The organism is Achromobacter sp. UMC46 (genome assembly GCF_014170335.1).
In the GTDB taxonomy this organism is placed as follows: Bacteria; Pseudomonadota; Gammaproteobacteria; order Burkholderiales; family Burkholderiaceae_B; genus Achromobacter.
This window is the reverse complement of record NZ_LZZS01000034.1, coordinates 114,874-159,122: the sequence shown is the minus strand read 5'-3', so window position 1 is coordinate 159,122 and position 44,249 is coordinate 114,874. Positions and strand designations below refer to the sequence as shown.

41 protein-coding genes and 1 pseudogene (1 of these 42 running past the window's edge) are annotated in these 44,249 nt (G+C 65.0%); 25 read left to right on the top strand and 17 right to left on the bottom strand.

The window, feature by feature from the left end; genetic code table 11:
- Nucleotides 1-153: 153 nt before the first annotated feature.
- The 3 genes and pseudogenes from A9973_RS23875 to A9973_RS23865 form a co-directional block, all read right to left on the bottom strand.
- Nucleotides 154-360, bottom strand: a pseudogene (locus A9973_RS23875) (PhoH family protein); the annotation flags it as partial.
- Between the two features lie 56 nt (nucleotides 361-416).
- On the bottom strand, nucleotides 417-881 hold the full coding sequence (locus A9973_RS23870; protein WP_105558433.1) for a peroxiredoxin: 465 nt from the start codon (nucleotides 879-881) through the stop codon (nucleotides 417-419).
- Nucleotides 878-1,339, bottom strand: a complete 462-nt coding sequence (locus A9973_RS23865; RefSeq protein ID WP_183016144.1) for an Mth938-like domain-containing protein — start codon at nucleotides 1,337-1,339, stop codon at nucleotides 878-880. Before A9973_RS23865 ends, A9973_RS23870 begins: the two co-directional genes overlap by 4 nt.
- Nucleotides 1,340-1,574: 235 nt before the next feature.
- Here A9973_RS23865 and alaC point away from each other — a divergent pair, with 235 nt between their 5' ends.
- The 4 genes from alaC to A9973_RS23845 all read left to right on the top strand — a co-directional run bounded on the left by alaC (nucleotide 1,575) and on the right by A9973_RS23845 (nucleotide 6,054).
- A complete protein-coding gene (gene alaC / locus A9973_RS23860) occupies nucleotides 1,575-2,762 on the top strand; it encodes an alanine transaminase (protein ID WP_183016135.1) in 1,188 nt (395 codons plus the stop codon).
- Between the two features lie 47 nt (nucleotides 2,763-2,809).
- The gene (locus A9973_RS23855; RefSeq protein ID WP_183016143.1) at nucleotides 2,810-4,114 is read left to right on the top strand and encodes a homoserine dehydrogenase; all 1,305 of its coding nucleotides are present in this window, start codon (nucleotides 2,810-2,812) and stop codon (nucleotides 4,112-4,114) included.
- A gap of 124 nt (nucleotides 4,115-4,238) precedes the next feature.
- Entirely contained in the window at nucleotides 4,239-5,648 is a 1,410-nt protein-coding gene (gene thrC, locus A9973_RS23850) for a threonine synthase (protein WP_183016134.1), read from the top strand.
- Between the two features lie 184 nt (nucleotides 5,649-5,832).
- The gene (locus A9973_RS23845) at nucleotides 5,833-6,054 is read left to right on the top strand and encodes a YgdI/YgdR family lipoprotein (RefSeq protein WP_068980158.1); all 222 of its coding nucleotides are present in this window, start codon (nucleotides 5,833-5,835) and stop codon (nucleotides 6,052-6,054) included.
- Between the two features lie 77 nt (nucleotides 6,055-6,131).
- On the opposite strand, the gene A9973_RS23840 is transcribed toward A9973_RS23845, so the two are convergent.
- Nucleotides 6,132-7,151: a class 1 fructose-bisphosphatase gene (locus A9973_RS23840; protein ID WP_183016133.1), complete on the bottom strand. Its 1,020-nt coding sequence runs from the start codon at nucleotides 7,149-7,151 to the stop codon at nucleotides 6,132-6,134.
- 10 nt (nucleotides 7,152-7,161) lie between these two features.
- Nucleotides 7,162-9,867 carry an aminopeptidase N gene (gene pepN / locus A9973_RS23835; protein WP_183016132.1) on the bottom strand — a complete coding sequence of 902 codons (2,706 nt, stop codon included), beginning with the start codon at nucleotides 9,865-9,867 and terminating at the stop codon, nucleotides 7,162-7,164.
- A gap of 164 nt (nucleotides 9,868-10,031) precedes the next feature.
- On the opposite strand from pepN, the gene A9973_RS23830 reads away from it, so the two are divergent.
- Nucleotides 10,032-10,655 (top strand): DUF4136 domain-containing protein, encoded by a 624-nt coding sequence (locus A9973_RS23830; RefSeq protein WP_370539528.1) that lies wholly within the window; start codon nucleotides 10,032-10,034, stop codon nucleotides 10,653-10,655.
- An 85-nt stretch (nucleotides 10,656-10,740) separates the two neighbouring features.
- Here A9973_RS23830 and A9973_RS23825 read toward each other — a convergent pair whose 3' ends face one another.
- Nucleotides 10,741-11,124 (bottom strand): H-NS family nucleoid-associated regulatory protein, encoded by a 384-nt coding sequence (locus tag A9973_RS23825; RefSeq protein WP_183016130.1) that lies wholly within the window; start codon nucleotides 11,122-11,124, stop codon nucleotides 10,741-10,743.
- An 837-nt stretch (nucleotides 11,125-11,961) separates the two neighbouring features.
- On the opposite strand from A9973_RS23825, the gene tldD reads away from it, so the two are divergent.
- The 10 genes from tldD to glcF all read left to right on the top strand — a co-directional run bounded on the left by tldD (nucleotide 11,962) and on the right by glcF (nucleotide 23,668).
- On the top strand, nucleotides 11,962-13,422 hold the full coding sequence (tldD, locus tag A9973_RS23820) for a metalloprotease TldD (RefSeq protein WP_183016129.1): 1,461 nt from the start codon (nucleotides 11,962-11,964) through the stop codon (nucleotides 13,420-13,422).
- Nucleotides 13,423-13,699: 277 nt separating this feature from the next.
- Nucleotides 13,700-14,773 (top strand): 3-deoxy-7-phosphoheptulonate synthase AroG, encoded by a 1,074-nt coding sequence (aroG, locus tag A9973_RS23815; protein ID WP_183016128.1) that lies wholly within the window; start codon nucleotides 13,700-13,702, stop codon nucleotides 14,771-14,773.
- Between the two features lie 103 nt (nucleotides 14,774-14,876).
- Nucleotides 14,877-16,286 (top strand): FAD-binding oxidoreductase, encoded by a 1,410-nt coding sequence (locus tag A9973_RS23810; protein ID WP_183016127.1) that lies wholly within the window; start codon nucleotides 14,877-14,879, stop codon nucleotides 16,284-16,286.
- Nucleotides 16,287-16,533: 247 nt separating this feature from the next.
- Nucleotides 16,534-17,499: a tripartite tricarboxylate transporter substrate binding protein gene (locus tag A9973_RS23805; protein ID WP_183016126.1), complete on the top strand. Its 966-nt coding sequence runs from the start codon at nucleotides 16,534-16,536 to the stop codon at nucleotides 17,497-17,499.
- 3 nt (nucleotides 17,500-17,502) lie between these two features.
- Nucleotides 17,503-18,021, top strand: a complete 519-nt coding sequence (locus A9973_RS23800) for a 2,4'-dihydroxyacetophenone dioxygenase family protein (RefSeq protein ID WP_183016125.1) — start codon at nucleotides 17,503-17,505, stop codon at nucleotides 18,019-18,021.
- 10 nt (nucleotides 18,022-18,031) lie between these two features.
- A complete protein-coding gene (locus A9973_RS23795; RefSeq protein ID WP_183016124.1) occupies nucleotides 18,032-18,748 on the top strand; it encodes an SDR family NAD(P)-dependent oxidoreductase in 717 nt (238 codons plus the stop codon).
- A 44-nt stretch (nucleotides 18,749-18,792) separates the two neighbouring features.
- Nucleotides 18,793-19,668: an IclR family transcriptional regulator gene (locus A9973_RS23790; RefSeq protein WP_183016123.1), complete on the top strand. Its 876-nt coding sequence runs from the start codon at nucleotides 18,793-18,795 to the stop codon at nucleotides 19,666-19,668.
- A gap of 139 nt (nucleotides 19,669-19,807) precedes the next feature.
- Nucleotides 19,808-21,307: an FAD-linked oxidase C-terminal domain-containing protein gene (locus tag A9973_RS23785; RefSeq protein ID WP_183016122.1), complete on the top strand. Its 1,500-nt coding sequence runs from the start codon at nucleotides 19,808-19,810 to the stop codon at nucleotides 21,305-21,307.
- Between the two features lie 12 nt (nucleotides 21,308-21,319).
- Nucleotides 21,320-22,426 carry a glycolate oxidase subunit GlcE gene (glcE, locus tag A9973_RS23780; RefSeq protein WP_183016121.1) on the top strand — a complete coding sequence of 369 codons (1,107 nt, stop codon included), beginning with the start codon at nucleotides 21,320-21,322 and terminating at the stop codon, nucleotides 22,424-22,426.
- Nucleotides 22,427-22,432: 6 nt separating this feature from the next.
- A complete protein-coding gene (gene glcF, locus A9973_RS23775; protein WP_183016120.1) occupies nucleotides 22,433-23,668 on the top strand; it encodes a glycolate oxidase subunit GlcF in 1,236 nt (411 codons plus the stop codon).
- Nucleotides 23,669-23,719: 51 nt separating this feature from the next.
- Here the strand turns inward: glcF and A9973_RS23770 are convergent, their stop codons facing one another.
- From A9973_RS23770 to A9973_RS23750, 5 genes are all read right to left on the bottom strand, one after another.
- Nucleotides 23,720-25,159: an NAD(P)(+) transhydrogenase (Re/Si-specific) subunit beta gene (locus A9973_RS23770; protein ID WP_183016119.1), complete on the bottom strand. Its 1,440-nt coding sequence runs from the start codon at nucleotides 25,157-25,159 to the stop codon at nucleotides 23,720-23,722.
- Nucleotides 25,156-25,473, bottom strand: a complete 318-nt coding sequence (locus A9973_RS23765) for an NAD(P) transhydrogenase subunit alpha (RefSeq protein WP_006224972.1) — start codon at nucleotides 25,471-25,473, stop codon at nucleotides 25,156-25,158. Before A9973_RS23765 ends, A9973_RS23770 begins: the two co-directional genes overlap by 4 nt.
- A gap of 2 nt (nucleotides 25,474-25,475) precedes the next feature.
- On the bottom strand, nucleotides 25,476-26,594 hold the full coding sequence (locus A9973_RS23760) for a Re/Si-specific NAD(P)(+) transhydrogenase subunit alpha (RefSeq protein WP_183016118.1): 1,119 nt from the start codon (nucleotides 26,592-26,594) through the stop codon (nucleotides 25,476-25,478).
- A gap of 267 nt (nucleotides 26,595-26,861) precedes the next feature.
- Nucleotides 26,862-27,737 carry an N-formylglutamate amidohydrolase gene (locus tag A9973_RS23755; protein ID WP_183016117.1) on the bottom strand — a complete coding sequence of 292 codons (876 nt, stop codon included), beginning with the start codon at nucleotides 27,735-27,737 and terminating at the stop codon, nucleotides 26,862-26,864.
- Between the two features lie 70 nt (nucleotides 27,738-27,807).
- The gene (locus tag A9973_RS23750; RefSeq protein ID WP_183016116.1) at nucleotides 27,808-28,797 is read right to left on the bottom strand and encodes a tripartite tricarboxylate transporter substrate binding protein; all 990 of its coding nucleotides are present in this window, start codon (nucleotides 28,795-28,797) and stop codon (nucleotides 27,808-27,810) included.
- A gap of 255 nt (nucleotides 28,798-29,052) precedes the next feature.
- Between A9973_RS23750 and A9973_RS23745 the strand changes: the two genes are divergently transcribed.
- The 3 genes from A9973_RS23745 to A9973_RS23735 all read left to right on the top strand — a co-directional run bounded on the left by A9973_RS23745 (nucleotide 29,053) and on the right by A9973_RS23735 (nucleotide 32,190).
- Nucleotides 29,053-29,979, top strand: coding sequence for a LysR substrate-binding domain-containing protein (locus A9973_RS23745; RefSeq protein ID WP_183016115.1), 927 nt, complete (start codon nucleotides 29,053-29,055; stop codon nucleotides 29,977-29,979).
- Between the two features lie 160 nt (nucleotides 29,980-30,139).
- The gene (gene mnmA / locus A9973_RS23740) at nucleotides 30,140-31,258 is read left to right on the top strand and encodes a tRNA 2-thiouridine(34) synthase MnmA (protein WP_255469273.1); all 1,119 of its coding nucleotides are present in this window, start codon (nucleotides 30,140-30,142) and stop codon (nucleotides 31,256-31,258) included.
- 110 nt (nucleotides 31,259-31,368) lie between these two features.
- Nucleotides 31,369-32,190: a sulfite exporter TauE/SafE family protein gene (locus A9973_RS23735; RefSeq protein ID WP_183016114.1), complete on the top strand. Its 822-nt coding sequence runs from the start codon at nucleotides 31,369-31,371 to the stop codon at nucleotides 32,188-32,190.
- A 101-nt stretch (nucleotides 32,191-32,291) separates the two neighbouring features.
- Here A9973_RS23735 and A9973_RS23730 read toward each other — a convergent pair whose 3' ends face one another.
- Complete coding sequence (locus A9973_RS23730) at nucleotides 32,292-32,903, bottom strand: glutathione S-transferase (protein ID WP_183016113.1); 612 nt, start codon at nucleotides 32,901-32,903, stop codon at nucleotides 32,292-32,294.
- A 161-nt stretch (nucleotides 32,904-33,064) separates the two neighbouring features.
- On the opposite strand from A9973_RS23730, the gene purB reads away from it, so the two are divergent.
- Nucleotides 33,065-34,441: an adenylosuccinate lyase gene (gene purB / locus A9973_RS23725; RefSeq protein WP_183016112.1), complete on the top strand. Its 1,377-nt coding sequence runs from the start codon at nucleotides 33,065-33,067 to the stop codon at nucleotides 34,439-34,441.
- 58 nt (nucleotides 34,442-34,499) lie between these two features.
- Nucleotides 34,500-34,958, top strand: coding sequence for a cytochrome c (locus tag A9973_RS23720; protein ID WP_183016111.1), 459 nt, complete (start codon nucleotides 34,500-34,502; stop codon nucleotides 34,956-34,958).
- Between the two features lie 92 nt (nucleotides 34,959-35,050).
- On the opposite strand, the gene A9973_RS23715 is transcribed toward A9973_RS23720, so the two are convergent.
- From A9973_RS23715 to A9973_RS23705, 3 genes are all read right to left on the bottom strand, one after another.
- Nucleotides 35,051-35,743 (bottom strand): cytochrome b/b6 domain-containing protein, encoded by a 693-nt coding sequence (locus A9973_RS23715; RefSeq protein ID WP_183016110.1) that lies wholly within the window; start codon nucleotides 35,741-35,743, stop codon nucleotides 35,051-35,053.
- Nucleotides 35,744-35,830: 87 nt separating this feature from the next.
- Nucleotides 35,831-36,112, bottom strand: a complete 282-nt coding sequence (locus A9973_RS23710; RefSeq protein WP_183016109.1) for a hypothetical protein — start codon at nucleotides 36,110-36,112, stop codon at nucleotides 35,831-35,833.
- Nucleotides 36,113-36,894: 782 nt separating this feature from the next.
- Nucleotides 36,895-37,254, bottom strand: a complete 360-nt coding sequence (locus A9973_RS23705; protein ID WP_183016108.1) for a hypothetical protein — start codon at nucleotides 37,252-37,254, stop codon at nucleotides 36,895-36,897.
- 114 nt (nucleotides 37,255-37,368) lie between these two features.
- On the opposite strand from A9973_RS23705, the gene A9973_RS23700 reads away from it, so the two are divergent.
- The 4 genes from A9973_RS23700 (at nucleotide 37,369) to A9973_RS23685 (ending at nucleotide 40,272) form a co-directional block, all read left to right on the top strand.
- The gene (locus A9973_RS23700; protein ID WP_183016107.1) at nucleotides 37,369-37,875 is read left to right on the top strand and encodes a GNAT family N-acetyltransferase; all 507 of its coding nucleotides are present in this window, start codon (nucleotides 37,369-37,371) and stop codon (nucleotides 37,873-37,875) included.
- Between the two features lie 181 nt (nucleotides 37,876-38,056).
- Entirely contained in the window at nucleotides 38,057-38,761 is a 705-nt protein-coding gene (locus tag A9973_RS23695; RefSeq protein ID WP_183016106.1) for a DUF3053 family protein, read from the top strand.
- Between the two features lie 67 nt (nucleotides 38,762-38,828).
- Nucleotides 38,829-39,920: an AI-2E family transporter gene (locus A9973_RS23690; RefSeq protein WP_183016105.1), complete on the top strand. Its 1,092-nt coding sequence runs from the start codon at nucleotides 38,829-38,831 to the stop codon at nucleotides 39,918-39,920.
- Nucleotides 39,921-40,050: 130 nt separating this feature from the next.
- Complete coding sequence (locus A9973_RS23685; RefSeq protein WP_183016104.1) at nucleotides 40,051-40,272, top strand: hypothetical protein; 222 nt, start codon at nucleotides 40,051-40,053, stop codon at nucleotides 40,270-40,272.
- 1 nt (nucleotide 40,273) lies between these two features.
- Here the strand turns inward: A9973_RS23685 and A9973_RS23680 are convergent, their stop codons facing one another.
- Both A9973_RS23680 and A9973_RS23675 read right to left on the bottom strand, forming a co-directional pair.
- On the bottom strand, nucleotides 40,274-42,136 hold the full coding sequence (locus A9973_RS23680; protein WP_183016103.1) for a DUF4153 domain-containing protein: 1,863 nt from the start codon (nucleotides 42,134-42,136) through the stop codon (nucleotides 40,274-40,276).
- A 47-nt stretch (nucleotides 42,137-42,183) separates the two neighbouring features.
- Nucleotides 42,184-43,140, bottom strand: a complete 957-nt coding sequence (locus A9973_RS23675) for an IS110 family transposase (RefSeq protein ID WP_183016102.1) — start codon at nucleotides 43,138-43,140, stop codon at nucleotides 42,184-42,186.
- Nucleotides 43,141-43,506: 366 nt separating this feature from the next.
- Here A9973_RS23675 and A9973_RS23670 point away from each other — a divergent pair, with 366 nt between their 5' ends.
- Nucleotides 43,507-44,249, top strand: the start of a protein-coding gene (locus A9973_RS23670; protein WP_183016101.1) for a sensor domain-containing diguanylate cyclase. The gene runs 832 nt beyond the window's last position; only the first 743 of its 1,575 coding nucleotides appear in the window; the start codon lies at nucleotides 43,507-43,509; the stop codon falls past the right edge of the window.

Here is a 44,249-nt window from a genome sequence, read left to right as displayed (position 1 = left end):
TTGCCTACCCGCCCCGCAGCCATCCTGACCTTCCCCTCGGGCGAATCCGCCCGGGCGCAGGCCCGCACCACCAAGACTGCCGCTGCGCGGTCCAACACCTTAGCCGACCTTGCCGGCAACGACGAGAACGAGGACGAGATGCTCGTCCGGAATCTGCGCCTTGCGGGCCGGCGACGCCATGCCGTCGAGTTCAGGCTGGACGAGCATCTCGTCCTCGTTCTCGTCGTTGCCGGCAAGGTCGGCTAAGGTGTTGGACCGCGCAGCGGCAGTCTTGGTGGTGCGGGCCTGCGCCCGGGCGGATTCGCCCGAGGGGAAGGTCAGGATGGCTGCGGGGCGGGTAGGCAACTTCGGAAGCGGCATATGCGTCACTCTCCAGGGTGGGCCGGCAATAGCGCCTGACGGGTATTCCTGTACGGCTAACCGATGCTTTTTGCGGCCTGCAGGACTTCCTTGGCGTGGCCCGGGACCTTCACCCCGCGCCACTCCTGCACCAGCACGCCATAGGCATCGATCAAAAAGGTGCTGCGCTCGATGCCGCGCACCTGCTTGCCATACATATTCTTCTGCTTGATGACACCGAACAGATTGCACACGGTTTCGTCAGTGTCGGCGATGAGAGGGAAAGGAAGTTCGTACTTGGCCTTGAAGTTCTCATGCGATTTCAGCGAATCGCGCGAGATGCCGATGACCACCGCGCTGGCCGCCAGGAACTCGGCGTTCAGGTCGCGGAAATCCTGGCTTTCGGTCGTGCAGCCAGGCGTGTTGTCCTTGGGGTAGAAATACAGGATGACAGCGCGGCCCTGGCATTGTTCAAGGCTGATCGGACCAATGGTGCTTTCTGCGGTGAACTGCGGGGCGGGCTTGCCGATACTGGGCGTCATTTCTGGGGATCTCCGTTGGGAGGGATGAGGGCGACCACGACGCGGCGGCCCTCGGCCATCAGGATGTTGTAGGTGCGCGAGGCGGCATGGGTGTCCATGATTTCGACACCGATGCCCATGGCCAACAGGGGACGCAACACTTCTGGGCGCAGGAACTGTTGCCGGGCGCCCGTGCCGACCAGCAGCACTTCGGGCGCATTGGCCGGGCGGCTGGGCGTGGCTTCCGGTTCGTCCAGGAATGCCATGGGGTCGCGGACGGGCTCGGTCAAACCGGCCGCCTGGTGCAACAGGGGGGAGGTAATGTCGGCCGGCGACTCAACGGGCCATTCGGTCACTTCGCCTTCGGGGCCAAAGGCCACCGAGGAGGAAAAACGTACCTGGTTGACCTCGATATAACCCTCACCGTAAGCGGTGACAGTGTTCAGAGCGGCCGTCGCAGGATCGGTATGCAGCTTCAATAAAAACTCCGGCTTTGTGGCTTGATAATAGCGCATCAGGATGTACAGATGTTGCTCTGTATCCACTCGGGAAATGGGGGTTTTTCCGCTCCATTTGCCGCCTAGGCGTCCTTGCGCTAGATTACAGGGTTTTGCTGCACTGCAATCGTGTGCTGGCGCGGCTTTCAGCCCCTTTTCCATTCGCGCGACCGCGCCCTGGTTTTTTTGCCCAATTCGGCCCCTAAGGATTCCCATCATGAGGAAGTTCTCTCGCATTGAGCGTCTGCCCCCGTACGTTTTCAACATTACCGGCGAGCTCAAGATGGCGGCGCGCCGGCGGGGTGAAGACATCATCGACATGTCGATGGGCAATCCGGACGGGGCGACGCCCAAGCACATCGTGGACAAGATGGTGGAAGCCACCACGCGCCCCACGACCCACGGCTACTCGGTGTCCAAGGGCATCCCGCGCCTGCGCAAGGCGATCTGCGACTGGTATCAGCGCCGCTACGCGGTCGAGCTCGATCCGGATTCCGAAGCCATCGTCACCATCGGTTCCAAGGAAGGCCTGGCCCACTTGATGCTGGCCACGCTGGACCGCGGCGACACCGTGCTGGTGCCCAATCCCAGCTACCCGATCCACATCTACGGCGCCGTCATCGCCGGCGCCAACATCCGGTCCGTGCGCATGACGCCGGGCGTGGATTTCTTCGAAGAGCTGGAGCGCGCCGTGCGCGAGTCCATCCCGAAGCCTAAAATGATGGTGCTGGGTTTTCCCAGCAACCCGACTGCGCAGTGCGTGGACCTGTCGTTCTTCGAACGCGTGGTGGCGCTGGCCAAGGAACACGACATCCTCGTCGTGCACGACCTGGCCTACGCCGACATCACCTTCGACGGCTACGTGGCGCCTTCCATCATGCAAGTGCCCGGCGCGCGCGATGTCGCCGTCGAGTTCTTCACGATGAGCAAAAGCTACAACATGGCGGGCTGGCGCATCGGCTACATGGTCGGCAACCGCGACCTCGTCAACGCGCTCGCACGCATCAAGAGCTATCACGACTACGGTACGTTCACGCCGATCCAGGTGGCGTCCATCGCCGCCCTGGACGGCCCGCAGGATTGCGTGAACGAGATCGTGGCGCAGTACCAAAGCCGCCGCGACGTGCTTGCGCGCGGTCTGCACGAAGCAGGTTGGAATGTGGAGATTCCCAAGGCGTCCATGTATATCTGGGCGCAGATCCCCGAGCCCTACCGGGCGATGGGTTCTTTGGAATTTGCCAAGCGTGTCCTGTCGGATGCGAAAGTGGCCGTGTCCCCCGGGATCGGCTTCGGCGAGTATGGCGACGACTACGTACGCTTCGCTCTTATCGAAAACGAGCAGCGCACCCGCCAAGCGGTGCGCGGCATCAAAGATATGTTCCGCAAGGACGGATTGCTGAAATGAATACCCCCCTACGCTCACCCGTCTCGCATGGCCCCGAGGGCAGCGCGATGAATCCCATGAAGGTGGGCCTGCTCGGACTCGGCGTGGTTGGCGGCGGCACGTGGACCGTGCTGTCGCGCAACGCGGAAGAAATTGCACGCCGCGCCGGCCGCCGCATTGAAGTCACGCGCGCCGCTGTGCGCGATGTGGCCAAGGCGCGCGCCCGCGTGGGCGACTCGATTCTGGTCGACACCGACGTGCACGCGCTGGTTCGCGACCCCGAAATCGATATCGTCGTTGAGCTGATTGGCGGCGACACGCTGGCGTTGGAGCTGGTGATGGAAGCCATCGCCAACGGCAAGCATGTCGTCACCGCCAACAAGGCCCTGCTGGCCAAGCACGGCAACGAGATCTTCGCCGCCGCTTACGAGCGTGGCGTCATGGTCACGTTCGAAGCCGCGGTTGCCGGTGGCATCCCGATCATCAAGGCGATCCGCGAAGGCCTGACCGCCAACCGCATCCAGTGGGTGGCCGGCATCATCAACGGCACCACCAACTTCATCTTGTCTGAGATGCGTTCGCGCGGCCTGCCGTTTGCCGACGTGCTGGCCGAAGCCCAGCGCCTGGGCTACGCCGAAGCCGACCCGACGTTCGACGTGGAAGGTGTGGACGCCGCGCACAAGCTGACCCTGCTGGCCTCGCTGGCCTTCGGCGTGCCGGTGCAGTTCGACCGCGCCTACATCGAAGGCATCTCGAATTTGGCCGCCGAAGACATCGAGCACGCCGAACGCCTGGGCTACCGCATCAAGCTGCTGGGCATCACCAAGCGCCGCCCCGACGGCATCGAAATGCGCGTGCATCCGGCGCTGGTGCCGTCCGAGCGCCTGCTGGCCAACGTCGAAGGCGCGATGAACGCCGTGCTGGTCAAGGGCGACGCCGTCGGCCCCACGCTGTACTACGGCCAGGGCGCGGGCGAAGAGCCCACCGCCTCGGCCGTCGTCGCCGACCTGGTCGACGTCACCCGCCTGCACACCGCCGACCCGGGCAACCGCGTCCCGCACCTGGCGTTCCAGCCGGACGCCATGTCCGACACGCCGATCCTGCCGATCGAACTGGTCAGCACGTCGTACTACCTGCGCCTGCGGGTCGACGACCAGCCCGGCGTGCTGGCGGACATCGCCCGCATCCTGGCCGACCGCTCCATCTCGATCGGGTCGATGATCCAGCAGCCCTCGCACATCGGCGGCGCCGACATCATCTTCCTGACGCATGAAGCCGTGGAAGGCAACGTCAACCAAGCCATCGAGCGCATCGAGTCCTTGCCGTTTGTCCGGTCCAAGGTCACGCGGTTGCGCGTGGAGCACCTGACATGATGAGATCCCACCCCCGAAACGCCTTTGGCGCTTCCCCCTCAAGGGGGCGCCCCCTGCGGACCGGCAAAGCCGGCTCCGCGGCCGCCCGGTTGTGGGCAGCGCGGCGCATCGTGGAGCAAACACTATGAAATACATCTCGACTCGTGGCGGCATGAATGCCCTGGGGTTCTCCGACATCCTGCTGGAAGGCCTGGCGCCCGACGGCGGCCTGGCCATGCCGGAGCAATTGCCCCAGGTGTCCGAAGCGACGCTTGAATCGTGGCGTGGCCTGTCCTACGCGGACCTGGCGTTCGAGGTGCTGTCGCTGTTCGCCACCGACATCCCCGCGGACGACCTGCGCCGCCTGACGCGCGCCGCCTACACGCAAGAGATCTTCAACAGCGAAGACATCGTCCCGCTGCGTCCGCTGGATGGCGGCCTGTCGCTGCTGGGCCTGTCCGAAGGGCCGACGCTGGCCTTCAAGGACATGGCGATGCAGTTCCTGGGCCAGGTCTTCGAATACGTGCTGGCCAAGCGCGGCACCACGCTGAACATCGTGGGCGCCACCTCGGGCGACACCGGCTCGGCTGCCGAATACGCATTGCGCGGCAAGCAGGGCGTGGCGGTGTTCATGCTGTCGCCGCACGGCCGCATGAGCGCCTTCCAGCGCGCGCAGATGTATTCGCTGCAAGACGAGAACATCCACAACATCGCCGTGCACGGCGTGTTCGACGAAGCCCAGGACATCGTCAAGGCCCTGGCCGGCGATCTGGCATTCAAGACGAAGTACCGCCTGGGCGCGGTGAATTCCATCAACTGGGCGCGCATCGCCGCCCAGGTGGTGTACTACTTCCACGGCTGGCTCCGCGCGACGGACAAGCCGGGCCAGCAAGTGTCGTTCGCCGTGCCGTCGGGCAACTTCGGCAACATCCTGTCGGGCCACATCGCGCGCAGCATGGGCTTGCCGGTGCGCCGCCTGGTGCTGGCCACGAACGAGAACAACGTGCTGGAAGAGTTCTTCCGCACGGGCGTCTACCGTCCGCGTCCGGCCGAACAGACCTACGCAACTTCCAGCCCGTCGATGGACATCTCGCGCGCCTCCAACTTCGAACGCTTCGTGTTCGAGCTGGTGGGCCGCGACGCCGCCCGCGTGAAGGCCTTGTGGGCGGCGCTGGCCAAGGACGGCTCGTTCGACTTGTCCGACCTGAAGCCGCAGTTCGAATCGCGCTATGGCTTCGTGTCGGGCGCAAGTTCGCACGAAGACCGTCTGGCGACGATCCGTTCGGTCTACGAAGAGACCGGCGTGTTGGTCGACCCGCATACGGCCGATGGCGTGAAGGTCGCGCGTGAATTCATCGAGCCGGGCGTGCCCATGCTGGTGCTGGAAACCGCGTTGCCGGCGAAATTCTCCGAAACCATCGAAGAAGCGCTGGGCCGTCCGGCCACGCCGCCGGGCAACCTCGCGAATCTGGAGTCCCTGCCGCAGCGCGTGGAAGTCATGGATTGCAGCGAAACCGCCGTGCGCCGCTTCATCGAGGCCAACGCCAAGGTGTGATCGATGTAACGGCTTGCGCGTTCTGTAAGCGAGAAGAACCCCTTCCAGGTCCGCCTGCGAGGGGTTTTTTTACGATGTGGGATGCGGAGATTACGTTCTCATGCATTTTGGCCACAACCCGACACGGATTCGGGGCCGGATTGCCGATACAGTGGATCCACATTCACACTTGGAGAACACGCCCATGAACCTGAAGACCATGACGTTGGCCCTGGTGGTGACCGGAGTTGGGGTGCTGGCCGGATGCTCGTCGCCCTCGGTCATTCAGCAACGGGACGGGACCTCGACCGTGACGCCCGACACGCCGTCTTACGACAAGAAGTCCGGCATGTATGAATACGACAAGGACGGCAAGAAGGTCCAGATCAACAAGGACGACGTGAAGTCCATCGAAGAGGTCAAATGACCGCCGCCGCCGCGCCTTGCGCGCGATGAAAAAAAGCCCCTTGAGCGATCAAGGGGCTTTTCATTTCCGGGGAAGGATTACTTCGCCGCTTCTTCCGCGTGATAGCGGCCCACGCGGTCGACTTCGTTCTTCGAGCCCAGGATCACGCTGACGCGCTGGTGCAGCTTGTCCGGCTGGATCGCCATGATGCGCTGTTCGCCGTTGATCGACGCGCCGCCGGCCTGTTCGACCAGGAAGCTCATGGGGTTGGCTTCATACATCAGGCGCAGCTTGCCGGCCTTGCCGGGTTCGCGCGCGTCCCAGGGGTACATGAAGATGCCGCCGCGGGTCAGGATGCGATGCACGTCCGCCACCATCGAGGCGATCCAGCGCATGTTGTAGTCCTTGCCCAGCGGACCGGTCGTGCCGGCCAGGCAGTCGTCGACGTAGCGCTTGACCGGGGGAGCCCAGTGGCGCATGTTCGACATGTTGATCGCGAATTCCTTGGTGTCTTCCGGCACCCGGATGTTCTCGTGCGTCAACACCCACGAACCCATCTCGCGGTCCAGCGTGAAGCCCACGACGCCATTGCCGATGGTCAGCACCAGCATCGTCTGCGGGCCATAGACGGCGTAGCCGGCCACGACCTGCTTGTCGCCCGGCTGCAGGAAATCCTGCTCGCACACGGGGGCGCCCGACACGTCGTGCGGGGCATGCAGCACCGAGAAGATCGTGCCGATGGAGACGTTGACGTCGATGTTCGACGAGCCGTCCAGGGGATCGAACAGCAGCAGGTATTCGCCCTTCGGGTAGCGGTTCGGAATCAGGTGGATGGTTTCCATCTCTTCCGAGGCCATGGCCGCCAGGTGGCCGCCCCATTCGTTGGCTTCCAGCAGGATCTCGTTGGACAGCACGTCCAGCTTCTTCTGCACTTCGCCCTGGACGTTTTCGCTTTCCAGGCTGCCCAGCACGCCGCCCAGGGCGCCCTTGCTGACGGCATGGCTGATGGCCTTGCAGGCGCGCGCGACCACTTCGATGAGCAGTCGCACTTCCGGCGCGAGGGCTTGGGCGGAGCGCTGTTGCTCCACCAGGTATTGAGTCAGTGTTTTACGTTTCAAAAAGGTCTCCCTATGCTGCGAATTCTAAAGCCTTGGATACGATTTCCTGCACGTTGCGCGACAGGCCTTCGTGGGCGCGCACGCGTTGCAGGGCGGCCTGCATGGGCGTGCGCAGGGCCGGCACGAAGCGCGACCAGTTGTCCAGCGCGCGTGCCAGGCGCGCCGCGATTTCCGGATTCAGCGCATCAAGCGCCAGCACTTGCTCGGCCCAGAAGGCATAGCCCGTGCCGTCCGGGTGGTGCATGCCGCGTGCGTTGTTCAGGCAGAACTGGAAAATCAGGGCGCGCGCCCGGTTCGGGTTGCGCAACGTGAATGCCGGATGCGTCATCAGTTCGCGCGCGGTCTGCACCGTGGTCGAACGGGCCGCGGCCTGCAGGGCGAACCACTTGTCCACCACCAGCGGGTTGTCGCGCCATTTGTCGTAGAACGCGGCCAGCGCTTGCTGCGGGAAATCGCCCTGGCCGTAGTTGATCAGGGCGGACAGCGCGGCCATGCTGTCCGTCATATTGCCGGCGCGCTCGTATTGCTGCTCGGCCAGGCGCTGGGCGTCGTGTTCGCCCGCCGCCAACAGATGGCTCAGCGCCAGGTTCTTCAGCGCGCGCATGCCGGCCGGCACCGGGGCCGGGCTGTACTCGCCCGGCGTCTGGTTCTGTTCGAACGCCTGGCGGAATTCGGCGGCAAGCTGGCGGCCGAGTTCGGCACGCAGGAAGTCGCGGGCCACGGCCAGCGCGGGCGGGTCCACGGCCTGCATGCGCTCGGCCAGGGTCTTCTCCGACGGCAGCGCCAGCGCGCGGGCGCGGTAGGCGGCGTCGATGGCCGGGTCGGTCAGCAGCGCGCGCCACGCGTCGATGAAGGCGGCGTCGGCATGCAGCGTGCGGCCGGCCTGGCGGGCTTCGGCCAGCGCCAGGATCTGGCGGGTGGCCAGTTCCTGGCCGGCTTCCCAACGCGCGAACGGATTGCCGTCGTGCGCGGACAGCAGGGCCAGTTCCTCATCGCTCCAGTCGTAGTCCACGATGACAGGGGCCGAGAAATCACGCAGCAGCGAAGGCACCGGGCGCTCGGCGATGTCGTCGAACACCCATTGCTGGCTTTGCGTCGTCAGTTCCAGCAGCGCCGTGTCGTGGACGGCGCCGTCCAGCCGCAAGCGCAGGGCGCGGCCGTCGCGGTCCAGCAGGCCGATCGCGAACGGGATGTGGTACGGCGCCTTGACGTAGTCGGCGCCGGCCTTTTTCTCGACGCCCACCGGTTGGCAGTCCTGGGTCAGCGTGACCGTGCAGCGGCGCGTGGCGGCGTCGTGCTCCAGCGCGACGGCGACGCGCGGCGTGCCCGCCTGGCGGTACCAGCGGCGGAACACCGACAGGTCGCGGCCTGGGTGCTGGCCCACATAGACCGATTCCATGGCGGCGACGAAGTCATCGCAAGTCACGGCCTGGCCGTCGTGGCGGCGGAAATACTCGTCCATGCCGGCGCGGAAACCTTCCTCGCCCAACAGGGTGTGCTGCATGCGGATGACTTCGGCGCCTTTCTCATACACGGTGGCCGTGTAGAAATTGCCGATTTCCTGATAGCTCTCGGGCCGGATGGGGTGGGCCATCGGGCCCGCATCTTCCGGGAACTGGGCGGCGCGCAGCGCCACCACGTCGTCGATGCGCTTGACCGCTCGGGCGCTGGCCGCCGCAGTCGCGTCCATGTCTTGCGCCATCATGTCCGCGCTGAATTCCTGGTCGCGGAAGACCGTCAGGCCTTCTTTCAGGCTCAGCTGGAACCAGTCGCGGCAGGTGACGCGGTTGCCGGTCCAGTTATGGAAGTACTCGTGGCCGATGACGGACTCGATGCCCTCGTAGTTGGCGTCGGTGGCGGTGTCGGGGTCGGCCAGCACGTAGGCGGCGTTGAAGATGTTCAGGCCCTTGTTCTCCATCGCGCCCATGTTGAAGTCGTGGACGGCCACGATCATGAAGCGGTCCAGGTCCAGCTCCAGGCCGAAGCGGGTCTCGTCCCAACGCAGCGCGCGCACCAGCGAATCCAGCGCCCATTCCGTCTTGGTTTCAGAGCCCGGGTCGCTATAGACCTGTAGCAGCACGTCGCGGCCGCTGGCCGTCGTGACCGTGGTTTCGCGGTGGGTCAGGTTGCCCGCGACCAGCGCGAACAAGTAGCAGGGCTTGGGGAACGGGTCTTCCCATTCGACCTCATTGCGGCCGTCGGGCAATTGGCGCGAAGCCATCAGGTTGCCGTTGGACAGCAGCACGGGATATTCAGGGGCGGCGCGCAGGGTCACGCGATAGCGCGACATGACATCGGGTCGGTCGGCGAACCAGGTGATGCGGCGGAAGCCTTCGGCTTCGCATTGGGTGAAAAAGTTGCCGCCCGAGACGTACAGGCCCATTAGCGTGGAATTGGCCGACGGCTTGCAGCGGCTGACGATCTCGACCGTGGCCTCGGCCGGCAGGCCGTAGACCGCCAGGCTGTGGTCCGACAGGTGATAGCCGTCGGCGGCCAGCGCCGCGCCGTTGACGCCTACCGAAACGAGTTCCAGGTCTTCGCCATCCAGGATCAAGGCGGCGTCGGCGCTGGCGCCGGGTTTGCGTTGCACGCGCATGGTGCACCGCACCTCGGTGGCGTCGGGCGCCAGATCGAAGGCCAGGGCGACTTCAGGAATGTCGTACGGGTAGGGCTGGTAATCCTTGCGATAAACGGTAATGGGCGTGTCGGTGCGCATGGAGTGGCAGTCCTGATTGAACGAGGGTTCTATTGTAGTAGGTGGCCGCGACGGTTCGCTTGACGCTTGCAGGCTACGGCAAACTTTTTGCCTTGCGCCCTGTCAAAGCTCAGTATGATGGCGCCGTCGCGCGCTAGAGGAGTCGCAGAATGTCCAGGTTGTCCATGTTCAGTGTAGGCCGTTGGGCCGGTTTATTGGCTGTCGCGGGGGTACTGGCATTGACTGGATGCGCGGCGCCCTCGGTGTCCGCCCGGGTCACGTCGTTCCAGCAATGGCCGGCGGGCGTCGAAGGCCAGACTTATCAGTTTGTCGCGTCCGATCCCAACCAGGTCAATAATCTGGAATACCAGTCTTATCAGGACATGGTGCGCGCCGGCATCGGCGCGACCGGGCTGGTCGAGGCTCAACCGGGATCCAAGGGCCGCTTCGAGGTTTCATTCACCTATGGCACCAGCCAGACCCAGATCATGGTGCGGCGCCCCTATGATCCGTACTTTTATGGCGGCTATGGGTACGGCGGTTATTACGGTCCGCGTGCGTGGGGGCCCGGGTACGGTTACTGGGGGCCGGATTGGGTCGATGTGCCTATGGCCGTCCAGCGCAATACGCTCAGCCTGAAGATCCGCGATACCCAGCGCAACGGTGCCGAGGTATATCGTTCCAGCGCCTTCATACTCAGCCAGGGCGATGATTTTGTGCGCACGATGCCCTATCTGGTCCGTGCAATATTTGACAATTTTCCCGGAAATAATGGGGCCGAGCGCGAAATCGAATTCCCGCTTCGCTAAGTCCGCCGCCTTTTCGGCGGGTCCCTTAAATAAAATCGGCGCACCAGATTGGTGCGCCGATTTATTTGTTACTGCTGGATAGGTTTTATTCTTTGATAAGAAAACTGTCGCGTGTCGCGCCTGAAGCTTCTTCAGCGGCGAGCCAACGCGGGGCTTTGCCGCGGCCGCTCCAGGTTTCACCGGTTTGGGGGTGGCGATACTTCGGCGCAACTGCCCGCTTGGCGGCGGTGGCGGGGCGCCCGGCCGCGCCAGCCTTGCGTCGGCCGCCTGCGGCCGCGCGCACGGGCTTGCCTGTGCCATAAGCGGCGACGATCTCTTCCGGCGTGATGTCGTATTCACGCATGGAATTGATGATGGACGTGATCACGGGCTTGCGGCGCTTCGTTTGAAGGACTTCTGCCTTCTTTTGGAGCTTGTTGATTTCCTTTTCGATCTTTGCTTGCAGTGCTGCGTATGTTTCTCGGGCCATGGTTTATTCCTGATTATGGAACTGCTTTAATCGCCGGCAAAGTTATGTTTATTTGTTGTGCTTCGCATAATACAGAAGTTACGGCTTGACTTCTCTATTTTCGGACTAATTACTTTGTATCAAAAGGGTCGGAGAGCCTTTAGGCTTGCGGATGCGCGCAAGGAACAAGTATTGGGAAGAATATTCCCAAATTTGGGACAACTTGAAACAATCGACGTTTTGGTTCGAAAGGTGGACGAATGAGAGGCGATGGCCTCAACTTGGGGCATTTTTGTTTCGTATACCGAGCAGATCGGGGTGATTCGGTCTGACGGGAGGAGAGATTGAACCGGGTGTTTCCATTTAAAGGCCTGCATTTGCCGTGGGACTTTCAATGCCTCGATCTGATGACGAAAACATCCCTGGTCAGCCGTTTCGACCCGCCGTCATACATTTTGGCTTTCCCGCACTTTGAGAATGATAGGGAACTGAAACGAACCGAGCAGGCGCTCGGGTGACATAAATTTCTTGGTTGTATGACGAGTCTGCCGCATTTGACGTCCTTGTACGCCAAGGTGTTCCAAGGTGGGTGCAGCAGGCGGAGAAGCTGACGAAACTGTTATGTGGCGGAACAAAGTTTGGTCGCAATTGCTTAACTTGATACTCAATATTGCGCCCCCATCTGATTCACGTGTCGATAATGTCCATTTGGTTTTCCGGCCTGAGGCCCGACCCGGGCGCCGTGCGTCTTTTGGTGCGGGGCGGGACGCCGGCCCCTGGTCGGCGTTACGATACGGTCTTGAGCGTCAACGCAAGCGCGCGCGACCATGCCGCGCCGGCGCCCCCTGAATAGAGCCTATGAAAATCACTGATCCCGCTATTGCATCCCTTGCCACCGCCAAATCGCTGCTGCTGGACCCCTGGGGTCTGACTGAAGCGGACATGGCGCGCGCGCTGGGTGAAATCTTCACCCACAAGGTCGATTACGCCGACCTGTACTTCCAGTACACGCGCAGCGAGGGGTGGAGCCTGGAAGAGGGCATCGTCAAGACCGGCAGCTTCTCGATCAGCCAGGGCGTGGGCGTGCGCGCCGTCAGTGGCGAGAAGACCGCTTTCGCGTATTCCGATTCCCTGTCGGCAGATGCCTTGCTGTCATCGGCGCATGCCGTGCGCGGCATCGCGCGCCGCGGTGCGGGCAAGGTCAAGGTGGCGGCGCACCGCGAGGCCGAGATGGGCCGCAGCCTGTACGCGGACATCGATCCCGTGGCGACGTTGAGTGCACCGGAAAAGGTCGCGCTGCTTGAGCGCATCGAACGCATGGCGCGTGCGCGCGATCCCCACGTCATCCAGGTGATGGCGGGACTGGGCGCCGAATATGACGTCGTGCTGGTCGCGGGCAGCGATGGCCGCCTGGCCGCCGACGTGCGTCCGCTGGTGCGCCTGTCGCTGACCGTGATCGCCGAACGCAATGGCCGCCGCGAAATGGGCCATGCGGGTGGCGGCGGACGCCTGGGCCTGGCCTACTTCACTGACGAGATGCTGCAAAGCTATGTCGAGCGCGCCGTGCACGAAGCCATGGTGAACCTGGAAGCGCGTCCCGCGCCGGCCGGCGAGATGACGGTGGTGCTGGGTTCGGGCTGGCCCGGCATCCTGCTGCACGAAGCGGTGGGACACGGATTGGAAGGCGACTTCAACCGCAAGGGTTCCAGCGTGTTCTCCGGCCGTATCGGCGAACGCGTCGCTTCCAAGGGCGTGACCGTGGTGGATGACGGCACGCTGCCGGACCGCCGCGGCTCGCTCAACATCGACGACGAAGGCAACGCCACCCAGCGCAACGTGCTGATCGAAGACGGCATCCTGCGCGGCTACATGCAAGACACGCTGAACGCTCGCCTGATGAAGACGGCCGCCACCGGCAACGGCCGGCGCGAGTCCTTCGCGCACCTGCCCATGCCGCGCATGACCAACACCTACATGCTGGCGGGCGACAAGCCGGCCGAGGAAATCGTGTCGTCCGTGAAGCGCGGGCTGTACGCGGTGAACTTCGGCGGCGGCCAGGTCGACATCACCAGCGGCAAATTCGTGTTCTCGGCTTCCGAGGCCTACATGATCGAAGACGGCAAGGTGACCTATCCGGTCAAGGGCGCCACCCTGATCGGCAACGGCCCCGACGCCATGACCCGCGTCACGATGATCGGCAACGACCTCCAGCTGGATTCGGGCGTGGGCACCTGCGGCAAGGATGGCCAGAGCGTGCCGGTGGGCGTGGGCATGCCGACCGTGCGCATGGAAGGCCTGACGGTCGGCGGCACGGCCTGAGAGGATGCCCGGCCGTCGCGTCCCCCAAAAACGATGTGACGGTCCGAATAATCTGTGCTAGAGTCAATCCCCATGAAATTCGCGTCCCCCGCCTTTTATTTTTATTTTTATGGTTTTCTGAAGCCGCTGGCGGAGGAAGGGACGCGCTCAATCTGAAGTTTGGAAAGAATCCCCCCCAAAAAAGCCGCCAGCGAACTGGCGGCTTTTTTTGTGCCGCCAGGATCGGGAAAGACCGTTCGGGATGGACCCCGTTGGCGGGCAACCCAGGAGCAGTACCGTGTCACACAATACCGACGACCTTCGTATCCGAGAAATCAAGGAACTGAATCCGCCCGCGCACGTGATGCGCGAGTTCGCGTGCACGAAGGAGGCGTCCGATACCGTATTCGCCGCCCGCCAGGGCATGCACCGCATCCTGCACGGCATGGACGACCGCATGATCGTCGTGATCGGGCCGTGTTCGATCCATGACACGCGGGCCGCCATCGAATACGCGAAGCGCCTGAAGCCGGTGCGCGACCGGCTGAGCGCCGACCTGGAAATCGTGATGCGCGTGTACTTCGAAAAGCCGCGCACCACGGTGGGCTGGAAGGGCCTGATCAACGACCCGGACCTGGACGGCAGCTTCGACATCAACAAGGGCGTGCGCGTGGCCCGCGAGTTGCTGCTGGACATCAACAGCCTGGGGTTGCCGGCGGGCTGCGAGTTCCTGGACATGATTACCCCGCAATACATCGCGGATCTGGTCTCCTGGGGGGCGATCGGGGCACGGACGACGGAAAGCCAGGTGCATCGCGAACTGGCCTCGGGATTGTCGTGTCCGGTGGGATTCAAGAACGGCACGGACGGCAACGTGAAGATCGCGGTCGACGCCATCAAGGCCGCGTCGCAGCCGCACCATTTCCTGTCGGTGACCAAGGGCGGGCATTCGGCGATCGTGTCGACGGCCGGCAACGAAGACTGCCACGTCATCCTGCGCGGCGGCAAAACGCCGAACTATGACGCCGCCAGCGTGGACGCCGCCTGCCAGGACGTGTCCAAGGCAGGCCTGGCCCAACGCATCATGGTGGACGCCAGCCACGCCAACAGCAGCAAGGACCCCGAGAACCAGCCGCGGGTGATCGAGGACGTGGCGCGCCAGATGGAAGCGGGCGACGCGCGCCTGGTCGGCGTCATGGTCGAAAGCCACTTGCTGGGCGGGCGCCAGGACATGGTGCCTGGCAAGCCGCTGGTCTACGGCCAGAGCATCACCGACGGCTGCATCGATTGGGATGCGTCGGTGGCCGTGCTGGACCGTCTGGCGCATGCTGTGCGCGAGCGCCGTCGGGTCGCGCTGACCTCCGGCAAATAAAGCCCGTGTCCGCGCCGCTCGTCGCCTGCCTGGGGCGGTGTGCGGCGCAGCACGCGCGGCGGCGTAGAATATTCGGTTACCGAACCCCGAGAACACGCTGATCATGAATGCTCCCTTGCACGCTGAAACGTTGCGCCGCCCGGTGCCGGCCGCCTGTCTGGATGCCTTGCGCGCGCGCTTTGGCGACCGCCTGTCCGAGTCCTCCGCCGTGTGCGAACACCATGGCCGCGACGAATCGCCGTATCCGCCCATGCTGCCGGACGCCGTCGTTTTCGCGCACACCACCGAAGAGGTGGCCGAGATCGCCAAGCTGTGCAATGCGCATCGTGTTCCGTTGATTCCCTATGGCGCGGGCTCTTCGCTGGAAGGCCACGTCCTGGCGATCCAGGGCGGCATCAGCCTGGACCTGTCGCAGATGAACAAGGTGCTGGCGATCAACGCCGAAGACCTGACCGCCAGCGTGCAGGCGGGCGTGCTGCGCAAGCAGCTGAATGAAGAAATCCGCAGCACCGGCCTGTTCTTCCCGATCGATCCGGGCGCTGATGCCAGCCTGGGCGGCATGGCCGCCACGCGGGCCTCGGGCACCAACGCCGTGCGCTACGGCACCATGCGCGAAAACGTCATGTCGCTGACGGTGGTGACGGCCGACGGCCGCATCATCCGCACGGCGGGCCGCGCGCGCAAATCGTCGGCAGGCTACGACCTGACGCGCATTTTCGTCGGCAGCGAAGGCACGCTCGGCATCATCACGGAAGTGACGGTGCGCCTGTATCCGCAGCCCGAGGCCGTGTCCGCCGCGGTCTGCAATTTCCCCACGCTGGACGATGCGGTCCAGAGCGTGATCGAGATCATCCAGATGGGCGTGCCGATCGCGCGCGTCGAATTCATGGATGCCGCCAGCGTGCGGTCGGTCAACCAGTACAGCAAGCTTTCCTTGCGCGAAACGCCGTTGCTGGTGTTCGAGTTCCACGGCAGCCCGGCCGGCGTGCAGGAGCAGGCCGAAACGGTGCAGGCGATCACGGCCGAGCACGGCGGCATGGACTTCGAATGGGCCGAGCGCCCCGAAGACCGCAGCCGCCTCTGGACGGCCCGTCACAATGCCTACTTCGCCGGCCTGCAATTGCGGCCCGGCTGCCGCGCCAGCACCACCGATGTCTGCGTGCCGATCTCGCGGTTGGCGGATTGCGTGCGCGACACGGTCGAGGAACTGGACCGCGCGAGCTTCCCGTACACCATCGTCGGCCACGTCGGTGACGGCAACTTCCACGTGCTGATGCTGCTGGACGCCGATAATCCGAAGGAGTGGGAAGAGTCCGAAACGATCAACCACAATCTGGTGCGCCGCGCGATCGCCGCGGACGGCACCTGCACGGGTGAACACGGCGTGGGCCTGCACAAGATGCAGTTCATGGCCGAAGAGCACGGCGAAGACGCGCTGGACTTGATGCGCAGCCTGAAGCATGCGTTTGATCCGCACAACATCCTGAATCCGGGCAAGATCGTGTCCTGGTAAGCGCCGCGCGGCGACCGCGCCGCCCGCCACCCCTCAAGCCGACGGCATCGCCCGTCGGCTTTTTTTTTCGGACGTATTCAGGGAGGGCCGCCTGCCGAATTCCAGTGACACTCCTCCTCAAATCCTTTACTCATATTTTTCGTAGACAAATGTCCACATTGTGGATATTCAAGAGAGGCGTCTGCGGAAGATCCAAGAACGGGCGATGCCTCGGCAGAAGGCACGCCCTGAACCCAAGGAGACAAGGATGTTGATGAGACAAGGCTTGATGGCGGCCGGCCTGATCGTGGCCGGCCTGGCGGCAGCGCTGCCGGCGCATGCGCAGGCGGACAACTATCCGAACCAGCCGGTCACGCTGGTGGTGCCGTTCCAGCCGGGCGGCGGCACCGACGCCGTCGCGCGCACGTTCGCCAAGGTGTCCGCGCAATACTTCCCCAAAGGGATGGTGGTGTTGAACAAGGCCGGCGCCGGCGGCGCGGTGGGATGGAAGTACGTGCTGAACAGCAAGAACGACGGCCACACGCTGACCGTCGTCACGGCGGAATTCGTGATCCTGCCCCTGCTGGGCCTGTTCGACCATACCTACAAGGACTACACGCCGCTGGTGCAACTGAACGCCGATCCGGCAGCGATCGTGGTGCCGGTCGATTCGCCCTACAAGACCCTTGAGGAATTCATGGCGGCCGCCAGGAAGTCGCCGGCCGCGCTGAACGTCGGCACCTCGGGCACGGGGTCCATCTACGACGTCGCGCTGAGCGCCTTCGAGGTGAAGTCGGATACCCGCTTCACGCACATTCCGTTTCCCGGTTCCGGTCCGGCCCTGCTGAACCTGCTGGGCGGCCAGTTGGACGCCGTGGCGACCAGTCCCGCCGAGGCGTCCGAGTACGTGCGCGCCGGCAAGCTGCGCCTGCTGGTGCTGATGAGCGACAAGCGCGTGCCGGAATTCCCCGATGTGCCGACGGCCAAGGAGAAAGGCCTGGATGTGGCGTACGGCACCTGGCGCGGCATTGCCGGCCCGAAAGGCATGCCGCCGGCCACTGTGGCCAAGCTGAAGGAAGTGTTCGAGAAAGTGGCGCAGGACCCACAGCTGATTTCGGCGATCAAGGCCCAGAACCTGGGCTACGTCTATGCCGACGGCGACGCCTTCGAAAAGAAGATGGCAGCCGAGACCGCCGACTACGCGCAAGTCCTGAAAACCTTGAGCATCAAGTAAGCCATGAACCCGACCACCGCTGTGCCGACCCCCTACCGTTACCCCAACCCCAAGGAAGCGCTGCCCGACATCGTCGTGCCGCAGGTGATTCCGGAAGACGAGCGCGTCTGGGTCCCGCAAGCCGAGAACGTCTGGTTCCGGCCGCTCTGTCTGAACGTGTCGCAGGGGTACTGGATGAACCTGCTGCGCGTGCGCAAGTCGGGCGTGCTGAGCTGCCACCGTCATCCGCAGGCGGTGCACGGCTACGTCATCAAGGGGTCGTGGCGCTATCTGGAACACGACTGGGTCGCCCGCGAAGGCAGCTACGTCTTCGAGCCGCCAGGCGAAACCCACACCCTTTATGTGCCGGAAGACGTAGAGGAAATGATCACCATGTTCCAGGTCAACGGCGTCATGTACTACTGCGACAGCGAAGGCCGGCACACGGGCTATGAAGACGTGTTCACCAAGCTGGACATGTGCCGCAAGCACTACGAAAGCGTGGGGCTGGGGGCGGACTATGTCGATCAGTTCATCCGCTGAGGACGTCGCCATGAGTTTTCAGGCAGGGCTGTTCAACGACAAGATCGCCGTGGTCACGGGCGGCACGCAAGGGCTGGGCCGCGGCGTGGCCGAGGCGCTGGCGCGCCTGGGGGCGCGCGTGATCGCGGTGGGCTTGCCGTCCGCCGAGGCGCCGCCCGCAGGCGTCGAGGTGGCGACGCTGGACGTCACGCAGGCGGACGCGGTCGCGCAGTTTGCCGCCACGCTTTTGCACGTGGACATCCTGGTCAATTGCGCCGGCGTGATTTTCCGGCAAGAGGAATTCAAGCTGCCGGTGTTCGAACGCGTGCTGGACATCAACCTGACCGGCACCATGCGCGTGTGCGAAGCATTGCGGCCGCAGCTGGCGCGCGGCAAGGGGTGCATCGTCAATACGGCGTCGATGCTGAGCTTCTTCGGGGGAGGCCTGGTGCCGGCTTATAGCGCCAGCAAAGGCGGCGTGGCGCAATTGACCAAGTCGCTTGCCATCGCCTATGCCGAGGCAGGCATCCGGGTCAACGCCGTGGCGCCGGGTTGGATCGCGACGCCGTTGACGGAAGCCTTGCAGAAGGATCCGGCGCGCGCCTCGCGCATTCTGGAACGCACCCCGCTCAAGCGCTGGGGCACGCCGGACGACGTGGCGCAGGCGGTCATGTTTCTGTGTTCGCCGGCGTCGGCTTTCATGACCGGCGTGGTGATGCCGGTGGATGGCGGCTACATGGTAACCTGAGCCGCGCGCCGGCCCGCCGGCACGTTTTGTCACGGAAACCGTCCATGAATGCCCCCCGCGAGAAGTCTTCCCGCGCTGCCCGACCAGATGCCGCGCCGACCGCGTCGGCCGCGGCATCCGCGTCATCGCCCGCGCTTGGGGCAACGTCCGTCGCCGGCACCGCGTCCTTCTCCAAATTCATGCGGGTGCTCGACGCCATCGCGTTGGACGGCGATACCGCCTGGACGGTGAACGCATTGAGCGCCAGGCTGGGTTATCCGCGCCCGACGATCTACCGCATCGTCGAGGCGCTGATCGCCGAGCAATTGCTGGTGCCCAAACGCAACGGTCAGTCCTTCGGGCTGGGGCCGCGGCTGGTCAGCCTGGCCAGCCGCGCGCTGGAAAGTTCGGATATCCGGCAGTTGTGCAAAGACCACCTGTTCGACCTCAGGGCGCTGACGCAGGAAACCGTGCATCTGGCCGTGCCCGACCGGTCCGAAATGACTTATATCGACAAGCTGGAAAGCCCCAAGGCGGTGCGCATGAATTCGCGGCTGGGCAGCCGGGTCACGATGTATTCCAGTTCGGTCGGCAAGGCCTATCTGGCGCGACTGCCGCCCGACGAGCGTGATGCCGTGATCCAGACGCTGGAGTTCCTCGTCTTCACCGAGGCCACGTTGCGCACGCCACAGGCCTTGCACCGCGAGCTGGAACAGATTCGCCGGCAGGGATATGCGGAAGACCGCGAAGAGAACGAGAAGGACATTTTCTGCTTCGGTTGCGCGATCACCGACAAGCAGGGCGCGCCGGTGGCGTGCGTCAGCTTGAGCATCCCCGCGTTCCGCATGAGCGCCAATCGGACCGACAGCTATATCAAGCCGCTGGTCGACACCTGCGCGGCCATTTCCAGAAAACTGGCGGTGCTGGATTTTTCGGGATAAGCGCTGCGGCGGCTGCGGCTTTTCAACGACAAACGCCGTCTGGAATTACTGCTGGTTACGTGTGCGTAGCGGGACAGTCGATTGGATGCGGGTAAATCCCGGCCTGTTTTAAGGGACTGGTCGCGCTATTGTTGCGCTCATGAATTCACTGGTCGAAACCGGCCTGGCACAAGTGCAGGCGCCTTACTCGTTGCAGCAGCTTATCGAGGCGTTGTCGGCCGCGTTGCCCGCGCACTGCGTATTATTCCGCGAAGAAGACACGCGCCCCTACGAGTGCGACGGCTTGTCGCTGTATCGCGCGTTGCCTGCTGTCGTGGCGCTGCCGGAAACCGAAGAGCAGGTGCAGGCCGTCATGCGCATCTGCAAGCGCTTGAATGCGCCCATCGTCGCGCGCGGCGCCGGCACTGGCCTGTCGGGTGGCGCCATGCCGCACAGCCAGGGCGTGCTGCTGGGCCTGTCCAAGTTCAACCGCATCAAGCATATCGATCTGGCCAGCGCCACGGCGATCGTGCAGCCCGGCGTGCGCAATCTGGCCATTTCGGAAGCGGCTTCGCCTTACGGGCTGTACTACGCGCCCGACCCCTCCAGCCAGATCGCCTGTTCCATCGGCGGCAACGTCGCCGAAAATTCCGGCGGCGTGCATTGCCTGAAGTACGGACTGACTGTGCACAACGTGCTGCGGGTGCGGGTGGTCACGATCGACGGCGACGTCGTCGAGCTGGGTTCCGAAGCGCCGGATGCGCCGGGCCTGGACCTGCTGTCCGTCTTCATCGGTTCCGAGGGCATGCTGGGCGTGGTCACCGAAGTCACGGTCAAGCTCATTCCCAAGCCGGCTTGCGCGCAAGTCGTGATGGCCAGCTTTTCCAGCGTCGAGGCGGCCGGTAACGCGGTCACGCAAGTGATTGCGGCGGGCATGATTCCGGCTGGGCTGGAAATGATGGACCGCCGCGCCACGCACATGGTCGAACCCTTCGTGCGCGCCGGCTACGACATGGATGCGCAAGCAATCCTGCTGTGCGAATCCGACGGGACGCCTGAAGAAGTGGCGCACGAGATCGCCCGGATGGAAGCGGTGTTCCGCGCCGCCGGCGCGACACGCTGCCAGGTTTCCACATCCGAGGCCGAGCGCCTGAAGTTCTGGGCCGGCCGCAAGAACGCATTTCCGGCCGCGGGCCGGGTGTCGCCGGATTACTACTGCATGGACGGCACGATTCCGCGCCGCCATCTGGCGCGCGTGCTGGGCGCCATTGAACAGATGGAAGACGAATTCGGCTTGCGTTGCGCCAACGTGTTCCACGCGGGCGACGGCAATCTGCATCCGCTGATCCTGTTCGATTCGAACAAGCCGGACGAGGTGGAACGGGCCGAGAAATTCGGCGCTGCCATTCTCGAGCTGTGCGTGCAGGTAGGAGGGACCGTGACCGGAGAGCACGGTGTAGGTATGGAGAAAATAAATCAAATGTGCGTGCAATTCTCTCGAGAAGAACTCGACGCGTTCCTGGCGGTCAAGCGGGCGTTCGACCCGCCGTGCCTGCTGAATCCTGAAAAGGTCATTCCCACGCTGGCCCGCTGCGCCGAATACGGCAAGATGCATGTCCATGCGGGCGAGCTGCGCTTCCCCGATCTCGCCCGTTTCTAGGACCATTCCCCCATGGATTTCGTCCTGTCGGAATTGTGCGACCAGGTCATGACGGCCCGTGCCGGTCACAAACCGCTGTTTGTGATGGGCGGCGGCAGCAAGGCGTTTTATGGCAATTACCGCCCGGTAACGCCGCAAGATGGCCACTGCCTGCTGGACATGACGCCGTATCGCGGCATCGTCAGCTACCACCCGTCCGAACTGGTGGTGACGGTGCGCGCGGGCACGCCGCTGGCTGAACTGGAGGCGGCGCTGGCCGAAAATAGTCAGATGCTGGCCTTCGAGCCGCCGCATTTCGGTGCGTCCGCCACGGTGGGCGGCTGCGTGGCGGCGGGGCTGTCCGGCCCGCGCCGCATGAGCGCGGGCGCCTTGCGCGACTTCGTGCTGGGGACGCGCCTGCTGGATTCGGAAGGGCGCATCCTGTCGTTTGGCGGAGAAGTCATGAAGAACGTGGCCGGGTACGACGTGTCGCGCCTGCTGGCCGGTTCGCATGGCATTTTCGGCGCGCTGCTGGAGGTGTCGATGAAGGTCGTGCCGCGGCCGATGGAAGAACTGACGCTGGTCTTGCCCGCCACCCAGGCCCAGGCGCTGGCCAGCTTCGCGCTATGGCGCGGCAGGCCGCTGCCGATCTCGGCCACCAGTTGGACGGGCGGCGACGAGCACGCCGAGGGCGCGATGCACGTGCGCCTCTCGGGCGCGCCGCCGGCGATCGCCAGCGCGCGCCAGACGATCGGCGGCGATCCCTTGGACCCCGATGCCGCAGCGGTCTGGTGGCGCGCGTTGCGCGAGCAGACCCATGACTTCTTCGCGCCCGGCCAGCCCTTGTGGCGGCTGGCCTTGCCGCCCACGGCCGCCGTGCTGGGCGTGGGACCGACCCTGATCGAATGGGGCGGCGGGCAGCGCTGGCTGTCGGGGGCGCGCGACGCCGCCGAGCTGCGCGATGCCGCGGCGCGGCTGGGCGGCCATGCCACCTTGTTCCGCGCGGGCAACGGCCGTCCGCCGGCGGACGGCGTGTTCCATCCGCTGGCGCCCGGCATCGCATCGATCACGCGGCGCCTCAAGCAAGAGCTTGATCCGGCCGGCCTGTTCAACCCCGGCCGCCTGGTCCTGGAGCTATAGCGCATCATGCAAACCAACCTGGCATCCTGGGCGCGCGAGACCGATCTGGGCAAAGAGGCCGACGCGATCTTGCGGCGCTGCGTGCACTGCGGATTCTGCACGGCCACCTGTCCCACCTACCAAGTACTGGGCGACGAGCTGGACAGCCCGCGTGGCCGCATCTACCTGATCAAGCAGGTGCTGGAAGGCGCCGAGCCCACGCAGTCCACGCAGCAGCATCTGGACCGCTGCCTGACGTGCCGCAATTGCGAAACCACCTGCCCGTCGGGCGTCGAGTACGGCCATCTGATCGACATCGGCCGCAAGATCGTGGACGAGCGCGTGCCGCGATCCTGGGCCGAAAAGGCCAAGCGGAATTTCCTGCGCCGGGCCATGTTGTCGCCGATGTTCGCACCGGCGATGCGGGTGGGGCAGGCCGTGCGCGGCTTCTTGCCCGAGGCCCTCAAGCGCAAGGTGCCTGAACGCCGCGACGCGGGCGCGCTGCCTGCGGTCGCCGGTCACGCGCGGCAAGTGCTGATGCTGGCAGGCTGCGTGCAGCCGGCCATGATGCCCACCATCGACGCCGCCACCATCCGCGTGCTGGATGCCGTGGGCATCGGCGCGCGCATCGCGCCGGGCGCGGGTTGCTGCGGGGCGGTCAGCTTCCACCTGGACGCCCAGGACGCGGCGCTGGCGCAGATGCGCGCCAATGTCGACGCCTGGTGGCCGCTGGTCAAGGACGCGGGCGTCGAAGCCATCGTCATGAACGCGTCGGGGTGCGGCGCGATGGTGAAGGAATACGCACATCACCTGAAGCACGATCCGGCCTACGCCCAGAAGGCGGCGGATATCGTCGCGCTGGTCAAGGATGTGGCCGAGATCGTGGCGCCGCACGCCGAGCAATTGCGCGCGCGCTTGCCCGCCGGCACGCGCGCGGCGTTCCATCCGCCTTGCACCTTGCAGCACTGGCAGGGGCTGCGGCCGCTGTCGGAGCGGCTGTTGGCGGACTTGGGGTTCGACTTGCTGCCGTTCGCCGACCAGCACCTGTGCTGTGGCTCGGCGGGCGCGTATTCAGTGCTGAATCCGGAGATCGCGCTGGAACTGCGCGACCGCAAGCTGGGCGCCATCGCCGCTGGCGGACCAGATGTGATCCTGTCGGCCAACATCGGCTGCATCGGTCATCTGCAAAGCGGCACCGACACGCCGGTGCGGCATTGGGTGGAAGTCGTGGACGAACAACTGCGGAAGGCGGTTGCCGCGTAGCGGCAGGCACGCCCGCGAACGCCCCATGAGGGCATTCGCGGGCCGGCGGCGCTACTCCACCGCCTTGACCATGTCTTCCAGCACTTTCTTCGCGTCGCCGAACACCATCATCGTGCGGTCCATGTAGAACAGCTCATTGTCCAGGCCCGCATAGCCCGAGGCCATGGAACGCTTGTTCACGATCACAGTCCGGGCCTTGTAGGCCTCCAGGATGGGCATGCCGGCGATCGGGGACTTGGGGTCGTTCTTGGCAGCCGGGTTGACCACGTCGTTCGCGCCCAGCACCAGCACCACGTCGGTCTGGGCGAACTCGCTGTTGATGTCTTCCATCTCGAAGACCTGGTCGTAGGGCACTTCGGCCTCGGCCAGCAGCACGTTCATATGGCCGGGCATGCGGCCGGCAACGGGGTGGATGGCGTACTTGACCGTGACGCCGCGCTCGGTGAGCTTGGTGGCCAGTTCCTTCAACGCGTGCTGCGCGCGCGCCACCGCCAAGCCGTAGCCCGGCACGATGGTCACGCTTTCGGCATTGGTCATCAGGAAAGCGGCGTCGTCTGCGCTGCCCGACTTGACGCTGCGCTGCTGTCCATCGCCCGCATCCGCCGCGCCGCCCGTCTGACCGCCAAAGCCGCCCAGGATCACGTTGAAGAACGACCGGTTCATCGCCTTGCACATGATGTAGGACAGGATCGCGCCCGAAGACCCCACCAGCGAGCCGGCGATGATCAGCATCGGATTGTTCAGCGAGAAGCCGATGCCGGCGGCCGCCCAGCCCGAGTAGCTGTTCAGCATGGACACCACTACCGGCATGTCCGCGCCGCCGATCGGGATGATGATCAGCACGCCCAGAACGAAGGCGATCAGCGTCATGATGACGAACGGCGTCCAGTCCTGCGTGAGCATGAACCACACGCCGCAGCCCAGCATTGCCAGCGCCAGCGCCAGGTTCAGCATGTGCTGGCCCGGGAACACGACCGGCGCGCCCTGGAACAGCCGGAACTTGTACTTGCCCGACAGCTTGCCGAACGCGATGACTGAACCCGAGAACGTGATGGCGCCCACGAACGTGCCGATGAACAGCTCGAAGCGGTTGCCGGTGGGGATCATCGAGCCGGCCGCGACGATGCCGAACGCGTGGGGCTCGGCCACCACCGCGACGGCGATGGCCACCGCCGCCAGGCCGATCATGCTGTGCATGAAGGCGACCAGCTCCGGCATCTTCGTCATCTCGACGCGACGGGCCATCAGCGTGCCGACTGAGCCGCCGACCAAGAGGCCCAGCAGCACCCAGCCCAGGCCGATCGTGGCCGTGCCCGTGCGGGCCAGGCCGACGATGAGCGCCGCCGTGGTCAGCACGGCAATCGCCATGCCGGCCATGCCGAATGCGTTGCCCAGCCGCGAGGTGGTCGGATGCGACAGGCCCTTGAGCGCCTGGATGAAGCAGACCGAGGCGATCAGGTACAGCAGGGTGACGAGGTTGAGCGAGATCATTTCGCTTCCTCCTTGCCCGGCTTGCGATCCTTTTTCTTGAACATTTCAAGCATGCGCCGCGTGACAAGGAAGCCGCCGAACACATTCACCGCAGCCAGCGCCACGGCGAACACGCCCATGCCGCGCGCAAGGCCGCCTTCGGTCAGCGCGGCCGCCAGCATGGCGCCCACGATGATGATGGCCGAGATGGCGTTGGTGACCGCCATCAGCGGCGTGTGCAAGGCGGGCGTGACGTTCCACACGACGTGATAGCCGACATAGATGGCCAGCACGAAGATGATGAGGTTCATCAGGGTGGGGTTGATCGCTTCCATGTTCAGGTTCTCCGCAACACATTGCCGCCTTCGCACACCAGGCAGGCCGCCACGATTTCGTCGTCGCGCTGGATCGCCAGCGCGCCGTCCGCATTGATGATGAGCTTCAGGAAATCCTGGATGTTGCGCGCATAGAGCGCGGAGGCATCCGTGGCGACCAGGCCGGGCAGGTTGGTCAGCCCGATGATGGTCACGCCATGCTTTTCCACCACCAGGCCTTTTTCCGACAAGGGGCAGTTGCCGCCGCGCTCGACCGCCAGGTCCACCAGCACCGAACCCGGCTTCATGGCCGCAACCGTTTCCGCGGACACAAGCGTGGGGGCGGGCCGCCCGGGAATCAGCGCCGTGGTGATGACGAGGTCGGCCTGCTTGCAGCGTTCGGACACCAGCGCCGCTTGCCGCGCCATCCAGCTGGGCGGCATGGCGCGCGCATAGCCGCCCGTGCCTTGGGCGATCTCGCGTTCTTCGTCGGTTTCGAACGGCACGTCGATGAACTTGGCGCCCAGCGATTCGACCTGTTCGCGTGCGGCGGGGCGCACGTCAGAGGCTTCGACCACCGCACCCAGCCGCTTGGCCGTGGCGATGGCCTGCAAGCCGGCCACCCCGGTGCCCAGCACGACGGCGCGCGCGGCTTTCAAGGTGCCTGCGGCGGTCATCATCATGGGGATCAGGCGGCCGTAGTGGTGCGCGGCCAGCAGCACGGCCTTATAGCCGGCCAGGTTCGCCTGGGACGACAGCACGTCCAGACTTTGCGCACGGGTGATGCGCGGCGCGGCCTCGAGCGCGAACCCAACGAGGCCTGCCGCGGCCATCTGTTCCAGGCCTTCGGCGTCGAAGGGATCAAGCATGCCGATGACGGCCGCGCCCGATTTCATCTGGGGCAATTCTGCGGGAGAGGGCGCGCGAACCTTCAGGACAAGTTCCGCGCCCAGCGCATCCTGGGCGGAACCGAGCGTAGCGCCCGCGGCCTCATAGGCGTCATCCAGATAGCGGGCGGCGGTGCCGGCCCCACGCTCCACGACAACGGTGTGTTTGCCGCCTACGTACTTCTTGACGGTCTCCGGTGTTGCTGCGACACGGGTTTCCCCGTCTCGGGTCTCTTTTGGTATCCCGATGTGCATCGACGCCTCTCCTCGAAGGTTCGCCGTAGTTATACACGCTAATGCTGCCCCCAAGCTGCGCTCATTGCATTCGCTTGCTGCCCCCCACGGCGGCTGGCCTGCCTTGGGGTGGCCCTGTGGCGGGCGGGTGGGTTCTTTGGCAGGAGGGATGTTGTCGGCAAAAAAAAAAGCCCCATGGCGAACCATGGGGCTCGGGGTTTGCACCCCCACTTGCTCCGGCCAGTCTTACCACGCCGCTGGCCGGCACCTGCACGCAAACGTCCGGCGTCAGGCCGTCTGCGCGCGAGTCCAGTTGATCAGCGCGGCGGTGAGGTCGCGCAGATCGGCCTTCAGGCGGCCATAGTTTTCGGTCGGACGCAGCGTGACTTCATCCATGTACAGCTTGCGGTTGATTTCGATCTGCAGGCTGTGGCGGCCTTCTTCGGGGCGGCCGAAGGCGCGCACCAGTTCGACGCCCTTGTAGGGGTCGTTCACCGTGACGTTGTAGCCGCGTTCGCGCAGCCACGCCGCGATGAATTCGCGGAAGGCCGGATCGCTGGTGCTGCCGTCGCGGTCGCCCAACACGAAATCGGGGTGGACCAGGCCGGGGCGGTCGGTGGCGAAGGCGCCGGCGACGCTGGGCATGGAATGGCAGTTGATGTGCCAGACCTTGCCGAATTTCTTGTGGGCGGCGTCCAGCACCTGGCCCAGCGCGGCGTGATAGGGCTTCCAGCAGGCGTTGATGCGGTGGCGGACTTCTTCCACCGTCAGCTTGCGGTTGTACAGAGGGGTGCCGTCGTCCAGCATGCGCCAGATCAGGCCCTTGCCCAGCTTGACCTTGGGCGAGGCGTTGATGGCGTCGGGCCAGGCCGCATCCAGCAGTAGTTCGTCGATCTCGTCGGGCGCGCGGTTGGCGTCGATGTAGGCGCGCGGAAAACCGGCGGCGATCATCGGCACGCCCATGTCCATGGCGTCGCCCCACAGGTCGTCAACCCAGGTGTCCTCGGCAGTGCGCAGTGCGCCAAAGTCCACCGCGGCCGCGAAATCGGGAGGGTAGGCGGTGCCGCTGTGCGGGGAGTCCAGCACAAGCGGGGCCGAGGTTTCCGAATCCGGATATTGCTGCGGAAGGTCGAGCCGGTAAGACAGGGGTTGGGTAATTCGCATAGTGGGATATTGCGTTCGTGAATCGGAGGCCCCCGCCGCGCAAGCTTGCGCAGTGGGGGCCGAAGACCGCTTAGTCGATCTTCACGTTGGCTTCTTTGGCGATGCGCTTGTTCTTGGCGATTTCCGCCGAGATCTGCTTCGCGAAGTCAGCCGAGCTGTTGGCGGCGGGCTCGGCGCCCAGCGCTTCCAGGCGCGCCTTGACGTCGGCTTCGGCGCTGACCTTCTGCACGGCGGCGTTGAGCTTGGCCAGGATGGGTTCCGGCAGCTTGGCCGGGGCGACCAGACCGAACCAGGACGCGTCGTTCACGGCCGGCAGGCCGGCTTCGGCGAACGTGGGCACGTCGGGCAGGCTGGCGACGCGCTTGGGCGAGGCGACGGCCATGGCGATCAGACGGCCGGACTGCACGTGCGGCAGGGTGGAGGGCAGGTTGTCATACATGACGTCGACCTGGCCGGCCAGCGCGTCGTTCAGCGCCGGGCCGACGCCGCGGTAAGGCACGTGCATCAGATCGGTGCCCGAGGCCATCTTGAACAGTTCGCCCATCATGTGGGAGACCGAGCCGTTGCCGGCCGACGCGTACGTCAGTTTGCCCGGCTGGCTCTTGGCCAGCTTGATGAAGTCGGCCATGTTCTTGGCCGGCACCTTCGGGTTGATCGTCATGATGTTCGGCACGGCAGCCAGGTTCGAGATCGGCGTGAAGTCCTTTTCACCATCGAACGGCAGGTTCGGGTAAATGGCCGGGTTGATGCCGTGGGTGCTGACGGTGGCGATGCCCAGGACATAGCCGTCCGGCGCGCTGCTGGCGACGAAGGCGCTGCCGATCGAGCCGCCGGCGCCGCCGCGGTTTTCCACCACGACGGTCTGGCCCAGTTCCTTGCCCAGCTTGTCCGCGAACAGGCGGCCGACGATGTCGGTGGTGCCGCCGGGCGGGAAGGGGACGATCAGGCGGATGGGCTTGCTCGGATACGCGTCTTCAGCGTGCGCGATACCCGAGGTCAGCGGCATGGCCAGGGTCGCGGCAGCGACACACAGGCCCAGTACTACGTTACGGCGTTGCATGGATTCCCCTAATAAATGGAAAGCGGATGCGCAAAGGCAGACGCAAACGCGACGATTCTTTCCTGGCGAGGCGGTTTGCGCAAACGAAAGTTTCTCCGTAAGCTATGACTTTTTTTCATGCCTCTCTTTGGCCAGCATCGTTGGGACGTTACTTTCATGTAACTTTTCCGTTGATTTTCGGCCGGCTGGTGGCAGCGGAAATCCTCCGATCAAGCCCCGCTGGGGCGGGAGCCCCACGCTTCGTGGGGACGACACATGCGACGTTTCTGTCCCTCATTAACGGATCTACAGGCATTCGAGGTCGCGGCGCGCCATAGCAGCTTCACGCGTGCGGCCCAGGAATTGTGCGTGACGCAGGGCGCCGTCAGTAAACAGGTGAAACATCTGGAAGAGTTTGTCGGCGTCGAGCTATTCCTGCGGATCAGGCAAGGCCTGGTCCTGACCGAAGCCGGTCGCGGCTATCTGACCAAGATCCAGGCGGGCCTGGGCCAGATCGAAGCCGCCACCGTGGAGCTGATCGCGCACCAGGGGCAGGGCGGCACGCTCAACCTGACCTGTATGCCGACCTTCGGCGCGCGCTGGCTCATCCCGCGCTTGACGGCCTTCATGCGGCTGCGCCCGGACATCCACGTGGAATTCCTGCCGCACCGCCAGGGCTACGATTTTTCGACGCCCGAACTTGACGCCGCCGTGCGGTTCGGTGAAGGCCTGTGGCCCGGCAGCGGCTCGGACTACATCGTGGGTCGCGAGATCGTGCCCGTGTGCAGCCCGCGCCTGATCCCGGGCGGCTGTCCGTCGCCCGAGGCCCTGCTGGCCTATCCGCTGCTGCACCACACGTCGGCGCTGGAAGGCTGGCGCGACTGGTTCGAGCAGGCTGGCTGCGACACGCGGCGCAGCCTCGAAGGGGCGCGCTTCGACCAGTACGCGCTGCTGTCCCAGGCGGCCGCGGCCGGATTCGGCGTGGCGCTGATTCCGCGCTGCCTGATCGAAGACGAACTGCGCGACGGCAAACTGGCCGTCGCCATCCAGTTGCCCATCCGCGCGCGCATGGGCTATTACCTGTGCTACCCCGAGCAGAAGGCCAACCTGCCTACCTTGCAGGCCTTCCGGGCCTGGCTGATGGAAGTGTCGCGGGCGGCCGAGCCGCAGCCGCGGGAAGACGCGCTGTCCGAACTAAAATAGCCGCATCATGAGTCAAATACTTACCAAGGAATCCCCCCACGCTGCGCCTTCGGCTTGCTGCCCCCCAGAGGGGGCGGCTTTTGCCTTGGGGCGGCCCGGCGGCAAAGAGGTCCCCCCTGCCGCGCCTTCGGCTAGCGTCGCCCCCGAGGGGTTTTTTGCCTTGGGGCGGCCCGGCGGCAAAAAAGGCCGCGTCGTGGTCGGCATGTCGGGCGGGGTCGATTCCTCGGTCACCGCCTGGCTGCTGAAGCAACAAGGCTATGACGTCGTCGGCCTGTTCATGAAGAACTGGGAAGACGACGACGATTCCGAATACTGCTCCACCCGCCAGGATCTGCTGGACGCGGCCAGTGTGGCTGACCTGGTCGGCGTGGACTTCGAATTCGTCAACTTCGCCGCCGAATACAAGGACCGCGTGTTCGCGGAATTCCTGCGCGAGTATTCCGCGGGCCGCACGCCCAACCCGGACGTGCTGTGCAATGCCGAGATCAAGTTCAAGGCCTTCCTGGACCACGCGATGGCGCTGGGCGCCGAACATATCGCCACCGGCCATTACGCACGGGTGCGCGAGGTGCCGGCCGAGGGCGGTGGCATGCAATTCCAGCTGCTCAAGGCGCTGGACGCGACGAAGGACCAGAGCTACTTCCTGCACCGGCTGAACCAGGCGCAGTTGTCGCGCACCCTGTTCCCGCTGGGCGAGATCCACAAGACCGAAGTACGGCGCATTGCGCACGAGATCGGCCTGCACAACGCCGCCAAGAAAGATTCCACGGGGATCTGCTTCATCGGCGAACGGCCGTTCCGCGAATTCCTGAATCGCTACCTGCCCACTGAGCCCGGGCCGATCCTGACGCCTGAAGGGCAGAAGGTAGGGCGCCACGAAGGCTTGTCCTTCTACACGCTGGGCCAGCGCAAGGGCCTGGGCGTGGGCGGCGTGAAGGGGCGCCAGCGCGAGGACGGCACGGCCGAAGCCTGGTATGTGGCGCGCAAGGACCTGGAACGCAACATCCTGTATGTGGTGCAGGGGCACGACCATCCCTGGCTGCTGTCCGGCCGGCTGCAGGCGCAGGACGCCAGCTGGGTGGCGGGGCATCCGCCCGCCATCGCCGCCTACGGCGCCAAGACGCGCTATCGCCAGGCCGATGCGGCTTGCCGCCTGGAGCAGGCCGAAGGCGGCACCTTCGCGCTGGATTTCACCGATCCGCAATGGGCCGTCACGCCCGGGCAGTCGGCCGTGCTTTACGATGGCGAGGTTTGCCTGGGCGGCGGGATCATCCTGTAATGCAAGCGGGTCCGGCAAGAACGGACCCGGGCAAGGCCCCGCCGGCGCGATGCCGGCGGGGCCTTCTCTCATGACAAGCAAGAAACTGAACAATAAAAGAGGAGACGGTTGTGGATGTGACGATGGTGATTTGCCTGCTGGTGCTGGGGGCGGTGGTGGGTTTCGCGGCGGGCTTGCTGGGTATCGGCGGCGGGATGCTGCTGGTGCCTTTCCTGACGATGCTGTTCGCCTGGCAGGGCATGCCGCCCGAGCTGGTCGTGCACGCCGCAATCGCGACGTCGATGACGTCGATCCTGTTTACATCGGTATCCAGCGTCAGGGCGCACCAGCAGAAGGGCACGATCAAATGGCCCATCGTGTGGGCGATGGCGCCGGGCATCATCCTGGGCGGGCTGCTGTCGGGCGGGGCCGTCTTCGCGGCGCTCAGCACACTATGGCTGTCGCTGTTCTTTGCGCTGTTCGTGGGCTATTCCGGCTGGAGCATGCTGCGCAACAAGAAGCCCAAGCCGGCGCGCCAGATGCCCGGCGTGGTGGGCACCAGCGCGGCGGGGGCGGGCATCGGTTTCCTGTCGGGGCTGGTCGGCGCGGGCGGCGGATTCCTGTCGGTGCCTTTCATGGTCTGGTGCAACGTGGCGCTGCACAATGCGGTGTCGACCTCGGCGGCGCTGGGCTTTCCCATCGCGTTGGCCAACAGCGTCGGCTATGTGGTGTCCGGGCTGAACGAAGGGACGTCGCGCCCGGGCATGCTGGGCTACATCTATTGGCCGGCGCTGGTGGCGCTGGTGTGCACCAGCGTGCTGACGGCGCCGCTGGGCGCGCGCATGGCGCACCGCTTGCCGGTGCAGACATTGAAGCGGGTGTTCGCCTGCCTGCTGTTCGCGCTGGCCGCCTACATGCTGTTCAAAGCCTGGCAGACGTTCGCCGCGCAATAGGGCACCGGCAGGACGGAATTTTCAGACGTTGAAATGCAAACCGGCCGCATATGCGGCCGGTCTTCAGGCGCTCGTGCAAGACGGGCGGTCCGGGGCCGCCCTCAGGCGGTCTTGGGCATCGTGTCGATGAACGATTGCCGCTGCGCCAACTTGTCGTACAGGCGGGCAAGGTTCAGGTGGTTGACGCGCCAATCGAGCGAGGCGAAGCGTAGGTCCAGGTAGCCCAGCGCACAGCCCACGGCGATATCCGCCAGGCTGTAGTTGATGCCCATGCAGTGGGCGTTGTCGCCCAGGCTCTTGTTCATGGCATCCAGGCTCGCGTGGATCTTGCTGAACTGGCGCTCGATCCATTCGGGGCTGCGTTGCGCCTCGGGACGCTGGGTTTCCTTCACGATGGCGACGCAAGCGTCCAGGAGGCCATCAGCGATGGCTTCCCAGCATTTGACGGCTGCGCGATCGCGGCCCGGCTGCGGAATCAGGCGGGCGACAGGGGATAAGGTGTCCAGGTACTCGACGATGACGCGCGAATCAAACAGCGCGCCGCCGTCTTCCATGACCAGGCAGGGCACCTTGCCCAGCGGGTTGTACGTTTGGATCTGCGTGTCGGCGGACCAGACGTTTTCGAGTTCAAGCCGGTAGTCCAGCTTTTTCTCGGCCATGACGATACGCACCTTGCGTACGTATGGACTGGTAAGCGAGCCGATCAGTTTCATGGAGTCACAAGCGGAGTCGAAAAGCGGCCGAAGTATAGCAGGCCGGACGAGCGCCCAACCGTCCGCTGGCCGGAATCTTCGCCAGTTTGCCACAATGTTGCATTCCCCCGGATGATAAAATCGTCGGGTTTTCCCATCCGTAGCCATTTCTTCTTCAGACCATGCAAATCGCCGATCAATTGAGCCAACTTAATGCCCTTTCGCCATTGGATGGCCGTTACGCTTCCCGGGGCGACGCGCTGCGCGGTCTGCTGTCCGAGGCCGGCTTCATGGCGCACCGCGTCGAAGTCGAGGTGGCGTGGCTGGTCGCCCTGTCCGACGCGGGCCTGCCCGAGCTGCCCGCTTTCTCCGCGGCCGCCCGCCAGCGCCTGCAGCAGCTGGTGCAGGATTTCTCGGAATCCGACGCGGCCCGCATCAAGGATATCGAGCGCGTCACCAACCATGACGTGAAGGCCGTCGAGTACTGGCTGAAGGAAAAAGTGGCCGATGACGCCGAGCTGGCCCGTGCCGCCGAGTTCATCCACTTCGCCTGCACTTCCGAAGACATCAACAACACCTCGCACGCGCTGATGCTGTCGCGCGCCCGCGACCAGGTCGTCGTGCCGCGCCTGCGCGAACTCGCCGCCAAGCTGAACGACATGGCCGTGACCCAGGCGGATCAGCCGATGCTGTCGCGCACGCACGGCCAGCCGGCCAGCCCGACGACGCTCGGCAAGGAATTCGCCAACGTGGCCGCGCGCTTGAACCGCGCCATCGCCGCCGTCGAAGCCGTCGAACCCCTGGCCAAGTTGAACGGCGCCACCGGCAACTACAACGCCCACCTGTCGGCCTATCCGGAAATCGACTGGCCCGCCTTCAGCCAGCGCGTGCTGGCCGGCCTGGGCCTGACCCAGAACCGCCACACCATCCAGATCGAGCCGCATGACTGGATGTCCGCCTTGTTCGACTCCATCACGCGCGCCAACATCATCGTGCTGGACCTGGACCGCGACGTCTGGGGCTACGTGGCGCTGGGCTACTTCAAGCAGCGCCTGAAGGACGGCGAGGTCGGTTCGTCGACCATGCCGCACAAGGTCAACCCGATCGACTTCGAAAACTCCGAAGGCAATCTGGGCCTGGCAAACGCCGTGCTGCGCCATCTGGCCGACAAGCTGCCGATCTCCCGTTGGCAGCGCGACCTGACCGACTCCACCGTCTTGCGCAACCTGGGCGTGGGCCTGGGCTACTGCCTGGTGGCATGGGACGCGTGCATGCGCGGCCTGGGCAAGCTGGAGGTCAACACGGCCGCCATCGACGCCGATATCGATGCGTGCTGGGAAGTGCTGGCCGAGCCGGTGCAGACCGTCATGCGCCGCTTTGGCCTGCCGCAACCGTACGAACAGCTCAAGGCCTTGACGCGGGGCAAGGGCATTACCGAGGAAGCTCTGCGAGAATTCATCCAGGGCCTGGCGCTGCCGGATGAGCCGAAGGCCCGTTTGCTGGCGATGACTCCGCGTTCGTACATCGGGCTGGCTGCAGAGTTGGCCCGGGCGGTATAGTCGCCATGCCGCGCGCGCAATGCGCGCGGCATTGTTGTTGTCCTTACGGGAGATTGCAATGAAGAAGTTGTCCACGCTTGTCGCGTTGGCCTGTATGACGGCGGGGCCGCTGTTGGCGACCACCGCCTCGGCGCAGTTCGCCAAGCCGGAAGACGCGGTCAAGTACCGCCAGTCGGCCTTGACGCTGATGGCTTCGCACTTTGGCCGTATGGCACCGGTGGTCAAGGGCCAGGCGCCTTACGACGCCGCCCAGATCAAGGCCAACGTCGAAGTGCTGAAGACGCTGTCCGGCTTGCCGTGGGCGGCTTTCGGTCCGGGTACGGAAGGCGGCGACGCCCGTCCTGAGGTCTGGAGCGACGCGGCCGGGTTCAAGCAGAAGCAGCAAGCCTTCCAGGGCAATATCGTGAAGCTGTCGGCCGCAGCCGACGCCGGCGATCTGGACAAGCTGCGCGCGGCTTTCGGCGACGTGGGCGCAAGCTGCAAGGCTTGCCACGATTCTTACCGCAAGAAGAAGTAAGGCGCGGCTGTCCGCGGACGGCCGGCATGCTGAAGGAAAAAGCCCCTCGATATTCGAGGGGCTTTCTTTTTTTTGCGGGGCTGCCGGACGGATCAGGAAAAAGACATGTCCGCGGCTACTTCCAGCGAGCGGATCCACAGCACCAGACCCGTCACGCAGGCACCCAGCAGCAGCGCGCGCAGCCAGACCGCAATGCCGTCCTGGGCCGGCGGCGTGCCGGCCGGCAGGTCTTTGGCGTCGACGTCGCCGGTGACGATGGCGCGCACCAGGCGCTTGCGGCGCACCACCGCATACCAGGCGACGGCCAGCAGGTGCAGCGCGATCAGGCCGATGATGACCCATTCGTTGAGCTTGTGCCAAGACGTCATGAGGGCGGCGGTGGCTTCGCTGACATGCCCGAACAGCGGCCCTTGCGTCATGATGTCGTCAGTGGTGAACAAGCCGCTTGTGGCCTGGAAGCCGATGACCAGCAGCAGGGCCAGCACCGACAGCGCGCCCAGCGGGTTATGGCCGGCGGGCGCGGCGGCCCCCTTCAGGTAGCGGGCCACGGCGGCGGGGCCGCGCACGAACTGGCTGAAGCGGGCGTAGCGCGGGCCGATGATGCCCCAAAGTACCCGGAAGATGATCAAGCCGAGCGCCGTACAGCCGAAGCGCATGTGCCAGTCCATGTACAGGCCGCCCAGCTTCACGCTGACGAACGCGCCGACGATGCAGACGACAAGCGCCCAGTGGAAGAGGCGGGTGGGAAGGTCCCAGATGCGGATCGCTAGCCGGTTGTTCTGCATGGTTTTGCTGCCTGGACGGATTGCCTGCGAATTTATCACGCGCAAAAAGCAATCGCCGCGCATGAAGCGCGGCGATGGTGGCCTGGATCAGTGCGTCGTGCGGCGCACGGGTTCGATGCGGTGCACGTGCTCGTGGCGGAAGCGGATGCGCTGGCCGGGCGCCTTCTGCGTGGACGAGCCGCAAGGCACGACTTCAGTCGTGTAGGTGGTCGTGCCGTTGATCGGCGCGTTGAAAATGACCGTCGCGCGGATGGCGGGGCCGTTGGTGGGCTGCAGGTAGACGATGTCGCCGATATGGATCGGGGTGTTGTCCAGCGTCGTGTGAGCCGGGCGTCGGATCAGGTCCGAGGTGGTGAAACGAGTATTCATGGTGTTTGTTCTCTTAGGTTCTAGTTATTAGAAAGCTGCGGGGTGTTCATGCCGCGCAAGATGTGGACGTAACAAAAGCGCCTCGCATCTTGGTCGTTCGCCATGTCCGGCCGGATTGATTCGGACAGGCATGCATGACACTACCGCATAAGTGTTGCCGTCCCTTTGCGCATTCTCATATTTTTGCGTGCGCGGGTAACGGTTCAATGCCGCTGTTTGATGTCGGTCGTCAGTCCAAAACGACATCAGTTCGGGCCAGGTGGCGTGCATGTTCGGTGCATGCGCTCTTTAGGCCTGAGGGGCCGCGCAGAGTGGGTTGGTTCTGGCGGTTGCTGCGCGGCCTTCGTCGTTGGGTCGACGGATGCCGCAGCGTAAATTTGGTGCTTCTGGCCAAGCCGGACTGGCGGTTTGGCGAAGATGGTCTGGGCGGCTTCGGTGCCGCTTTGATTTCAGGGACTGCTTTGATTGTGGAAGTCGCGCTGGGTTGTTGCACGACTTCCAACTTGGAACCGAGATTTGCGTTTTGGCGTTTTGGGTTATGGGTTTTCGCAAAAACGGATCGGATTCCGGCGGCTGATACATGAGACAGGGCCAATGGCGCAAAGGCTGTTGGCACAGTACTGAATCAAGCCAGAGGTGTTCGTTTGCCGCACATGGCTCTTTGTACATCTTTGTTGTACAAGAATCCTGGGCGTGTTAAAGCACCTCAACCAACGATATTATCGTAAGTCAATGGGCTTTGCAAGTCTTTTTTGAAAGGGGGGCGGAAGGCCCCGGGGCTGTCAATGCTGGGCGGGGCGGGCCTGGCGCTGGGCCTCGATGATCAGGCCTTCCAGGCGCGGCGACATCCGCAGCGCCACTTGCGCGCCCATCGTGCCGTCCGGTTGGCGTTCGGTTTCCAGCGCCAGGCCGATGCGTTCGCCATTGAACGCGTCGGGCGCCGCTTCGATCTCGACGTAGCGCTGCAACAGCGCGTCGACGGCCTTCTGGGCATCGGCAAGGGCTTCGTCGGACAACTGGCCGTGCCCCAAGTATTGGTTCACGACGCGCGCCAGATCGTCCATGAAGAACAGCAGGGCGGCCGCGCCGCGGCAATCGGGCTGGGTGAACCCCCAGGAGGCGGAAGGAGCGTGTTGGGTCATCGTCAAGGCAAAGCCAGTGTTGCGGGCGGCCGATAGCATGGCCGGATCTCGCATTTTAAGGGATGGGGGCGCGGGGCTGCCCATGCGCCGGCATGGTGCATACTTCCATCCCTCATGATCCGACTCGCCCTGCCTTCCGACCTGGCTTGCCTGCCCGATATCGAGCGCTCCGCCGCGGCGCGCTTTCGCGGCACCGCCGTGGCTTGGGCCGCCGATGGCGACCCGCTGCCCCCGGGCGAGCTGGCCGCGGCGCTGGCGGCGGGCCTGCTCTGGGTCGCGCAACTCGACGCCGAGGTGCGCGGATTCGCGTTGGCGCGCCCGATGGGCGGCGACTTGTTTCTGGCCGAGATGTCCGTGGCCTTGCCCTGGCAGGGGCTGGGCCTGGGCCGTGCCTTGATCCGGGCGGTGCTGGCGCATGCACGCGCCGCGGGCGGATACGGGGCGGTGGTGCTGACCACTGACCGGGAGCTGCCATGGAATGCGCCGTTCTACCGCCGGCAGGGCTTCATCGAGCTGACGCCGCCGCTTCCTTTGCTGCTGCAAGCGCGGCTGCGGGCGGAATCCGACGCGGGCTTCGATGCCGCGCGGCGGTGCGCGATGGCGCATCCGTTGGGCGCATGATGGCCGGAACGGATCGGCGTCCGGCTCGGCCTGTGTCAACTCGCTTCGATCGCAACAAAATCCGCCCATGGTTGGTGGCTGGACGGCGCTTCGGGATAATCTGCCCAGGGGCGCCGGCCGGGCGTCAACGCCGGGTCTTGGCTTCCGGAACATCAACCCCCCGACAGCAAGGAGGACATGCATGTCACCGTGGCGAACCGGCCTGACGGGCCTGGCGATGGCTTCGATGCTGCTCATGACAGCCTGCGTCAATAAAGAGCCCCAGGAACGCGCGGCGTTCATCCAGCTGCTGCAAGCGCGGGTCAGCAACGATGCGCTATTGCCGATCGGCGCGCTCGATAGATCCGAGAAAGCCGCGATCGGCGATTACGCCGATGCGTACGAGGTCATCACCGGCTTCCAGAAAGAGTTGGCCGAGGCCGCCGCCCCGTTGCGCGAGGTGCTGGCGGTGGAGACGATCCGCTCGGTGGACGAGATCGTCCGCCGCAAGGCCGCCTTCGAGACCGCGCGCAAGACGCTGGCGGACAGCGCGGGCAAGCTCCATGACGCACGCGCCAAGGCCGACCGCGCGCGGGCCGCGATGACGTTGCCTCCCGATTTGGCGCCGGTCTATGGCGGCGTCTACGACGAAGCCGTGACGGCGCCCGCCGCCGAATTGATGCAGGCGGCGACCCGGATGGATTCCGTGGCGCGCGACGCCGTGGGCGTGGCGGATTTCGTGGCCGCCAACGCCGCGGACATCATGCTGGTGGATGGCCAGGCGCGCGTGGCGACGCTGACGCTCCAGCAGGAACTGAATCTGCGCTTGCAGGGACTGAACGCGCAGTCGGACGGACTGGCGCAAGCGCGCCAGACCATTCTGCTGGCCGTGGGGCTCGGGGCCTGAACCCGCCGTGAGGCGGGGGCTTTGTACAATACGGGTCTCGCGGCGTACGCCGTGCCTGGAACGGAATATGAGCCAATCATCCAGCTTGCACTACAGAACCTTTCTGCTCCTGCTCGTGGTGGTCACCATCGCGTTCGGCTGGCTACTGTGGCCCTTCTACGGCGCCGTTTTCTGGGGCGCCATCCTTGCCATCATCTTCGCTCCGCTGCAGCGCCGGCTGGTCGCACGCATCGGCGGGCGGCGCAACCTTGGCGCGCTGATCACCTTGCTGCTGGTCCTGCTGCTGGTCATCCTGCCGCTGGTCGCCATCAGCGGCTCGCTGGTGAACGAAGGCGCGAGCCTGTATCAGAGCATCAAATCAGGCGAGCTGAACTTCGGCGCTTATTTCCAGCAGGCGATGGCTGCGTTGCCGCCGTCGGTGCATGACCTGCTGGCGCGCTTCGACCTGGCCGATATCCCCAGCCTGCAGCAGAAGCTCAGCGCAGGCGCGATGCAGGCCAGCCAGTTCCTGGCGACCCAGGCGCTGAACATCGGGCAGGACACGTTCCAGTTCGTGATCAGCTTCGGCATCATGCTGTACCTGCTGTTCTTCCTGCTGCGCGACGGGCCGCAACTGTCCGCGCGCCTGAAGCGCGCCATGCCGCTGAGCAACGCGCACAAGCAGCACCTGTTCCAGAAGTTCACCACCGTCGTGCGCGCCACCGTCAAGGGCAACATCGCGGTGGCGGCGGCGCAGGGCGCGCTGGGCGGGATCATCTTTTCGATCCTGTCGATCCAGGGCGCGCTGCTGTGGGGCGTGATCATGGGCTTCCTGTCGCTGCTGCCGGCGATTGGCGCCGGCCTGATCTGGGCGCCGGTCGCCATCTACTTCCTGCTGACGGGCGCGGTGGTCAAGGGCGCGGTGCTGATCGCGTTCGGGATCCTGGTCATCGGCATGGTGGACAACGTGCTGCGCCCGATCCTGGTGGGCAAGGACACCAAGATGCCTGATTACGTGGTGCTGATCTCGACGCTGGGCGGCATGGCCCTGTTCGGCCTGAACGGCTTTGTGATCGGTCCGCTGATCGCCGCGTTGTTCATGGCCTGCTGGGATCTGTTTTCCCCTGCGTCCGAAGAACTGCGGGCCAAGGCGCAAGACGGGACGCCTCCCGCGGAATAAGGCGAACGGGCGTCGCGCCGGGGTGGCGGCAAGTCATCCGCGCGCGGCGCGCCGGGTGTATGGTGTAGCAGCGCCGCGCCTTTCCGGCCGGCTGTGCGTGTCGACTTCGCCAATCAGGAGCGTGTTGCATATGGAATGGAAACTGCATCGATCGGGCTGGATCGAAGAGCGCAACTTCGATATCGAGTTCGCCGAAACCCCCGAAGGCTTTCACGTCCGGGTCCGCATCTTGGGATTTCCGGTGCTGGAAGACACCAAACACGTATTTCCCAACGAGGGAATGGCGGAGAAGGGTGCGCTGACGCTGTTGAAGAGCCAGTTCTCGGGCACCCCTGACCTGGAAGCGCGCTAACTCAGCGCAACCGCAGCAGGTTGTCGCCGATCATCAGATCGCGTTCCGGCCGCGGCTGGGTGCGGACCAGCCCTTGTTCCAGCGCCTGCCGGATATCCACGACACCGGTCGCGTCTTCCATGGGCTGCTCGAAGCTCTCTGGCCGCAGCCAGCCGAGTTGGCTCCACGCTTGCCCGTCCGAGGCATAGGCGATCAACAGCTCCCCCGTGCTGGACGCATTGCTGCGCGGCGCGACGTACAGGACGATCTCGTCCTGGCCGTCGCCCGTCAGGTCGGCGAAGATCAGCCGGCAAGGCAGGCTGGCTGTTGCGTCCGGTGTGGCCGGGGCGGCGGGGGTTGCGCACGTCGCCGCCTGGCTGGGAGAGGATGCGCGCAGCGCATTCCACCACGATTCGGGTATCGCGCGCCCTGCCGGGGTGGTGGCGAAAGCGGGTGCGGCCACAGGCGCGGGACCGGCTGCCGGCGTCTCTTGCGCGGCGGGTTTGACGTCGTTCCAGCCGAAGTAGCTGCCCTTCAGGGCCTCGGCGGCGGCCAGGGCGATTCGCGGGTCCCGCGCACTGGCCGCGCCGTCGGCCAGCTGCTGCAAGGCGTCGCGGCCCCAGTGGCCGTATTCCCTGCCCATGGCGTAAAAACTGAACCGTTCCGGATCCAGGCGTCCGTCGACCAGGCGCCGCAACTGGCTTTCCGCCGTCAGGCGCAGGGGGTTGGCGACCGGCGTATTCACCGCGATCAGCAGCCCCAGCGAGGCGAAGGCCGCGACCAGGTTGGTGGCGCCCAGCGCAAGGTAGTCGTGCTTGGGGCGCAGCGCGGCCCAGGCGTAGCCCGCGCCGTACAGCATCAGCACCATGCTGCTGACGACTCCCCAAACCCGCAGGACCGTCCAGCCATATTGCTCGACGCGGACAACGGCACCGTACAGGGCCACCGCGGCCAGCGGCAACAGGCACACCATCGCCGCGCGCAGCAGCATGCGCAACCGCGGCCCGAAAGGGGCGGCTTCGGGGCTGTCTTGCCAGGCGGCATTGATGAGCTTGATCCACGCAAGCGAGAACGCGATCAGCGCGCCGGCCGAAAGCTGGACGGCTTGCAGGCCAAGCGCCATCCGGGCGGCCAGCGCCAGCGTGAATGCCAGCCCCACCAGCGTGACCAGCGGCAGCAGCCAGGCGTTCAGCGTCAACCAGGAACGCTGTAGCGTGTCAGTCAGTTGCGGCCGGCGGCGCACCCCCACCAGGCAGGCGGCCAGCACCATCGGCCAGACGGCAAGCCGGAAGTACGCATTGTCGACGAGGACGCGCACGGCCTTGATGCCGATCATGGTGAACATCGCACCCGCCGCGGTCAGCAGCAGGCATACCGCCGAGGCCAGGCAGGCGGCCAGCGTCAGGTGCACCGCATTGCGCCACGCTGCGCGGAACACGGCGGGGTAGCCCCACTGGGGCTTGCGGGCATCCAGCGCCTGGATCAGCGGCAGGAGAATGAAGCCCGCGGCGCCGGTCAGCAACAGCGCCAGGGCCAGGTCATTGCCTTGCGGCCAACCGCCTGGTTCGTTGGGTAGCGAACCGTTCGCGGACGTCAGGCCGTAGGCCATCATGGCGGGCAGGATCAGCCCGTATGCCGCCAGCGCGGCGAGCCAGCGCCGGCTGCCGCGCATGCCGGCCAGCAGCGCGCCGGCCAGCGGCGCCAGCGCCACCCATTGCAGCCAGAAGGCCAACACGAACGGATGGCCCCAGGGCCAGGCGCGGGCGGCCATTAACGCATAGAGGATCAAGCCGGCCAGGGCCGCAATGGCGCCGTAGATCAGCACGGTCTTGTCGGACGCGCCCAGCGTGGCGGGGGCGGAGGGTTGGGGGGACGGTTTCTGCATGGCGGCGATAGTAGCAACCCGCCGTCAACGAGATTCTATGGTTTGGGTCAACCCATAACCGGCCGCAATTTCCCAGGATCGAAGGGCTGACCAGTGCGCCAGACCCCGTAGGCGATGCGCAAGAGTTTGCGCGCAATCACCACCAAGGCTGCCGTCGAAGCCAGGCCGCGTGCCCGGAGCATGGCGTAGTAATCCTTGAAGTAGATCGAACGCGCTGCCGAACTGGCCGCGTTGTAGAGCAAGGTCCTGGCTGCCTTGTCTCCCTGTTTGCTCAAGCGCCGCCGGCCCGTCTTTCTACCGGACTCGTTCGGCCTGGGGTCCAGCCCGCAGAAGGCCACCGCTGCATCGCTGCTGGCGAAGTGGACCCGGTTGAACAAGGTCGTCAGGGCCGCGCCATTGATCGGGCCGATGCCGCAGATGCTAGTCAGCAGGCCGTAGGTCTTGGCCCACTCACTGTCGGCCTTGATCGTGGCGATCAACTCCCGCTCAAGCTGTTCGGCCCACAAGTTCAGGCTTGCCAGGGCCTTCTTCTGATGGCTGCTGGCGCAACCATGGCGCTGCGCGGACAGCCTCAACGACGTGCCTACGCGCACCACCGTTGACCGAAGCGCCTGGAGCGACTTGGCCTGTTGCAGCTCTGGCGATATTGGCTCATAACGGTGTAGTTTTGTACGCCGCTGTGCGATGTACTGCGCAATAACCTTGGCATCCAGACGATCGGTCTTGCCCCGGTTGCCCAACGAGATGGCGTAATGATGCACATGGGTAGGGTTCAGGACGTAAACCTCAAATCCCTGGTCGTGCGCCGTGCGGGCCAATAACTCCTGGTAGCCCCCAGTCGCCTCCATCGCGATCACGCTGCCGGCGGGCAAACGCTTGAGCCAACCGACGATACTGGAACGATTGTTGGGCAGCACGCCCGCCACAATCCCTCCTTCATGACCGGCAACTTGCAGCTCAAATTTACCGACATCGACCCCAATAAAACAGCCTGATGTTTGCATGATTGCTCTCCCTGCGATACGTTAAGTCCGCTGGGGTAGCCTCGCCTCGGGCGTTACCTTGCGATCAATCGGCGGTCCTGGCCGCTAGATTCCTTATCGACGCTGTGAGGCGGGGTGGGATGCTCTCGTTGTGGCAGTCCGGCGCCTACCGGCTGATGGATGACGACGTCCCATACCCCAGCGCCCTCCCCACTGCAGAGGGCGCACCTACACCATACAAGGATGACCAGGCGTATCCATGTGTCAGGAAGTCGTCGCCTGCCCGAAAATTTCGGAGTAAATTGGGGACGCGGTGCACGTCGCCAGAAGGCGCGGCAGCGCCGTGGACGACATGGGGGAGGCGCATGGGAACAAGAGGGATGGGCGATGGCTGACGGCGAAAGCCTGGCTGGCGCGAGGACTCGTCCGAAGCACCGGTACTCGATGAGGACCGGTTTGCTGGTGCTCGTTTTCACCTGTATTTCACCGGCCCTTATCGTGGCGTCGATAGCGGTGTATGAAAGCTACGCCATCCAGAAAGAACGCATCTTCCGCGACACGATTTTCCTGGCCCGCAACCTGACCGCCATCCTTGACCGCGAGTTGACAGGCGTCGAAGCGGGCGTGCAGATGCTGGCGTCCTCGCCGGATCTGATCAGCGGCGACCTGGCGGGTTTCCATCAGCGCGCGCGGGAATCGCTGCGGTTCCAGATCGTGGACAGCTATGTCCTGACCGACCGTGAGGGCAAGCAGATCATCAACACGCTGGTGCCGTACGGCACGACCTTGCCGCTTAGCGGTGCGATGCAGGACTTGAACCGGGTATTCGAGACGCGCTCACCCGTGCTGAGCCGGCTGTTCACGGGCGGCGTCAGCCAAAAACCGACGATTGCGCTGGGCGTGCCGGTGGTGCGCGGCGACGCGGTCGTCTACAGCCTGAACGTGGGTCTTTCGCCCAGCCGCATCGGCAACGCATTGGGCCGCCGGGCACTTCCCGACGGCTGGGTGGCGGCCGTGCTGGACAACTCGGGGACCATTGTCGCCCGCACCCGCGACGCCGAGAAGTTCGTGGGGCAGAAGGCGGTTCCCACGTTGGCCCAAGCCGTGCAGCAGGAAAGCGAGGGCGCGCT

Bases quoted from the DNA above. Each gene is read 5' to 3' on its own strand.
- A9973_RS23675 (WP_183016102.1), bottom strand. From the start codon at position 43,140: ATGCAAACATCAGGCTGTTTTATTGGGGTCGATGTCGGTAAATTTGAG.
- A9973_RS23870 (WP_105558433.1), bottom strand. From the start codon at position 881: ATGACGCCCAGTATCGGCAAGCCCGCCCCGCAGTTCACCGCAGAAAGC.
- A9973_RS23755 (WP_183016117.1), bottom strand. From the start codon at position 27,737: ATGCGAATTACCCAACCCCTGTCTTACCGGCTCGACCTTCCGCAGCAA.
- A9973_RS23705 (WP_183016108.1), bottom strand. From the start codon at position 37,254: ATGACCCAACACGCTCCTTCCGCCTCCTGGGGGTTCACCCAGCCCGAT.
- A9973_RS23760 (WP_183016118.1), bottom strand. From the start codon at position 26,594: ATGCACATCGGGATACCAAAAGAGACCCGAGACGGGGAAACCCGTGTC.
- A9973_RS23685 (WP_183016104.1), top strand. From the start codon at position 40,051: ATGGAATGGAAACTGCATCGATCGGGCTGGATCGAAGAGCGCAACTTC.
- A9973_RS23855 (WP_183016143.1), top strand. From the start codon at position 2,810: ATGAATCCCATGAAGGTGGGCCTGCTCGGACTCGGCGTGGTTGGCGGC.
- A9973_RS23710 (WP_183016109.1), bottom strand. From the start codon at position 36,112: ATGAATACTCGTTTCACCACCTCGGACCTGATCCGACGCCCGGCTCAC.
- A9973_RS23720 (WP_183016111.1), top strand. From the start codon at position 34,500: ATGAAGAAGTTGTCCACGCTTGTCGCGTTGGCCTGTATGACGGCGGGG.
- A9973_RS23825 (WP_183016130.1), bottom strand. From the start codon at position 11,124: ATGGCCCGAGAAACATACGCAGCACTGCAAGCAAAGATCGAAAAGGAA.
- glcF (WP_183016120.1), top strand. From the start codon at position 22,433: ATGCAAACCAACCTGGCATCCTGGGCGCGCGAGACCGATCTGGGCAAA.
- thrC (WP_183016134.1), top strand. From the start codon at position 4,239: ATGAAATACATCTCGACTCGTGGCGGCATGAATGCCCTGGGGTTCTCC.
- purB (WP_183016112.1), top strand. From the start codon at position 33,065: ATGCAAATCGCCGATCAATTGAGCCAACTTAATGCCCTTTCGCCATTG.
- A9973_RS23765 (WP_006224972.1), bottom strand. From the start codon at position 25,473: ATGGAAGCGATCAACCCCACCCTGATGAACCTCATCATCTTCGTGCTG.
- A9973_RS23680 (WP_183016103.1), bottom strand. From the start codon at position 42,136: ATGCAGAAACCGTCCCCCCAACCCTCCGCCCCCGCCACGCTGGGCGCG.
- pepN (WP_183016132.1), bottom strand. From the start codon at position 9,867: ATGCGCACCGACACGCCCATTACCGTTTATCGCAAGGATTACCAGCCC.
- A9973_RS23795 (WP_183016124.1), top strand. From the start codon at position 18,032: ATGAGTTTTCAGGCAGGGCTGTTCAACGACAAGATCGCCGTGGTCACG.
- A9973_RS23700 (WP_183016107.1), top strand. From the start codon at position 37,369: ATGATCCGACTCGCCCTGCCTTCCGACCTGGCTTGCCTGCCCGATATC.
- A9973_RS23800 (WP_183016125.1), top strand. From the start codon at position 17,503: ATGAACCCGACCACCGCTGTGCCGACCCCCTACCGTTACCCCAACCCC.
- A9973_RS23845 (WP_068980158.1), top strand. From the start codon at position 5,833: ATGAACCTGAAGACCATGACGTTGGCCCTGGTGGTGACCGGAGTTGGG.
- glcE (WP_183016121.1), top strand. From the start codon at position 21,320: ATGGATTTCGTCCTGTCGGAATTGTGCGACCAGGTCATGACGGCCCGT.
- A9973_RS23810 (WP_183016127.1), top strand. From the start codon at position 14,877: ATGAATGCTCCCTTGCACGCTGAAACGTTGCGCCGCCCGGTGCCGGCC.
- A9973_RS23830 (WP_370539528.1), top strand. From the start codon at position 10,032: ATGTTCAGTGTAGGCCGTTGGGCCGGTTTATTGGCTGTCGCGGGGGTA.
- A9973_RS23695 (WP_183016106.1), top strand. From the start codon at position 38,057: ATGTCACCGTGGCGAACCGGCCTGACGGGCCTGGCGATGGCTTCGATG.
- A9973_RS23770 (WP_183016119.1), bottom strand. From the start codon at position 25,159: ATGATCTCGCTCAACCTCGTCACCCTGCTGTACCTGATCGCCTCGGTC.
- A9973_RS23730 (WP_183016113.1), bottom strand. From the start codon at position 32,903: ATGAAACTGATCGGCTCGCTTACCAGTCCATACGTACGCAAGGTGCGT.
- tldD (WP_183016129.1), top strand. From the start codon at position 11,962: ATGAAAATCACTGATCCCGCTATTGCATCCCTTGCCACCGCCAAATCG.
- A9973_RS23715 (WP_183016110.1), bottom strand. From the start codon at position 35,743: ATGCAGAACAACCGGCTAGCGATCCGCATCTGGGACCTTCCCACCCGC.
- A9973_RS23805 (WP_183016126.1), top strand. From the start codon at position 16,534: ATGTTGATGAGACAAGGCTTGATGGCGGCCGGCCTGATCGTGGCCGGC.
- alaC (WP_183016135.1), top strand. From the start codon at position 1,575: ATGAGGAAGTTCTCTCGCATTGAGCGTCTGCCCCCGTACGTTTTCAAC.
- A9973_RS23690 (WP_183016105.1), top strand. From the start codon at position 38,829: ATGAGCCAATCATCCAGCTTGCACTACAGAACCTTTCTGCTCCTGCTC.
- A9973_RS23750 (WP_183016116.1), bottom strand. From the start codon at position 28,797: ATGCAACGCCGTAACGTAGTACTGGGCCTGTGTGTCGCTGCCGCGACC.
- A9973_RS23785 (WP_183016122.1), top strand. From the start codon at position 19,808: ATGAATTCACTGGTCGAAACCGGCCTGGCACAAGTGCAGGCGCCTTAC.
- A9973_RS23745 (WP_183016115.1), top strand. From the start codon at position 29,053: ATGCGACGTTTCTGTCCCTCATTAACGGATCTACAGGCATTCGAGGTC.
- A9973_RS23790 (WP_183016123.1), top strand. From the start codon at position 18,793: ATGAATGCCCCCCGCGAGAAGTCTTCCCGCGCTGCCCGACCAGATGCC.